Origin of the sequence: Dactylosporangium sp. NPDC049525, from assembly GCF_040676755.1 — a bacterium.
In the GTDB taxonomy this organism is placed as follows: domain Bacteria; phylum Actinomycetota; class Actinomycetes; order Mycobacteriales; family Micromonosporaceae; genus Dactylosporangium.
Genome location: NZ_JBFAPO010000006.1, coordinates 1 through 56227, shown reverse-complemented (window position 1 = coordinate 56227; position 56227 = coordinate 1). Strand labels below are relative to the sequence as shown.

Sequence of the window (56227 nt, the reverse complement as noted above, 5' to 3'; positions counted from 1 at the left end):
GCTCCGTCGTGCTCACGCTGCTGGTCGTCGCGCGGCAGCTGGTCTCCTTCTTCGAGAACACCAGCCTGCTGGCCCGCGTCGACGCCAGCCTGCTGGAGCTGCGCCGGCACGAGCGCCGCTTCCGCTCCCTCGTGCAGAACTCCGCGGACATCTTCGCCATCACCGACGCCGCGGGGCGGGTCACCTATGCGAGCCCGAGCCTGCTGCGGTTCCTGGGCCTCGCCGCCGAGGACCTCCTGGGCGCGACCGTCAGCGACCGGATCCACCCCGACGACCTGGCCGAGGCCCGCCGGTCGAGGCCCGCGCCCGCCGGCACGGTGACCCTCCAGCTGCGGTTGCGCCACGCGGACGGCGACTGGCGCTGGCTCGAGGTGGTCAGCAGCAACCTCCTGCACGATCCCAGCGTCCGGGGCATGGTCACCAACGCCCGCGACGTCACCGAGGCCCGCCGGTATCAGGACCAGCTCAGCTACCAGGCCTCGCATGACGCGCTCACGGGTCTGGCGAACCGGGCCTTGTTCCACGCCGCCACCACCCATGCGGTCCGGGTCGCGCAGTCGCCCCCGCCCGTCGGCGGTGGCTTTGGTGGCTTTAGTGGCGCTGGCGACGGTGGCGTTCCGGTGGGGTCCGGCCGGGGTGGGCTCGCCCTTGCGCTCGTCGACCTCGACGACTTCAAGGCCATCAACGACCGGCTCGGCCACGCCGTTGGCGACGCCCTCCTCGTCGAGGTCAGCGAGCGCCTGCGGGCCAGCGTCCGCCCCGGCGACACCGTCGCCCGTCTCGGCGGCGACGAGTTCGCGGTCCTCCTGCCCGACGCCACCGCCGCCGAGAGCGCCCGCATCGCCGAGACGTTCATCGACGCCCTCGCCGCCCCGGTCCGCGCCGCCGGGTACGAGCTGCTCATCCAGGCGAGCATCGGCGTCGCCCGGTACACCGCCGACTGCGACGCCAGCGACCTGCTCCGCCGCGCCGACATGGCCATGTACGCGGCGAAGGAGCTCGGCAAGAGCCGCTGGGTCGAATACGGCCCGGAGCTGGACGCCCACGCGGTCGAGCACGCCCAGATCGCCGCCGAACTCAGCCAGGCCCTCGACCGCGACGAGCTGTACGTGCTCTACCAGCCCATCGTCGGCCTCCCCGACGGCGACGTCAGCGGCGTCGAGGCCCTCCTCCGCTGGCGCCACCCCACCCGAGGCCTCGTCTCACCCGTCACGTTCATTCCCGTCGCCGAACGCACCGGCCTCATCGTGGCCATCGGCGCCTGGGTCCTGCGCCAGGCATGCCTGCAGGGCGCACGCTGGACCCTCGAACTCGGTGCCCGTGCCCCCTGGAAAATCAGCGTCAACGCCTCCGCCCGCCAGCTGCTCGAACCGGCCTTCGTCACCACGGTCGCCGACACCCTCGCCGACACCGGCCTCGACCCCACCCGCCTCACCATCGAGATCACCGAGACCGCCGTCTTCGGCGGCGGCCGCGCCCTGGACACCGTCCGCGCCCTGCACGCCCTCGGCGTGAAGATCGCCCTCGACGACTTCGGCACCGGCCACTCCTCACTCGGCCTCCTGCGCACCTGCCCCGTCGACGTCCTCAAGGTCGACAAGTCCTTCGTCGACGGCGTCACGGGCACCGTCGAGCAGGAGGCGATCGCCACCTCGATCAGCGAGATCGCCCAGGCCCTGCGACTGGAGGCGGTGGCTGAGGGCGTCGAGACGGCGGAGCAGGCTTCGCGGTTGCTGGAACTCGGGTACCACCTCGCCCAGGGCTTCCACTTCGCCCGCCCCCTGCCAGCGACCGAGATCCCCCCGCTCTGCACCCCCGAACCGTCCGTGCCCACCCCCGCCTGACCCCGCCCCGCCGGTCCTTTTGATCGTCGTTCGAGCGCCCGGTCCGCAGCTTCAATCATGGGATGTGGCCCGCGTCCACATGGCGGCGCAGGCAAGGACGGACATTGGGCGCAGATCCCGCACACGAGCCGTTCGAACGTCAAAGCCGCCGCCGTCTCAGCACTGACAGCGGCTGGCGGACGGGGGCGGCGGCTGGGTGCGGTGGGTGGCGGCTGGGCGCGGCGGGCGGGCTGCGGCGGGGTGCGATGGGTGAGCGCGGTGCGGCGTGGCGGTGGACACCTGCGGCGCTGGGCACCGCTTCTGGCTGGACTGATGGTCGCCGGCCGTGGTCAGGACGCTGCACGCGGTCGGCATCGAGGTGATCCTCGGGAACCCGGCCGGGGCGGCCCAGGTGCGGCGGCTCAGATGCGGTGGTGGCCGGGCATGGCGGTGGGGGGCTGCGGCGTCGGGAGGCTGTGGCGCCGGGCACCGGTTTCTGGCCGAGCTGATAGCGGCTGGCTGGCGGGGCGCCCAGGTGCGGCGGGCGCGGCGCGGCGGTGGCTGAGTGCGGCGGTGGCTGCGTGCGGCGGGTCAGCGCGGTGCGGCGTGGCGGTGGACACCTGCGGCGCTGGGCACCGCTTCTGGCTGAGCTGATGGTCGCCAACCGTAGTCAGGGCGCTGCATGCGGCTGGCATCGAGGTGATCCTCGGGAACGCGGCGCGGCGGTCCAGGCGCGGTGGTCCAGGCACGGCGGCCCAAATGCGGTGGTGGCCGGGTGTGGCAATGAGCGGCTGTGGCGCCGGGCACCGGTTTCTGGCCAAGCTGATAGCGGCTGGCAGGCGCGGCGCAGCTGCGGCTGGGTGCGGCGGGCAGACGGCGGCTGAGCACGGTGCGGCATGGCGGTGGGCCACTGTGGCGCTGGGCACCGTTTCTGGCTGGGGCTGATGGTCGCCAGCCGTGGTCGGGGCGCTGCACGCGGCCGGCATCGAGGTGATCCTCGGAACGCGGCCGGGGCGGCCCAGGTGCGGCGGCCCAGGTGCGGCGGCCCAAGTGCGGCGGTCGCCGGCGCAGCGGTGGGCGGCAGCGGCGGCTTGGTGCGGCGGGTCAGCGCGGTGCGGCGTGGCAGTGCGCGGCTACGGTGCTGGGCACCGTTCTGGCCGGGCTGCTGCATGTCGGCCGGCCGTGGCCGGGGCGCTGCACGCGGCGGGCGTCGAGGCGATCCTCGGGAACGCCGGCGAGGCGCCCAGGTGTGGCGGCGGGCGGCTGCGGTGCCGGACATCGGCTTTCTGGCCGAGTTGATGGTCGTCGGCCCGGAGCGCCGCCGTAGTGGCCTGAATACGGCGGGCCCATGCGCCGCAGTGGCCTGAGTGGCGGCGGCCCAAGCGCCGCGATGGCCGGGCGGTCAAAGTGCGGCGGTGGGCGGACGCGGCAGTCCGCCCGCCAGCCGGCGGGCGGCAGTGCCGGCGGGCGGGCGTGCCGGCGGGCGAGGCGCGCCAGAGAGGGAGTGGCGTGCCTCGCCCGGCCAGGGTTAGCGGGGCGGGTCGGTCAGGCGGTGCTGCCCCACATCGCGGCGAACGCGGCGGCCTCGCCGGCGAGCCAGCGTTCGACCTCGCCCTGCTTGAGGGCGGGGTCCGGGCGCAGGGCGTCGCCGCGGCGGAGGTCGACGAGGACGGGGGTGGCGTTCGGCAGGACGAGATCCATGTGGCGGGTCATCAGGTGCAGGGTGGCGACCGCCGCCTCGCTCTGTGGCGGGTCCTCGTCGAAGTGCAGGCGGACCGCCTCGCCGTGGCCGTCCGCATACCGCAGGCCGAAATGCGGGTTGATCTTGACGGGAAGGCTGCCCAGCATGCCGAGGGCGTCGCGGGTCGGGGCGATCTCCACCTGGGACAGGTCGCCGAGGGACTCGACGTAGCGCAGTGCGCCGGGGACGACCGACTCATACAGCGGGCGCCACCGCGAGTTGACCTGATCGACGACCGCGTTGAGATAGGTGCCGCCGGTCCGGAACCGGATGTCCGCCTTCAGTGCCTTGACCAGTTGGCCGTGTGGGTTGAAGCCGGAGCCCGACTCTCGCTGGCGGCGCAGGCCGCCCACGAAGCTCGCCTTGCGCGGGCCGGTGCGGCCGACATAGCGCGTGAAACTCAACAGGGTCGCATACGGAACGGACCCCGGGGTGACGGTGGACACGGTCACTTGCGCTCTCCTCCCAGCCAACGAAACCGGCTCAAGAACCCCAGCTCAAGAGCGACTTTCGTACACACATTCTAATCGATCGGAGCCGCATTTCCCAGTCTCGGAGGACAACCTGTGAAACACACCGTTTAAGTAGGTAAGGTGGCGGCATGACGACGTTCCACTGGTTCCTGCCGACGACGGGTGACGGCGATCAGGTCGGTGCGGCGACCGTCGCCGCGGGTGCCGCCACGCACGTCCGGACGCCCACCGTCGCGTACCTGTCGGAGGTGGCCCGGGCGGCGGAGGAGGCCGGGTTCGCCTCGGTGCTGACCCCGGTCGGCGCGGGCTGCCTGGACCCGCTCGTCATGTGTACCGCAATCGCCCAGCACACGACCACGTTGCGGATGCTCGTCGCGTTCCGGGCCGGGTTCACGCTGCCGACGCTGCTCGCCCAGCAGGCGGAGGCGTTCCAGTGGATCTCCGGCGGCCGGCTCGCCCTGAACGTCGTCACCGGCGGTGACCAGCAGGAGCAGCGGGCGTACGGCGACTTCGTCGAGCACGACGGCCGCTACGCGCGCACCGCGGAGTATCTGCAGGTGCTGCGCAACACGTGGAAGGGTGAGCGGTTCGACTTCCACGGCGACTACTACCACATCGAATGTGGCGGCCTGGGTACGCCGCTCGCCGACGTCCCGCCGATCTACTTCGGCGGCGCGTCACCGGCTGCGGAGGACGTGGCCGCCCAGCATGCCGACGTCTACCTGATGTGGGGTGAGCCGCCGGCCGCGATCGCGGAGCGGGTCGCGCGGATGCGGGCCAAGGCCGCCGCGCACGGCCGGACGCTGCGCTTCGGGCTGCGGGTGCACGTCATCGTCCGCGACGACGCCGACCAGGCGTGGGCTGAGGCCGACCGGCTGCTGCGCGGCATGGACCCGGCGCGGATCGCGGCGGCGCAGGCGAGGTTCGCCAGGATGGACTCCGTCGGGCAGGCCCGGATGACGGCGCTCAACGCGGGCACGACCGACGGGCTCGTCATCGCACCCAACCTGTGGGCCGGCGTCGGGCTGGTCCGCGAGGGTGCCGGCACCGCGCTGGTGGGCAGCCCCGCGGAGATCCGGCAGCGCCTGGCCGAATACGAGGGCGTGGACGAGTTCATCCTGTCCGGCTGGCCCCACCTCGAGGAGGCGCACCGGGTCGGCGCGGCGGTGCTCAGCCGGAGATCAGGTCTGACACCGGTCCCAGCATGAGCCGCGTGCCGAACGCCAGCGACGCCAGCGACACGATGACGAAGAACGCGACGAAGATGATCGCCGGCACGCGCGTCAGCCGCCCGATCTGGTCGGCGTCGGAGTTGGGTGCCTGACGGCGGAAGCGCGACTGCTGCAGCTCGAACACGGCCCTGACCCCGCCGAGCAGCATGAACCACGAGAAGGCATACGCGAACGCGCCCTGCACCTGCGGCGACCCGAACCACGAGACCCCGAAGATGATCGCGCCGGCGGCGACGACGGAGACCACGCCGTAGACGTTGCGGATCATGATGAGCATCGCGGCGAGCAGGAGCAGCAGCAGCCAGAGCAGGACCGTGATGCGGCCGGCGCCGAGGACCGCGGCCGCGCCGAGACCCAGCAGCGACGGCGTGATGTAGCCGGCCAGCCCGGTCACCACCATGCCCAGCCCGTTGGGCCGGCCCTTCGACAGCGTCAGCCCCGAGGTGTCGGAGTGCAGCCGGATTCCGGAGAGCCGCCGGCCGCTCAGCACCGCGGCGAGGGCGTGCCCGCCCTCGTGCGCGATGGTCACGAAGTTGCGCATGACCCGCCACGCCGGTCGCAACAGGACCGCCAGCAGGGCGACCACGGCGGTGGCGATGACGACCTCGCGCGGAGGTGCGGGCAGCCGGCTGAATGCGTCGCTCAACTCATCGAACACGAATGCAGAGCCTGCCACCTGACGTGTTGAATGAACAGCGTGGAGATCAGGCGCTTTGTCGACACCGACTGGCACGGCGGCGGCGAGCCCGCCGACGAGCACCGCAGCGAACCCGGCGACGGGCACGGCGACCGCGGCGGGCACGGCGTCTGGGACGTATGGCACGAGGTCGTCGCGGCCGGTGAGAGCTACGACAACGACCCGGCGTCCACCGAGCAGGACGCGAGGTCGCACTGGCTGCTGCCGCCGCCCTTCGAGATCTGGGTGGCGGTCGAGGACGGCGACGTGCTCGGCACCTACAAGGTGGGCCCCAACAAGGGGCGTCTCGGCGATCACGTGGCGAACGCCAGCTTCATGGTGTCGAGTCGTGCGCGAGGCCGCGGCCTGGGTCGCGCGCTCGGCGAGCACTGCCTCGACCGGGCCCGCGAGCTCGGCTTCACCGCGATGCAGTTCAACGCGGTCGTCTCCACCAACACCGTCGCCGTGCGGCTGTGGCGCTCGCTCGGCTTCATCATCGTCGGCACGATTCCCGACGGTTTCCGCAGCACGAAGCACGGGTTGGTCGACTTCCATATCATGTATCGGCAGCTGTGAAGGTCTCCGACGCCCAATGAGTCCCCCTTGAGGGGAGTAATGCCTGGTAATGGTTGTGACCTTCATCTTGCATTCTGTACGAATACCCCGATGCGTACTCCTCCCGAAGCACGCGACGACACCGACGACCGCCTCCGGTCGCTCAGCGAGGACCTCACCGGCTACCGCATCGGTGACGCCTACCAGCTGATCGAGCCGATCGGCGGCGGCGGCACGGGCACCGTGTGGCGTGCCCGGGCGCTGCAGGGCGACGGCGAGGTCGCCGTCAAGCTGCTGCGCGAAGACCTCATGGCGGAGCCGAAGGCGGTCAGCCGCTTCGTCCAGGAGCGCGCGATCCTGCTCATGCTGCGCCACCCGCACATCGTGCGGGTCCGTGACCTGGTCACCGTCGGCACGTCGCTCGGTCTCGTCATGGACCTCGTCGAGGGCGGCAGCCTCCGCGACCACCTGCACGAGCAGGGCACCCTGGCGCCGGCCACGGCCGCGACGCTGCTGGCCCAGGTCGCCGACGCGCTGTCGGCCGCGCACCGGCGCGGCATCGTGCACCGCGACCTCAAGCCCGACAACATCCTGCTCGACCGCGACGACGGCGAGCTGCACACCCGGCTCACCGACTTCGGCATCGCGAGGGTGCTCGACACGCCGAGCATGACCACGCCGGGCGCGCTCGTCGGCACCGCGAACTACATCGCGCCCGAGGCCGTCTACGGCGGGCGGCCGGCCCCGTCCGCGGACGTGTATGCCCTCGGCGTGGTGCTCTTCGAGCTCGTCACCGGGCGGCCGCCCTACGCCGGCGGACCGGCCTGGGCGATCCTGCGCCGGCACGTCGACGAGTCGCCGCAGCGCGTGGAGGGCATGCCGGAGTCGGTCTGGCGGGTCGTGGAGGCCTGCATGGACAAACGTCCAGGCCGCCGCCCATCGGCGAAGGAACTGGCGCATACGCTGCGCGTCGTGGCCAAACGCACCGCCGACGACCCGTCGCTGCCACCCCAACCCGTGATCCATGAGCTGCCCTCCTTCGAGCCGCCGCTGCCGAAGCCGCGGCCGCCGACATCGTCGCGCTCACGTATGACAATTCTGGCGGTCGTGCTCGCGGCGGTGGCCGTGGTCGCCATCCCGGCCTGGCGGGTCGCGCACCGGCCGAGCGCCGAGACCGCGACCCAGCGTCCGGACACGGCGTCGCCGAGCGTGGACAGTCAGGCCGCGAAGCCGCAGCCGAGCGGATCGCCGTCGGTGGGCCGCAGCCGTACACCTGGTGGCTCGAGACTCGGCGCGGGGGTGCCGTCCCGTTCGGCCGGTCCGATCGAGGCGATCGTGTGGGGCGCCTGGCAGTGCGCGGATCAGTACACCTGGGATCTCGGCCATCCGCTGCTGGCGCAGCCGTGCCACCAGACCAGCGCGAGCGGTATCCGCATCGTCGGGCACACCCAGGCGCTGCCCAGCATCCAGGCGGACGTGTCGATCTCCCTCCTCGACGTCGACTCCGGTCAGGTCGTGGACGGTCCCCACCAGTGCACCGGACTGATGTTCACCGACTTCGCCCCGGACCATGACTGCGGGCCGTTCGCCATCACCGCGCAGCACGGCCACAGGTATGCCGTGCTGCAGAAATGGGTCTACACCGGCAGGGCGATCCTGCCCGGCGGAGAGGCCCGCGGACCCGAGTTCGACTGGTAGGAAAAGCCGCTGGAATTGTCGTACCCATGTGGTGAGGTGTCGGCATGATAGCGACCGAGCCCCCGGGCCTCGAGCAACTTCTCGCCGAGCACTGCGCGGACATCGCGGCACTCGCCCGCCACCTGCGGGACGTCATCGTCGAGGCGCGGCCCGAGCTGACCGAGCGCGTCTACAGCGGCTGGCCCGGCCTGGGCTTCCACCATCCCGACCGGGGCTACGTAGCGGCCATCTTCCCCGGCACCGACTCGGTGTCGGTCGGCTTCGAGCACGGCGCCGACATGCCAGACCCGCACGGGCTGCTGCAGGGGACCGGCAAGCGGCTGCGCTACCTGCACTTCACCCTCGACGGCTCCGCGCCGACCCACGAGCACCTGGTCGAGTATCTGGACCTCGCCGTCACGTAGCCCTCAGCCGTCGGTGACCACAGGCAGACCGTCGGACCGCATCGCACGGCCGTCCTCGGTGACGACCGCGCACTCGTGGCCGGGCAGCTGGGCCAGCCAGTCGATGCCCGCCTCGCCCATCGCCAGGGCCGCCGTGGCGTAGGCGTCCGCCGTGCCGAGCTCCGGTCCCACGACGGTCACCGAGCGCAGGGCGGTAGCGGGCGCACCGGTGAAGGGATCGTAGACGTGCAGACCACGCTCATAGGTGCCAGACGTGGCCACCGCCATGTCGGTGACCTCCAGGACCCACGCCAGCGACAGCGCCTCCCACGGATGGCGCACGCCCACCCGCCACGCCGAGCGCCCGGGCGCCGCGCCACGGACGAAGATGTCACCGCCGGCGTTCAGGCAGTGGTGCGAGGAGCCGAGCAGCAGCAGCCGGTCACAGGCGCGCTGCACCGCCCATCCCTTGACGTAGCCCGACGGGTCGAGCTTGCCGCCGGCCATGATGTCGAAGTAGCCCCGCGTCTCGTCCCACAGGGACGTGCACCGGTCGAGGACCTCGCCCACCATCGGCGAGCAGTCCTCCCGCCGCAGCTCGCCACGGCCGAGCCGGCTGATCTCGCTGTCGGCCTTGTAGGTGCTGAAGGTCGCATCGACCAGTCGCAGCCAGGCGAAGACCTCGTCGGCGAGCCGTTCCAGCTCCGGCACCGGCAGGGGGTCGGCGAGGTCGAGGCTGACCGCCATCCCCATCACGTGCTCGACCCGCACCAGCACGGGTCACGCCTGGAACGCGCGGTCGATCGCCGACTGCAGGGACAGCTTGTAGCCGGAGCTGGTGTAGGTGGCCCCGGAGACCGTGTCGATGTCCGCATTCTGCGCGGAGAGCGCCTCGGACCTGAGCTTCGGCAGTGCGGTCTTGTTGATCTGCACGGACCGCGAGTGGTCGCTCGGCGAGTCCAGCACCTTGACGTCGGTGATCTTGCCGCCGGACACGACGATCGACACCTCGACCGACCCGTATTCGACGTAGACGCTGTTGCCGCCGAAGGTGCCGTCCTTCATGGTGGTGCGCGGCGGCTTCGGCGCCGCGGTGGTCGGCTTCGGCGCGCTCGTCGTCTTCGTGGCACCGCCCGCGGGTGGCGCGGCCGTGGTGGTGGTCGCCGTGCTCGCCCCGCCGTTGCCGGCTGGCATCGTCCCCGCCGGCCCGGGGGCGCCGGACGGTGGCGGCACGGAGCCGCTCGGCACGGGCCCGGTCGCCCCGGCGGCCTGTGGGTTCAGGGGCCGGTCGGTCGGGCTGCTGAAACCGGCCTTGGCGCTCACCAGCAGGACGGTGCCCGCCGCGGTGCCGAGCAGGGCGATCATCGCGCGTCTCACGAAGGACCAACTCTCAGAAACGGGAGCACGGCTCTAGAACTCGAAGGGGTCGAGGTGGATCTGCCGCCGCGGCACCCGCAGCCGCCGGAGCACCTGCAGCGACTGCGTGACCAGACCGTCCGGGCCACACAGGTAGATGTCCCGCTCGGTGATGTCGGGCACCAGCTCGCGCATGCCGGTCGGGGTGAACAGGCGCCGCGGGCCCGGGTCGCGCCGGTCACCGACGACGAACCACAGCGTGGCGTGTCGCAGCTCCGCGAGGTGCTCCAGCTCGTCGCGCAGGTGCAGGTCGTGCACGGCAGACGCCCGGTAGATCACCACGGCGCCGGGCGGCAGCTCCTCGAGCAGCGCGCGGATCGGGCCGATGCCGCTGCCGGCCGCGATGAGCACGGTCCGCGACCTGACCCGCCGGCTCGCGGTGAAGTCCCCCCACGGGCCCTCGACGAAGATCCGCGCGCCCGGTCGCAGGTCGCGCAGCGCGTTGGTGTGGCTGCCGACCGTCTTCACGGTGAGCCGGAGCCAGCGTCCGTTGGGCGCGGCGGACAGCGAGAACGGGTGCGCCTGCCACCACATCCCCCGGGTGAGGAACCGCCACCGGAAGAACTGGCCGGCCTGCGCGTCCAGGTCGTGCAGGCGGTTGCCGGTGATGTAGATCGACACCATGTCGGGGCCTTCGGCGACCACGTCCGCCACCCGCAGCCGGTGCCGCAGGTTCAGCGCCAGCGGCGCCACGATCCGGCCCCACACGACCGCGCAGACCATGACGACGTAGAAGACCGTCCACAGCGTGCGCCCGAGCCCCGGCTTGAAGAGCTCCTGCCCGTTGGAGAACTGGTGCGCGAAGCCCAGCAGCAACGCCAGGTATGCGGTCAGGTGCAGGAAGTACCACAGCTCGTAGGGCAGGGCCCGGCGCAGCCGGCGGATGCTCAGCAGGCCGATGCACGTCAGCATGCCCGCCGCCAGGAAGGCGGTGATCATGTCCTGGTATTCGGTCAGGATCGTGCCGACCTCGCTGACGAAGCCGACCCGGTCCGCGCGGGCATAGCCGACGGTGATCAGCGACGCGTGGGCGAGGATCGTGATCAGCACCGAGCCACCGAGCTCGCGGTGCCACAGGCCCAGGTGCCGGGCCCCGATCCACCGCTCGAGGACGGCCAGCCGGCTCATCAGGATGACCTGCATCAGCAGCAGGTAGCCGGCGATCAGCCCGGTGACCCGGCCGGCCGACTGGAAGATCTCGGCGGTCGTGTCGATCGAGCCGGGCTTGGTGCCCAGCCACCACGGCAGCAGGGCGAGCGCGAAGCCACCCCAGAAAAGGGTGCGCAGCAGGAACCGTCCGGCGCTGTTGTGCTCGACGGGCCGTGCCGCTGGGGCGGCAAGGCTGCCGGCCGCGCGTTGTTGCCGAGGGACGGTCATCGTTGATCTTGTCTCATGTGGTTCCACTGCCATTGGTGGTATCAGAACCCGCTGGCCAAGGGCCATGGGCTTAAGCCGGACTTCAACCTGCGCACAAGATGCTCGCACGTGCACCTGACAGGCGCGCCCCTAGAATGGCTCGATGCAGCGATTCTGGCGAATTGCCCTGATCGTCCTCGCGGTCGTGGCCGCGTTCGGTGCGACGGGGCTGGGCGTGGCGTACACGCTCGGGGTCTTCGCCGACGCGGGGCGGTTCCGCGCTGCCCCTGACTGCGCCGTGCTCGACGTGTCGTCGGTTGCCGCACTGGTACCGGCGGCCAAGGTCGAGTCCGACGGCGACAACTGCACGGCCGGGGACGGCAGGACCCAGCTCAACGTCGGCTTCACCGTCGTGTCGAAGAAGGGCACGGTCGGCGGCCCCGAGCTCGCGTCCCGCTACCTCGACGTCGTCGGCGGCACCGGCACCGAATCCCTCGACGGCGTCGGCGACCAGGCGATCCGCCAGCGGGTGCAGGCGATCGGGCAGCCTCAGATCATCACGATGCGGGTCAGCAACCTGATCGTGGTGCTCTCCGTCGCCAACCTGAGCGGCGGCGAGCTGCCGGCGTCCGCGGACACGGGCCTCGTCGAGGTCGCCAGGTCGCTCGCCACGAAACTGCACGGCTGACCCGCGAAACGACCCCGGCTGAACCGCGAAACGACCCCGGCTGAACCGCGAAACGTCCCCGAATGCAAGCGACCCGACCGGGACTGGCGGCCCGGCCGGGCGGATGGGAACACGATCGAACGGGTCCGAACGAGCTAATCTCGCCCGCCATGCACAAAATCACATACCGGACGAATCGGGCATCTCAGGGGAGTTGGCGCAGGAACCGGCCGGCGGCGTCCGAGCGGTCCTGATATCCGAGTGCCTTGTAGAACGCGTGCGCGCCCTCGCGGGTCCGCAGGCTGGTCACCTCGACGCTGTGGCAGCCGCGCATCAGGCCGAACGTCTCGGCGGCCGCGACCAGGCTGGTGCCGATCCCGCGGCCACGGGCGGAGTCGGCGACGGCGAGCGCGACGATCCGCAGCCACGACCCGTCTTTCTCGAATGACGGGATGATGTGCGCGGCGATGACGCCCAGGAGGCGGCCACGCTCGTCCCAGACGAACGCGCCGCCGTCGGGATGGTCGACCCAGGAGCGCATGCGCGCCGCGACGTCGGTCCCCTCCTGCGTATAGCCGAGCAGCTCCAGCAGCGTCGTCACCTGCTCGGTATCGTCGGTCGACAACCGGCGCACCCCGCGGGCGACCTGCATACGGTAGGCGTGCAGCACGTCAGCGCTCATGAATGCAGCGTAGAACCGGCGAGGCCGTTTGTGTCGGCTTGAGCGCAGTCATTCACGTCCGCGGTGCACGTGCATCGTCAACGCGACACTTGACTGTTGCAGCGATCGTTCTACTATCCGCACCCGCAAGTGCACGTGCGGCTAGATCTCGCAGGAGTCGTCGGCGCACGCCTCCGCGGCGGGGGACCCCACGATGGTGAGGGACGACTGGCGCAGTGCCTGCTCGAACACCTCGACGGGCTGCGCGCCGGAGACACCGATCTGCTGGTTGAAGACGAAGAACGGCACGCCGTTGATGCCGTAGGCGCGGGCGGTCGCGATGTCCGAGCGGACGTCGGCCTCGTGCGAGCCGTCGGCGAGGGCCTGCTTGGCCGCCACCTCGTCCAGCCCGACCGCGGCGGCGAGACCCGCGAGCACCGCCTGGTCGCCGATGTCGGCGCCCTCGGTGAAGTACGCGTGCATGAGCCGCTCCTGCAGCGCCGCCTGCTGGCCGTGCGCCTTGGCGAAGTGCAGCAGCCGGTGGGCGTCGAGGGTGTTGGCGGTGCGGGCGCGGTCGAAGTCGTAGGCCAGGCCCTCGTCGGCCGCGATCTGCGTCACGTGCGCGAACATGCCCTTGACCTGCGACGCGGACAGTCCCTTGCGCGCGGCGAGGGACTCGCCGACCGGGCGGGAGTCGCCGACCGGAGTCGACGGGTCGAGCTGGTAGCTGCGCCACTCGACGGTGACGGCACCCTCGAACCGGGACAGGGCCGTCTCCAGGCGGCGCTTGCCGATGTAGCACCACGGGCAGACGATGTCGGACCAGACCTCGACCTGGATCATGCGCGCTCCCTCACTCGTTGACGGTTCAACAATAGCGCGCGCAGATGATCCAGGCCGAGGCCGGAACGGTCACCAGTCCGAGTTCGATCCCCCAGTACCCAGGATGACCTGGTCGAACGTGTTGCCGTCGTTGTCGTCGGTGTACGTGAAGCTGACCTCACCCCACGGCGAGACCGCGACTGACTGCTGCTCCTGGCGACCCGTGGCCGTCTGGCTGAGGACCTGGGCGGCCAGCCGGCCGGTGCCGGTGCCGTCGGGGTTGAAGCCGCGGACCAGCACGTCAGCGGCAGCGGAGTAGCCGACGACCGTGTTCGCCTGGTCGTCGATGCCGATCGACGGGTTGGCGCCGCCGGCCGCCACGAGCGCCTCCACCTGCCGTGGCGTGCCGTCGGCCGCGAACGAGCGGGTCCACACCCCCGCGGTGCCGGTGTGGTCGGACTCCCACGCGACCGCGAACGCACCCGAGAACGACGCCGCGATCGCGGGATGGCGTTGCTGCCCGTCGCCGAGACTGTTCGCGGAGCGGCGGGTCAGGTTGACGGCCCCGTTCGACTTCGCCAGCCGTACCAACCCCACATTGAAGAAGCCGTTCGCGTCGGCGTCCTCGTCCCAGACGACGAGCGCGTCGCCGGACGCCGAGGTGGCGATGTCGGGCTGGTGGTGGCCGCCGGTGGTCTGCGAGGCGGTCACCTCGTATGCCTTCGTCGTCGGTCCGGTGTACCCGGCGGCCTTCACCGTGTACACCGTGCCCTGCACGTCCTCCCAGACCACGCTGAACGCGACGGCGGCGGTGCCCGGCGCTCCGTCAGGGTCGACGGCCACCTTCGGCACGATCTGGTCACCCGCGGCGTCGGCGTTCGCCCGGCCCGAGGCCGTGACGCTGCCGGTGGGGGAGACGACCCGGTAGACGATGTTGAACACGCCGTTGCCGTCCGGGTCCTCGGCCCAGACCACGACCGCGTTGCCTTTGTCGTCCAGGCCCACGTCGGGGCTGACGTGCTTCCAGTTGGTGCCGGAGGTGCCACCGGCCGACAGCTTGAGCTCGTACTTGGCGACGCCGTCGGTGAACAGTCGCAGCCAGACGTCGGAGTGGCTGTTGTTCTCGGGCGCCGTGGTGTCGCGGTCGTCCTCCCAGACCACGGCGACCTGCCCGTTGCGGTTGGCGGCGATGGCGGGCGTGTCCTGGTCGCCGGTGGCGACGCTGTTGGCCGTGGTCCACGTCATCGACGCGGCGGCGAGTGCCAGAGCGGTGGCTGAAGTTGCGAAAACCATTGAGAAGACTCCTACAGGGCCCGGAGGCCGGGCTGGCCGTCGAGGATCGCGAACGACTTGAGGGTGGTGGCGGCCGCGCCGTGCTCGGTGACCGTGCTGACGGCACGGAAGTCGGCCCGGACCTGCGCGGGGCTGATCGTGGTCCGCACGTAACCGCGCAGCCCGGAGTGGAACTTGAGGTGCGGGTTCGTGGCGACGTTGGGGATCGCGGTCGCCGCCGAACCGTTGCCGCCGGACGTGATCGACGTGCAGACCAGTTCGGTGCCGATGGTCGCGGAGTTGCTGTTGGCGTAGTCGGCCTTCAGGTCGTTGGCCCATGCCGCGTGTACGTCACCCGTCAGCACCAGTGGATTGCGGACCGAACGGTCCAGCCAGCCCTGCTGGATGCGGGCCCGAGAGGCGCGGTAACCGTCCCAGGCATCCATGCTTGCGGCGCCGCTCGCGTCGAACTGCCGGGCGAAGAACACCTGCTGGCCAAGGATGTCCCAGGTGCCGTAGTGCTGGGCGAGCCCGTCGAGCAGCCACGCCTCCTGGGCCGCGCCGGTCAGGGTCCGGGTCGTCGTGTCGGCCGCGGCGCAGACCTTCCAGCCGTCGCCGCAGGCCTGGTCGTCGCGGAACTGCCGGGTGTCGAGCATGTGGAACGTGGCCAGGGTGCCCCAGCGGACCCGCCGGAACAGCGGGATGCTGTTGCCCGTCGGTGCCTGGCTCGGCCGCAGCGGCATGTTCTCGTAGTAGGCCCGGTAGGCGGCGGTACGGCGAGCCGTCCACTGTGCGGTGGTCAGCGCCGGGCTGCTGTCGGCGCGCACCATGTTCGCGTAGTTGTTCTCGACCTCGTGGTCGTCGGGGACCACCAGCCACGGCGCGATCGCATGCGCCGCCTGCAGGTCCGGGTCCGACTTGTACTGCGCGTACCGGCGGCGGTAGTCGGCGAGGGAGACGATCTCGGCGCCGGCATGCGCGCGGACCCCGCCGGTGCCGGCGCCGCCCTCGTAGATGTAGTCGCCCAGGTGCAGGATCAGGTCCGGGCGGTCCTCGGCCATGCGTCGGTAGGCGGTGTAGTAGCCCGACTCGTAGTGCGCGCACGACGCGAACGCCATCACCAGGTTCCGGCCGATGGTGCCGGCCGCGGGCGCGGTGCGGGTGCGCCCGACGGGGGAGAGGTGGCCCTGCGCGCGGAAGCGGTAGTAGTACTCGGCGTCGGGCGCGAGCCCGCCCGCGACCACGTGGACGGAGTGCGCGTCGGCGTAGCGGGCGGTCACCGTGCCGGACGCGACCAGGGAGGCGAACGTGTCGGTCGTGGAGACCTGCCAGTCGACGGTGACGTCGGCGTTCGCCATGCCGCCCTGGCCGTCGGCGTTCAGCGGCGACGGGGCGAGCCGGGTCCACAGTACGACGCTGTCTGCGGCCGGTTCGCCGGAGGCGACCCCGAGCTTGAACGGGAACGGGACGGCGGCCTGGGCGCCGGTCAACGGCAGTGCGACGGCCCCGGCGGTGACCAGTCCACTGAGGACGAACGTGCGGCGGCTGAGCCTCTTCATGCCGCACACTTTTATCAGTGTCGATGAACGGGCGGTGTCCGGCAGCTAGCCGCGGGCTGCATTCGGTGTACGGCCGAACTGCTGCCGGAACACCCGGTGGAAGCTGGCCACGTTGACGAACCCGGCCTCCGTGGCGACGTCGATGACCCGCAGGTGCCGCATCGCCGGGTCGGCGAGGTGCCGCGCCGCGCGCTCCAGCCGCAGCCGCCGCACCGTGGCCGCGTAGGACGCCTCGTGCCCGGCGAACAGCCCGTGCACCGTGCGCACCGAGATCCCGAGCCGCCGCGCGGTCACCGCCGGCGACAGGTCCTCGTCGGTGAGATGCTCCTCGATGTCCTCGACGCACGTCTGGTAGGACCTGGGCGAGCGCACCGGGGTCAGCAGCGACGGCTCGAGGGCGATCGACAGCATCCCGGCCGCGTGCAGTGCCAGCCGGGCGGCGGCCGAATCCCGCAGCGGCTCCCGGGCCAAGGTCTCCAACGAGTGCCGCACGGCCGCGCCGACCCCGGTCGTGGTGTCGACGGCGGTGGCGGTGCGCACCGGGTCCACCGTCGACAGCGTCGGCGCGGGTACGAACAGCGACAGCTGCCGGAAGTCCCCGTCGAACTCGAAACGGAACGGCTCGTCGGCGTCGACCACGGCGATGTCGCCCGGGCGCAGCGTCGCCACCCGGCCGTGCTGCGCCATCAGGCTCGTGCCGCGGACCTGCAGGTTGGCGTAGAAGCCGCGGATCGGGTCGCGCTGCACGGCGGCCTCGGTGCGGTGCACCGTCTGCCGCTGCGACTCGATCCGCGCCAGGCTCAGCTCACCCAGCCGCCACTGCGTCACCGAACCCGCGAACCCGCCCCGCAGGTCCGACTCGGGCGTCAACGCCAGGAACGCCTCGCAGATCAGCTCCCGCCAATGCGTGAACTGCTCGGCCGGCGCCAGCGCCGCTGTCGTCCAGTAGCTGCGGTTGTCCACGGTGTACGTCTCCTATGCCGCTCCCAGCCGCCATGCAACGCCGGGTTCCGTAGCATCCGACATGGTTGCGACGTCCTTCCGACACCGTGCTGGCACGAGGATCAGCCGGTCCGGTCGCCGGTCCGCTCGTGCGCTTGCTTGTCGGTCCGCTCGTGCGCTTGCTCGTGCGCTTGCCGGAAATAGGCGTTCGCCGACGCGGTGAACATCAGCGGCACCGCGGCCCAGACGGCGGCGACGTGCAGCGTCCTGGACGCGGCGATCGCCCACCAGGTCAGGTCCGCGTCGTCGGTGGCGGCGCTCAGGGAGTTGCCGTCCGCGAGCCAGGAGACGGGCTCGATCACCAGCGACAGGGTACCGACAATGCCGAGCACCAGGGCGAGAGCGAGACGCGCCCACCGGCGCCCGGCCCGCATCCGCAGGGTGGTGAGGATCGCCGCGGCGTACACCGCGCACCGGAACAGCACGCCGGGCAGCGGATTGTCGCCGGCCTGGTCCGCGGCGACGACGATGACGGTTTCGAGGGCGCCGAACGCGACGGCGGTGAGCCACAGCCCGGACGCGGCGCGCACCGCGACGGGTGGCCGGCCGGTGGTCAGGAGAGTCATACCCTTCACTGTTCGCCGTCGCGAACCGGGCGGCACGCCCCCTGCCCACCGGATCCGTGCTGCGGTTAGCCCCCGTACCGGTTGAGCATCGCCACCGCATCCCGGGTCATCGTCGCGATGACCTCGGCCGCGGGTAGCAGCGACGTGACGAGCCCGACCCCCTGACCGGCCAGCAGCGGCATCTCCTCCAGGTCGCCGGTGGTGAGCCCGCGCATCGGGACCAGGTTGGAGAACCGGTGCATGGTCACCGTCTCCCCGCCGAGGACCGTCTCGCCGATGATCGTCTCCTGTTCTTTCGCTTCTTTTGCTTCTTTTGCGGTGTCGAGCCACTCCCGTACCACCCGGTTGCGCAACACCCGCATCGGGTTGAAGTCCGGCGTCTCCGGCCCGAACATCGACGTGCTGACCGTCTCGGTGGCGTCGAAGCTCACCAGCCGGCTCTTGTACCCGTCGTGCGCGTCCGACTCCCCGGTGGCGACGAACCGCGTGCCGACCCACGCCCCGTCGGCGCCGAGCATCAGCGCGGCGGCCACCCCGCGCCCGTCGGCGATCCCGCCCGCCGCCAGCACGAGCGCCGGCGCGACCGCGTCCACCACGAGCGGCACCAGCGCGAACACCGGCAGCGTGGCCGCGTTGTGCCCACCCGCCTCCTGCCCCTGCGCGACCACGACGTCGACCCCGTCGTCCACCGCCCGCTTCGCCGCGTCGACCGAGCTGAGCTGCTCGAAGACCCGTACGCCCGCGGCGTGCAACTGGTCGATCCAGGCCCGCTTCGGGTGCCTCCAGTGGAACGATGCGACCGCCACCCCGGCCTCGCACACCGCGTCGATCTGCGCCTGCTCGGTGAAGACGGTGATGAAGTTGACGTTGAACGGCCGGTCGGTCTTCGTCTGTATGGTCGTGATCGTCTGCGTCAACGCGGCGGCCGGCATGAGCCCCACCCCGAGCGAGCCGAGCGCCCCCGCGTTGCTGACCGCCACCGGCAACTCCGGTGTCATTCCCACGAACGCCATGCCGGCCTGCGCGATCGGGGTGGTGAGGCCGTACGCCTCGGTGAACCTGGTCCTGAGTGCCATACCCTCCACCGTGCCGAATCCGTGCCGCCGTGGTGTTGCGAACCGCGCACTCCGCGTTGCATTCCGTGCAGACGTCGGCTCATTGACAGAGGCCCACCCCGCCGACAGCGGACGAGATCCAACGCTTCGAACGCTTCTACCGTGACCTCGGCGAGCAGCAGGGCTGGCGGATGGCACGGCACGAAACATCCAACCGGATCTGCGGCACCAAGACGGTCAACGGAACACCTGTCGTGTTCGGACTCGGCTCCGGCTACCAGGTGAACGGCCGGGACGCCTACCTGGCCAGCATCACGTACGAAGGCCTCGGCCAGCCGTCCAATGAATGCGAAGCCGCGGGGCCTGGGTGAGCTCGGCGGCCAGGCCTCGCGCTCCGCGCCGTTCGGTGTGTCCCCGGCCGCCGGGATCGCGCGGCCGGCATGCCGCATTGTGATTCCGCAGGCCGGGCAAATGGCCTGGTCAAGCTGGTGCGCCCGGTAGGGATCGAACCTACGACCTTGGGATTAGAAGTCCCCTGCTCTATCCGCTGAGCTACGAGCGCATGTCGTCGGACAGGCTACCGCCTGCGGCGGAGGATTCGCTTGTGGGGAGCCAAATCGACGCTCTCAGGACAGCATTCATTGTCGTCCGGCACAAGCGGGTTCCGTTGGTGCGACGTCGGTTTCGCAGCGGGTGGCGGTGGGATCACGCTTCGGGTCGTTCGGGTCGCTCCTTGTCTGCCGTCTTCTCCGGGGGCGTTCGTGCTCGCCGGCGTCAGACGCCGTGCCGTCCTTTGGCCGGGGTCACATGCCGTCCTATTGCTCGGTTACGCGTCGCCTATTGCTGATCCCGTGCCGCCTCATTGCTGGTCCCCGTGCGGCTCCCATTGCCGGTCACATGCCGCCCTATTGCCCGGTCGCGCGCCGTCCGGAGGTCGGGCGCGGCGCTGCGCCCGACCTCCCAGGTCGATCCGGGTCGACGGCGGGTCGTGACACCGGATGGTGCGGCGTCACGACCCGCCTCACGGGGTCAGGCGGGCACCGGGACCCTGCCGCCCCTGTTGCGGCGACGCCGGCCGCCGCTCGCCTCGTCGGACTCGCCCGAAGCGTTCTCGTCGTCCGAGCCTTCGGACTCGTCGCCGGAGGTGGCCTCCCCGTCCGATGCGGCATCGGCCGTCGTGAGCTCGCCGGCGTCGTCCGGCGCGGTGAAGCCCGCCATCGCGGCGAACGCCGAGCCGTCGAACGCGGCGCTGACCGCGTTGTCCAGCTCGGTCAGGACGTCCTCCGCGAACGGGTCGCGGGTGGCGTCCTGCGGCGGCTCCTCGACGGTTGTGACGAAGCCGCCGAGTTCGGCGTCGTAGTCGCGGTGGCGGGGCAGGTCGTTCAGCGCCGCTACCGGGGTGCTCGGCTGGCCGGCGATCCGAGCCTCCGACAGTTCGTCGTCGATGGCGCTGGTCAACGTGTTCGGCCGGACCCGGGCGAACTTCGCCCGCCCGCGCGACAGGTCGTGACCGACGGACGTGGCCTCCAGCTCGTAGGCCACCCGCTTGACGTGTTCCTCGGTCTCCCAGTTGCGGCTCGACAGCCTGCCGGTGACGACGACCGGATCGCCGACGTGGACGCAGCGCATCACGTTTTCCGCGAGCTGGCGCCAGCATGTGACGCGCAGCCGGAGCGTGTCACCGTCGACCCAGCGCTCCTGATGGCGGTCGTAGCGCCGGGATGTTGCGGCGACCCTGAAGTTGGTAACCAGCTGGCGGCTCTCCTCCAGCCGCCGGCATTCGGGTTCGGTGAGCACGTTGCCGACGATGGTCATGGTCGTCTCGTTCATGTCCGTCTCCCTCCCGTGTTGTGGACTCGGGACGGAGCATCGGTCAGATCGGGTCCTCGCCGCTCGGCGGTGGGGCCGGATCTGTGGATAACCGGGGGCTTGTGGACAGGGTCGCGTCAGGTCGGATGATCTGGTACGGGCGGCGCACCCCGGTACACCTCAGAATGCGGCGTGGGCGAGGTTCTGGGTGAACACTTCCCAGGCCCCGCGGCGGCGCACCAGCAGCTTGCGGGACAGCAGGTGCGGGTCGCCGGCGAAGAAGATCCTGTCGACCGCGCGCCGGACCTTCGCGAGGCCGGGCGGGGACTGCGAACCGGTCACGATCATGACGTCCCGGGCCGGGACGCCGACCACGAGCTCACCGGGCACGGCACGCTCCAGACCTGCCCAGAACGGCTCGGCGAGCAGCAGCGTCGAGGCGATGCCGTCGAACTGGAGCATCAGCGCGGGCGGCTGGCCGTGGACCTGCGCGGCGCCGAGCCGGTTGTCGAGGTTGTGCGCGGCCTGGCGGCGCAGCATCCGCCTCGGCAGCTCCATACGCTGCAGGTCAGCCCAGGTGACGAGGCGCTGCCCATACGGCGGCCCGTAGCTGTAGCCCACCCCGAGACCGCCCATGAACTCGTCGAGCACGGGCGCGTGCACGTCGTCGCGACGCATGTCGCGAAGTGGTGCGAGAACGGGGAGGAGCATGAGCTGCACGCTTGCAAAGTAGGACGGTGACGGATGTGAGACAAGCTCTTGTTTTTGCACCATCTGCTTGCTAGGGCGTCCGCGGGCCGTCGCGAAAAACTGTCGGTGGGGGTCGGTAGTGTCCGGCGCATGGCGAATCGAAGACTCCAGGCCGACGCAATCGGGATGGTACTGGGCGGTGTGCTGGACGCGATGTTCGGCGATCCGCGCAGGTGGCACCCTGTCGCGGGGTTCGGGCGGTTCGCGGGGGCGGTCGAGCGGCACACGTATGCCGACGCGCGGCCGGCGGGAGCGCGGTTCACGGCCGTGGCGGTGGGCGTCCCGGTGGCCCTCGCGGCGGTGGCGGCGTGGCTGACCCGGCGAAGGCCGATCGCCCGCACCGTGCTGGTCGCCGGCGCGACCTGGGCCGCGCTGGGCGGCACGAGCCTCGCGCGCGAGGGGCGGGTGATGGCCGACCGGCTCGACGGCGGAGACCTGGAGTCCGCGCGGGCGCAGCTGCCCAACCTGTGCGGGCGGGACCCGTCGGCGCTCGGAGCGCCCGAGCTGGCCCGCGCCACGGTGGAGTCCGTCGCCGAGAACACGTCGGACGCCGTGGTCGGCCCGCTGTTCTGGGGCGCTGTCGCGGGGCTGCCGGGCATCGTCGGGTATCGGGCGGTCAACACGCTCGACGCGATGGTCGGGCACCGCTCCGCTCGGTATGCGAGGTTCGGCACCGCGTCGGCCCGCCTCGACGACCTGGCCAACCTCGTGCCGTCGCGGGTGACGGCGGCGCTGACGGTCGCCGCTGCGCCGGTCGTCGGCGGGCGTCCCCGTGAGGCGCTGCGGGTGTGGCTGCGCGACGGAGGACGGCATCCGAGCCCGAATTCGGGGCAGTGCGAGGCGGCGGCCGCCGGTGCGCTCGGCATCCGGCTGGGCGGCCGCAATGTGTATGGCTCCCGGGTGGAGGAGCGACCCCACCTCGGCGACGGTGCGCCACCGGCGCCGCGCGACGTGCGCCGGGCCGCGACCCTGTCCGTCGTCGTCGGTGCGGCCGCCCTCGGGCTCGCCTGCGCGGTCAGGGCGGGCGCCGGGCGGAGTTCCGCCAAGCGGGGCGGGGGTGCGGCGTGAGCGGTCCGGAGCGGGGTGGAAGGGTTGTGCGCCGGGAGCGCGGGTGCGGCGCGGAGCGGGCCGGATGGGCTGTTCGCCGCGGGTACGGCGCGGGGCGGCACAGGAGTCCGGCGGAGGTGACGGCATGAGCGGGCTGCTGGTCGCCGGCACCACGTCAGACGCGGGCAAGAGCATGCTCACCGCGGGGATCTGCCGCTGGCTGCGCCGGCGCGGCGTCGACGTCGCGCCGTTCAAGGCGCAGAACATGTCCAACAACTCGGCGATCGCGATCGACGGCGGCGAGATCGGCCGGGCGCAGGCGCTGCAGGCGTATGCGTGCGGGCTGGAGCCCAGCGTCAGGTTCAACCCGGTGCTGCTCAAACCCAGCTCCGACCGCACCAGCCAGGTCGTCGTCCTCGGCCAGGCTACCGGGCACATCGGCGCGCGCAACTACCACGAGATCAAGGACGGGCTGCGCGGGACGGTGCTGGAGACGTTGCGTGAGCTGCGGGCCAAGCACGAGGTGGTGATCTGCGAGGGGGCCGGGAGCCCGGCGGAGATCAACCTGCGGGCCGGCGACCTGGCCAACATGGGCCTGGCCCGCGCGGCGGATCTGCCGGTGATCGTGGTCGGCGACATCGACCGGGGTGGGGTCTTCGCCGCGCTGTACGGCACGCTCGCGCTCCTCGACGCCGACGATCAGGCGCTCGTGTCGGGCTTCGTGATCAACAAGTTCCGCGGGGACTCGGGGCTGCTGCAGCCGGGCCTCGACTCGCTCGCGGAGCTGACCGGGCGGCCGACGTTCGGGGTGATCCCCTGGTCCAATGAGCTCTGGCTCGACGGCGAGGACTCGCTCGCCTATGACGGGCGGGTCCTGGGCCGGCCGGCGCCGCCGCGCGGCGGGCAGTGGCTGCGGGTCGCGGTGGTCCGTCTGCCCCGGGTCTCCAACGCGACCGACGCGGAGGCGCTCGCCGCGGAGCCGGGCGTCCAGGTGCGGCTCACGGTCGAGCCGGCCGACCTCGCCGACGTGGACCTCGTCGTGCTGCCCGGCAGCAAGTCCACTGTGGACGACCTGCACTGGTTGCGGGAGCGTGGCCTGGCGGACGCGGTGCTGGCCCACGCGGCGGCGGGCCGGCCGGTCCTCGGCATCTGCGGCGGGTTCCAGATGCTGTCCGAGCGGATCTTCGACGACGTGGAGAGCCGCCGCGGTGCGGTGCAGGGGCTGGGGCTGCTGCCGGTGGAGGTCACGTTCGCCGCCCGGAAGACACTGGGGCTGGTGACGGGGACCGGGCTCGGATCGCAGCCGGTGCGGGGGTACGAGATCCACCACGGCGTGGTGAGCCGGGCGGCGGAAGGGCTGACGCCGTTGATCCGGCTGGCCGACGGCACCGGCGAGGGCGCCGTGGTCGGCAGCGTGTTCGGCACGCACTGGCACGGGGCGTTCGAGACCGACGGGTTCCGGCGGGCGTTCCTGACCGAGGCGGCCCGTCTCGCCGGGCGGCACGGCTTCGAGGTGGCGCCGGACACGTCGTTCGCGGCGCTGCGGGAGCGGACCGTGGACGTGCTGGGTGACCTGGTCGAGGAGCACCTCGACACGGAGGCTCTGTGGCGCCTCATCGAGCGCGGCGCACCGGCCGGGCTGCCGACCGTCGTGCCTGCCCTGCGCATCACCGGGCCACGGCCACCGGCCGACGTGCCGGGTCCGTCACCGGCCGACGTGCCGGGTCCGTCACCGGCCGACGTGCCGGGGGCGCCGACCACCGGCGCGCCGGGATCGCCAGAGCCACCGGGATCGCCAGAGCCACCGGGAGCGCCAGAGCCACCGGGAGCGCCAGAGCGGCCGGGAGCGCCAGAAGCGTCAGGGGTGTCCAGCGTTGTGACGGGGGCGGGATGAGCGTCGGCGGGGTGCGGGTGGGCACGTATGACGGGCTGGCGAAGGAGGTTCTCGGCCGGGAGGCGCGGCTGGGGGACGTGCGGCTGGTGGCGGTCGATGGGCGGGCCGGGTCTGGGAAGACCACGTTCGCGGGGCGGTTGGCGCGGGCGCTGCGGCATGCCGGCGTGGACGTCGCCGAGTTGCACACCGACGACTTCCTCGACGGGTGGGCGGAGCTGACGGCGTGGCGGCCGAGGCTGGAGCGGTGGGTGTTCGCGCCGTTCAAGGTGGGTGACGACGCGCGGTTCCGGCGGTATGACTGGGTCGCGGAGCGCCTGCGGGAGGAGTGGGAGACGCTGCGGCGGCCGGACGTGCTGGTCGTGGAGGGGGTGGGGAGCGCTGCGGTGGAGGATCTGACGCTGGCGGCGTGCGTCCACGCGCCCGAGGCGCTGCGGCTCGAGCGGGGGCTGATTCGTGACGGTGAGGCGTTGCGGCCGCAGTGGGAGCGGTGGATGGTCGAGGAGGACCGGTTCTTCGAGGACGGCACGGCGTTGCGGGGCGTCGACGTGCATGTCGACGGGGCGCCGGGGGAGGAGCACGATCCGCAGAATGAGTACTTCATCCTCGCGGGCGGGTAGACGACGGTTGCGCAGGTGCGGGACGATCCGAGAAGCGGCCGGACGAAATCCGGGTGCGACGGGGAGGCGGAGCGGATGACCACGGACGAGGTGCAACGCCGGCGGGTGGTGCTGACCGGGATCAGTTCCCGGGCCTGGGAGCACCCGGCGGACAGGGGCGCCCTGGTGGCGCTGCGCGAGCTGCGCGGGTTCGACGACGCGCTGAAGTCGTTGCACGCGTTGTGGAATGAGCGGGCCTGGCGGCTGGAGTTTCTCGGCAACGCGATCCGTGTCGATCACCGGCAGTTCCCGCGGGTGCACCGGTTGATGGCGGAGGCTGCGGCGTCGCTGGACATTGCAGAGCTGCCGGAGCTGTATGTGCACAGCAGCCGGTCGATCAACGGCATGTGCATCGGCATGTCGAAGCCGTTCATCGTGATCAACCGGGGCTGCCTGGAGCTGCTGGACGACGAGGAGCTGCGTTGCCTGCTCGGGCACGAGCTCGGGCACCTGGTCAGCGGGCACGCGGTGTACCGGACGATGGTGATGATCCTGACGGACTGGGCGGTGCGGCTCGCGTGGCTGCCGGTCGGGTCGATGGTGCTGCGGGCGATCGTGGCCGCGCTCATGGAGTGGTGGCGCAAGGCGGAGCTGTCAGCGGACCGGGCCGGGCTGCTCGCCTGCCAGGACCCGGCGGCGTCGCTGCGGCTGTCGATGAAGCTGGCGGGCGGCGGGGACCTGTCGGAGGTCGACACGACCGCGTTCCTGGAGCAGGCCGCGGAGTTCGAGCGGGCCGGTGACCTGCGGGACAGCCTGATCAAGATCCGGATGGTGACGGCGCGGTCGCACCCGATGCCGGTGGCGCGGGCCGCCGAGGTGCGGGCGTGGATCGACAGCGGGGAGTATGGGCGGATTCTCGGCGGCGAGTATCCGCGGCGCGCCGACGACGGGGACGCCAAGGTCACCGACGAGATCAAGGCGGCCGCCGCGTCCTACCGGGAGGCGTTCTCCAGGTCGCAGGATCCGCTGGTGTCGTTGCTGCGCAAGCTCGGTGACGGCGCTTCGGAAGTCGGGGACTGGGTCGGTGCCGGCGCCGGGAGGATGCGCGGCTGGATGCGCGGAAACGGGTCCGACGGCACGGACGGGCGTCCGGCGCAGTAAGTTTCCGAGTATGACTGTGCTCACCGACGAAGAGCTCCGCGCCGCGATCCGGCGGGAGATGCCAGGTGTCCGCGCCGATCTGGAGCGACTCGTTCGCATCCCGGGCATCGCGTTCACCGGGTTCGACCACAGCCACGTCGAGCGTTCCGCCGAGGCGGTGGCGGAGCTGCTGCGCGGGGCTGGGATCCCGGACGTCCGGCTGGTCCGCAAGGGTGGGCAGCCCGCGGTGCTGGGCCGCCGGCCGGCGCCGCCCGGAGCGCCGACGGTGTTGCTGTATGCGCACCACGACGTCCAGCCGGTCGGTGACCGCTCGCAGTGGCTGAGCGACCCGTTCGAGCCGCAGGAGCGCGACGGTCGCCTGTACGGGCGCGGCACCGCCGACGACAAGGCCGGCGTCATGGCGCACATCGCGGCGCTGCGGGCGTTCGGCGAGGACCTGCCGGTCGGCGTGGTGCTGTTCATCGAGGGCGAGGAGGAGTTCGGCTCCGAGTCGCTGGAGGACCTGCTCCGCGAGCACCGGGACGAGCTCGCCTCCGACGTGATCGTGATCGCCGACTCGGGCAACTGGGATGTCGGCCAGCCGGCGCTGACCACGGGGCTGCGGGGGATCGTTAACGGGTTCTTCGAGGTCCGCGTGCTGGAGCAGGCCGTGCACAGCGGCATGTTCGGCGGCGCCGTGCCGGACGCGTTGATCACCTTGTCGCGGCTGATCTCGACGCTGCACGACGACGCGGGTGACGTCGCCGTCGAGGGGCTGGTCAGCACGGCGTCGGCGCCGCTGGACTACCCGGAGGACCGGTTCCGTGAGGAGGCCGGGATGCTCGACGGGGTCGAGTTCATCGGCACCGGGCGGCTGGTCGAGCGGCTGTGGACCCGGCCGGCGATCTCGATCCTCGGCATCGACGCCCCGCCGACCGAGGGCGCGCCCAACGCGCTGATCCCGGTCGCGAAGGCCAAGTTCAGTGTGCGGATCGCGCCCGGTGACTCGGCGCAGCGGGTGTACGACACGATGGTCGCCCACCTGGAGCGGCACGTGCCGTGGGGCGCGAAGGTCACGGTGACCCTTGAGCAGCTCGGCGAGCCGTGCGTGATCGACGCGACCGGGCCCGTGTTCGAAGCGGCGCGGCAGGCGTTCACCGAGGCGTGGGACGGCGTGACGCCGGTCGACATGGGCGTCGGCGGGTCGATCCCGTTCATCGCGACGTTCCAGGAGCTGTTCCCCAAGGCGGCGATCCTGGTCACCGGCGTCGAGGACCCGAGCACCCGGGCGCACGGGCCGAACGAGAGCCTGCACCTGGGCGAGTTCGAGCGGGTCTGCATCGCCGAGGCGCTCCTGCTGGCAAAAGTCGCCCGCGCGGCCTGAAGCCCGCACAGCCCAAAAGCCCACACAGCCTGAACAGGCAGGACCGGCCGGGCGAACGAGAGACCCGGCCGGTCAGCGGTGCAGGAGAAACGGTCAGCGGTGCAGAAAGACGGGACGGTTCACCCGCGTGGGGGAAGCTTCACCACGCTCACGAAGAACTCGTCGATCTGCCGCACCACGGCGATGAAGCTGTCGAAGTCGACCGGCTTCGTCACATAGGCGTTGGCGTGCAGCGAGTAGCTGCGCAGGATGTCCTCGTCGGCGCCAGAAGTGGTCAGCACCACGACCGGGATGCGGCGCAGGTCGGGGTCCTCCTTGATGGCCTGGAGGACCTGCCGGCCGTCGACCCGGGGCAGGTTGAGGTCCAGCAGGATCAGGTCGGGGCGGGGCGCGTCCGCGTGCGGCCCCTCCCGGCGCAGGTAGGACAACGCCTCCTCGCCGTCGGAGACGACGTTGAGCTTGTTGCGGACCTTGTGCTCCTCGAACGCCTCCTGCGTCATCAGCACGTCGCCCGGGTCGTCCTCGACCAGGAGCACCTCGATCGGCAGGGACGATTCCCGGGGTGCGGTCATGAAACGGACTCCTCAAGCAAAGGGGCGGCGGCGTCGTCGTCGAGTACAGGCACGGGGAGCGTGAACCGGAACAGCGTACCTTCGGTCTGTGACGGGTCGATCCAGATCCTGCCGCCGTGGTATTCGACGATTTTCTTCGCGATCGCGAGGCCGATACCAGTTCCCGGATAGGCGTCTTTCGCGTGCAAGCGCTGGAAGATCACGAAGACCTTGTCGGCGAACTCGGGTTCGATGCCGATCCCGTTGTCCTCCACGCTGATCTCGTACTCGTCGCCGACGCGCCGGCTGTCCACGATGATGCGCGGCGTGCGGTCGGGGTGCCGGAACTTCAGCGCGTTGCCGATCAGGTTGCTGAACAGCGCGCCGAGCAGCGGCTCCTCGCCCCGCACCACCGGGAGCTCGGTGAATGTGATCTCGGCGCCGACCGCCGCGCGCTGCGACTCGAACTGCTCGGCGGCGTCGACGACCACGGTGTTCAGGTCGATGTCGTTGAAGCCGCTGGTGAGCCGGCCGATGCGGGAGAAGGCGAGCAGGTCGTTGATCAGTCGCTGCATGCGCTGCGCGCCGTCGACGGCGAAGGCGATGTACTGGTCCGCCCGCTCGTCGAGTTGCCGCGCGTACCGGCGCTGCAGCAGCTGGCAGAAAGAGGCCACCTTGCGCAGCGGCTCCTGCAGGTCGTGCGAGGCGACGTAGGCGAACTGCTCGAGGTCGCGGTTGGACCTGGTCAGCTCGGCCGCCTGCTGCTCGAGCATCCGGTTGGCCTCCTCGACCAGCCGGCGCGCCTCCACGACGTCCTGCAGCTCGGTGTTGATCCGGCGGCGCATCGTGTCGACGTCGGCGGCGAGGGCCGCGAGCTCCGGGGGGCCGCCACCGGTGATCTCGTGGTCGTAGTTGCCGGCCGCGACGATGCGCACCTCGGCGGCCAGTTCGGTCACCGGCCGGGTCACCAGCCGCCGCAGCAGCAGCGCCAGCGCCACGCCGGCGACGATGATCACGATCCCGGCGAAGACGAGCAGCAGGATCAGCATGTTGCCGGACGACCGGACCTGGGCGGCGACCGCGTCGCGCCGGGTGCTCAACGCGGTGCGCAGCGTGTTGATCCGGTCGGAGGCGGCGGTGTAGACGGCCCTGGAGGTGTCCGTCGGCGTGGCGCGCTCCGCGCTCGGCCCGTCGCTGCGGGTCTGCGCGATCAGCGGTTCGGTGATCTCCCGCCGGTACTGGGAGGTCGCCGCGGCGATGTCGTGGACGGCGGCGAGCAGGTCGGGCTCGTCGGACAGGAGCCGCTCCGAGTCGGCGAGGATCTCGGTCTCGGACTGCTGGGCGGCCTTGTACGTGTCGAGGTCGCTCTCCTTGCCGGTCAGCAGGAACGTGCGGACGCTGGTCTGCTGGCGCAGCAGCTGCGAATACAGCTGCTCGGCATTGACCAGCGCCGGCGTGAGCCGGTCCATCACCTTCGTCGTGTCGGCCCGGTTGGTGCCGGCCGTGACGGTGGCGCTCACCGCGATCAGCCCGAGCAGGCCGGCCACGATCGCGCAGAGCGCGATGATCCGGCGCCAGAGCGACCAGGTGGTGGGATTCATGCCGTACTCCTAGGGTCCAGCAGCAGCACGGCGATGTCGTCGGACAGCGGCCCGCCGTTGTGCCCCTCGGCCTGCGCCGCGAGCCAGGCCGGCAGGTCGCGGGGGAGCGCGCCGCCCCGGTCCTTCAGGACCTCGACGATGCCCTCGATGCCGAGGCGCTCGCCGCCCGACGCGTCCGGCGTGGCACTCCCTTCGATCAGGCCGTCGGTGTACAGCAGCAGCTGCCAGCCCGGATCGCCGAGGCGCACCTCGGTGGCCGGGCGGGGCACGCCGGGCATCACGCCGAGCACGAGACCGGGTCGCACGTCGCACGGCTCGACCCGGTCCCCGGCGATGACGATCGGTGGCGGGTGGCCGGCGAGGCGGATCAGCGCGGTGCCTTCGGCCAGGTTGACCTTGGCGACCGCGACGGTCGCGAACAGCTCGTCGGAGCGCCGCTCGCTGACCAGTACCTGCTCCAGGGAGTCCAGGATGTGGTCCTCGGGCACGCCGGCCAGCACCAGGGCCCGCCAGGCGACCCGCAGCGCCACCCCGAGCGGGGCCTCGTCGACGCCGTGCCCGCACACGTCCCCGATGAGCAGGTGCAGGTGGGTGCCGTCGACCCCGATCGCGTCGAAGAAGTCGCCGCCGAGCAGCCCACGGTCGCGGCCGGGACGGTAGATGGACCACAGGTCGGCCTCGACCCCGGCCATGATCGGCTTGGGCAGCAGCCCGCGTTCGAGCCGGGCCGACTCCGCCTGCCGCAGCTCCGACTCGCGCAGCAGCCGGGCCTGCTCGTCGGCGCGCTTGCGCTCCACGGCGTACCGCACGGCGCGGGACAGCCCCGTACCGTCGACCGCGCCCTTGACCAGATAGTCCTGGGCCCCCTCGGCGACGGCAGCGGTGCCCAGGTGCTCGTCCTCCAGGCCGGTCAGCACGCACACGGCGACCCGGCCGGCGTCCTGCAGCACCTGGCGCAGCCCGTCCAGGCCGCTCGCGTCGGGCAGCCCGAGGTCGAGCAGGACGCAGTGCACCTCGCGCAGCAGCGGGCGAGCCTCCCGCATCGTCTGCGCGACCTGCACGTCGAACGGCGCGTCCGCCTCCGCGAGCAGCTCCTGGACCAGGAACGCGTCGCCGGGATCGTCCTCGATCAGCAGCACCCGGATGCGCTCGCCGGTGCGCAGTCCCAGCCGCCGGTTACGAAGGTCGATCGTCGTGCCGACGTCGGCCATGCTCACACCCCTGCCACGGATGCGGTTAGTTGTCGCGCGGCACACATGGGGACGATCCTTCCCTACCTGACGGCTCGCTGCACGTGCGGGTGCAGTGTCTCAGCCGCAGTGGTCGCCGTCACCACACTCCTGCTGCGTCCTACGGCTGGATAGGCTTCGCGCGTGCACGGGCTCGAGAACATCGTCGGACTGATCGCGGTCGTCGTCGCCACCTCCGTGGTGGCCCGCCGTATCGGTGTGCTGTCCCCCATCTTGCTGGTCCTGGTCGGCATCGGGATCTCCTTCATCCCCGGGGTCCTGGAGGTCGAGCTGGACCCGGAGGTGGTGCTGCTCGGCATCCTCCCGCCCATCCTGTACGTGGCGGCGCTGGAAACCTCGGTGCCCGCGTTCCGCTTCAATCTGCGCCCCATCCTGCTGCTCGCGGTCGGACTGGTCCTGTTCACCGCCGCGGCCGTGGGCTTGACCCTGAACATGCTCCTGCCACAGGTACCACTCGCGATGTGCTTCGCGCTCGGTGCTGTCGTCGCGCCGCCCGACGCGGTCGCCGCCACCGCGGTCGCCAGGCGCATCGGCCTGCCACGGCGGATCGTCACCGTCCTGGAGGGCGAGAGCCTCATCAACGACGCGACCGCGCTCGTCACCCTGCGGGTCGCGGTCGCCGCCGCGGTCGGCCAGGCCGTCGACGCCTGGTCGATCACCCAGGCGGCCACGATCGCGGTCGTCGGCGGTGTCGGCATCGGCGTCGTCGGCGGCATCGTCCTGGGCTACGTGCACAAGCGCATCGAGAACCCGCTCATCGACAACGCGATGTCGCTGCTCACCCCCTGGCTCGTCTTCCTGCCGGCGGAGCGGATCCACGCCTCCGGCGTCGTCGCGGTCGTCGTGTGCGGGCTCGCGCTCGGCCACAAGATGCCGACGCTGATGTCCGCCGCGTCGCGGCTGCAGATGGACGCTTTCTGGCGAATGGTGAAGTTTCTGCTCGAAGGGGCGGTCTTCCTGCTCGTCGGTCTGCAGATCCGGGCGCTCATCGAGCAGGTCGAGCAACGGTCGTTCTGGTTCGTCATGGGCTGCCTCGGCGCGGTCGTCGGCGTCGTGATCGTCACCCGGATCGTGTGGCTGTTCCCCACGGTGTACCTCGCCCGGCTCATCCCACGCGTCCGCCGCCGCGACCCCGCCCCGGCGGCCGCGGCGGCCGCCGTCATCTCCTGGGCGGGCATGCGGGGCGCGGTCACCCTCGCCGCCGCGCTTTCCCTGCCGGCGAGCAGCGAGGCGGACGACTATCCGCGCGGACTGTTCGTGATCCTGGCCTTCAGTGTCATCGTGGCGACGCTGGTCCTGCAGGGCGCCACCCTGCCGACCGTCGCCCGCTGGCTGAAGGTGCCCGGCGACGACGAGAAGGAGGACGCGCTCGCGGAGGCGTCGGTGCAGCACGAGGCGAGCCGCGCCGGCAAGGACCGCCTGGAGGAGGTCGCCGACGACGCGCCCGAAGGCGTGGTCGAGCGGCTGCGGCAGGTCGCGCTCAGCCGTTCCAACCTGGCCTGGGAGCGCCTCGGCCGGTCCGACCGGGAAACGCCGTCCGCAGCGTACGCCCGCCTGCGACGCGAGATGCTGAACGCCGAACGGGAGGTCTTCCGGCGCGCGCGCGACACCGGCAAGATCCCCGAGGAGACGCTGCGCCAGGCGCAGCGGGACATGGACCTGGAAGAGTCACTGCTGGAGCGAGGAGATCTGTGACCTGCGCGCACATCGAAGCAGCGGAGAAGATGGACGCCCCCGAGGTCGAGGGTTGTCCGGAATGCATCGCTATGGGCTTCTCCGACTGGGTCCACCTGCGGCAGTGCCTCACCTGCGGACACGTCGCGTGCTGCGACTCCTCGCCGCGAAGGCACGCCACGCAGCATTTCCTCACCACCCACCACCCCGTCATGCAGTCGATCGAGCCCGGCGAGTTCTGGCGCTGGTGTTACCTGGACGAGACCATCGGTTGACCCTTCCGTGACGTCCTACCTGCGGGTATGCGTGTTCTCAGCGGTTTCTAAGGAGACGCCGGACACAATCATCTCCAGTTGGGCATGGAGTCGGGTGCATTCGTGTTGCCATGGTCAACGGGGAATGGTCGACTGACGACGGGGTAGGGGGCGGACCATGGTGAGCGGGACATGGTAGACGCGGTCATGGACTTGGTGGCTGCGCCCGGAGTCCTTTATGCCACGATCCTGATCCTCCTCACTATCGACGCGTTCATTCCGGTCGTCCCCGCGCAGGCACTGATGATCGGCGGCGGCATCCTGTCCACCACCGGCCACGTCCAGCTGCTGCTGCTCGTGGCCGCGGGTGCCCTCGGCGCCGTCTCCGGCGACCTGCTCGCCTTCCTGGTCGGCCGCCGGCTGGCCCGCCGCGACGCCGACACCCCGGAGCGACTGAGCCGCCGCAAGCCGCGGGCGATCACGCTGCGCCTCAACGAAGCGATGCGCAAGCACATCTTCCTGGCCGTGCTGCTGTGCCGGTTCGTGCCCGCGGGCCGCATGATCACCGCGATCTACGCCGGCCGCAACGGCATGTCGACCCGCCGTTTCGCCTCGTACGACGTGGTCGCCGCGACCCTGTGGGCCTCCTACGGCGCCCTGCTCGGCCACTTCGGTGGCGAGGCGATCGCCGACTCGTCGTGGCTGCCGCTGGTCCTGGTCGCCGCGGCCGCACTGCTCTTCCTGGCGGGCGCCCCGCTGATCGGCCTGGCGGGCCGGCTGCGCAAGCGGTCCGCCCTCGGGTCCCAGCCCGTGGTCCTCGCGCTGGCCGCCGAGCCGGCGTCGGCCCTCGAGGCCGCAGTGGTCGCGTTAGGTGCGCCCGCCGCGGTTTCCGTGGTGAACGTCGCAGCTGTGGCGGTCGGGGATGCGAAGGTACGGGACGAGAAGGCCGGCCGGTCGACCAGGAGTGTGTTCAACGGACGCCGTCCGTCGGGGCGGTCCATCGTCAGGGCGGGGCTCGCCGCGAAGGTCGGCGCGGTCGCCCGGGTGATGCGGGTGGCCGGGAGCATGCCGGTCGTCGCCGCGTCGCCGCAGCCGGCCCGTCGCCGCTGCCGCCGCACCGCGATGGAGACCCTGGCCGCCGCCGAGCCGATGGCCGCGATCGAGGTGCTCGTCGCCGCCGAGGCCGTCGCCGCCGCGGAGTCGGTCGTCGTCCAGGTCAACGGCCTGCAGAACGCCAGCTGACCGAAGCGCCCCGGCGGTTCCCCGCACGACGATTCCTGTTGGGCCGTGGTCTCGTTCCGACGATCGCGAAACGCCCACGGTGCTTCGTGCCCGCCGGAGTTCCGCACACCTTTGGTTCCTGCGACCGTGCCGAGCGGTCGTGTCCAGTCACGCCCGACATTTCGGATTTGCGGAAAGTCGATGCGGTGGGACGGCCGATGCGTGGGACGGCCGATGCGTGGGACGGCCGATGGCAGTGGCACATCCAATGGCAGTGGCACAGCCGATGCAGTGGGACGGCCGATGGCAGTGGCCGGCCGATGCAATGGCAAATGTGATGCGGTGGGACGGCCGATAACGGTGGCATAGCCGATGCAATGGCGAAGTTGATGCGGTGGCTTGGGTGACGGGCGGGCCGTGACCGAAGGCGTCCCGTGGTCGTCCGGAAACCCGTTGCGCATCGACGGTCCGCGCCGGCAACCGCGCGTCGCCGCGAGACGGGCACGCCCTCACCCGATCGGCGATCCCATCCCAGGTGGGACCACCCCGGGCGGTCCCACCCCCGGCGATCCCGCCCGGGGCGGTCCCACCCCGGGCGGTCCCACCCCGGGCGGTCCCACCCCGGGCGATCCACCCCGCGCGGTGGCCAGGGAGCAGGGCGCGAAAAGGCAGGGGCGCGGTGCCGAGATCGGCGCCGCGCCCCTGCCTGATGGTCCCGCTACGTCAGCGGTTGATCTGCTGTCCGTTGTCGTTCCAGGCGTTGCCGCTCCATTCGGGCAGCTGCGACGCGTTGAGGGCCTGGGTGCCGTAGTAGCCGCCCTTGGGCCAGAAGCCACCACCCGACTGGCGCATGAACTTGTTGTTCGTGACCTTGCCGTTGGTGATCTTGTAGTTGGCGTCGTACCAGTAGAACGAGTAGCCGCCGCCGTTCATCAGGTTGCTGTCGACGATGACGTCGCTGATCGAACCGATGTCGGCCTTGAGCAGGATGCACGACGTCTGGGTGTGCTGGTTCTCCAGGCGGTTGTGCAGGATCCTGATGTAGATCGCGTTCGTCGACTGGATGACGTCGTTGTGCTGCGCGGAGCCGGTGCCGCCCGGGTCGTGCAGCCAGGAGTCCTGGACCGTGCCGCGGCCGTCGATGCGCACGATGTCGCCGGAGCCGTGGGCGTTGACCCGCAGGAGGGTGAAGCCGGTCCGGCCGATGAGGGAAATGCCACCGGTCGAGGCGTCCTTGAGCTGGCCGTCGATCTCGGTGTCCTCGATGCGCAGGTTCGCGTTGTCGTCGGTGGACGTGACGGCCTGGACGTTGGCCACGCGGATCCGGCTGTTGCGGATCGTCACGTTCTTGGCCTTGATCTCGATGTGGCCGTTGATGTCCTTGCCGTCGATGACCGTGCCGGCGACCGTGATGGTCATCGGGCCGGTGTACGGCGTCAGCGTCACCTTCTTGCGGGTGTCGCCGGCCAGGCCCTGCGGGTAGCCGGTGTTGTTCGCGGCCGGGTAGCCGGCGACCGTGTAGGTCGGCGGCACGCCTCCGCCGTTACCGGGCGCGGGCGGCTTGGTGCTGGTCGGCGCGCCCTTGGTCGGCGACGCCGACGCCGAGGGGGACGTCGAGGCGACCGGCGCGACGCTGGCCGAGGCGGGCGGCTTGCTGGTGACGGGGCTGGCCGTGGGACGGGGGGCCGCGCCGGTCTCCGGCAGGTCCTTGCAGGCGCTCAGGGCGCCACCGGCGAACAGCGCCGCGGCGACGATGCCCACACTCGTGCGGCGCAACGCGCTGCGGGTCACGATGGTTGAGGAGTTGTCTTGCGTGTTCATGTACGGGGAATCCTCCCGGATCAGTCGACATCCGTCAGTCGACGCGGCCTCAGGCCTGTCGGAGCTTCTCGGCGTGAATGCTCGGTTGGTGATTCCGCTCCTTACTTTCGACTGCAAATGTCTTGCGAGGAAACCGGGCGCGATTCATTCTCGGCAATGCCGTCAAGATCGGCGCACGGTATGACACTCGCAACCTTGCGTAACTGTTTTCCGGTCGAAGCATGCCACGGCTCGGCGGGGGAGTGAAACCCTGTGACGTGCCGTCGTGGGGACCTTTAGTTTTCTTAAGTCGGGCCTAAGAAATAGCACGACTGGAAAGCGGCACGATAGCCCCGGATCGGGCATATCGGCACGCGCCGAGAGTGGCCTAGATCACTCGATCGTGCGCGCGGGACATAACGCGGTGTTCAAGGTCGCTGCGTTGCGCTGAACCATACAGCCAGATAGCCGTCTGGCCTAGTCATGACGGGTGTGACGTAGCCAATCATCCATGCGACGACGCCCGGGGAGCGCCCCCGGGCGTCACAAAACCGGACGAATCACGCGCGGAACGGGTCGTGATCGGTGAGCAGCTTGTCGAGTCGGGCCTGGTCGACCCGCTGGACGACGGCCGTGGACTCCTGGTGGTCCCGGACGCACTTGGCAAGGGTGAACGCTGAGGTGACGGTGTAGAGCAGGCCGATGCCGAGAAAGGCTCGCATCCACTGGTTGACCGGCAGATAGGCGATGCCGATACCGAGGCCGACCACCGCGACCCCGAACGAGACCGCGGACTGCAGGAAGAATGCGGTGGTGGTCTTCGAGGGCACTGGTGTTGTCATGCCCTGAGTCTCGGCAGCGCCGGGAAGAAAGGCCTGAGTAGGCCTACTCAACTCAGGGCGGGTACCGGAAGCTCGATCTTATGAGCCCGCTGCCACGCGTCGACCACCTGATCGGTGACGTGCACGCGGAAATAGTCGTTGGCGCTGAGCCGGCCGGTGACCGGCTCCTCGCCCTCGGCCAGGAGACTCGCCGGGACGAGCCGGAACTCGTTCTGCACGGCGGCGCTGAGCCGGCGGTGGCCGTCGATGACGTAGTAGTCGGGGCCGGAGTGGCCGATCGTCAACGGCTCGAGGGCCCGCGGGCCGGCGTCGCCGACCTCCGCCACGAAGCCGCGGTCGAGGGACTCGCCGACCTCTTCCAGCTCGCGGGTCGGGTAGATCCGCATCGGGTCGAGCAGCATCAGCGGCGGGCGCTCGCGGAGGATGTCGCCGCCCAGGCGGCCCTCGAACGCGTCCACGATCATCGCGACGATGTCGTCGGGCCGGGCGCGGGTGCTGTCGCACACCAGGTCGTAGTTGCGCAGGCGCAGCTTGTCGGCGCCGTAGCGGGTCAGGAACCGCACCCGCTCGCTCTCGCTGCGGCCGTGCAGTCGCTCCTTGGCCTCCTCGAGCGTCGCGTAGCGCTCGACCTCGCTGTGCGGGCGGGCCAGCACGCGGCGGGCGGCCTCGGTGGGCTCGGTGATGAGGTGGACCTTGAACGCGTCGTGGAAGAAGAACCAGGCCAGGCGGCTGTCGACGATGAGCTGCTCGCCGGACTTGGCGATGTTGCTCTGCAGCTCGTCGACCGCGCTGTCGATCGCGTCGTCGAGCTCCGCGTGAAGGTTGAGCTGCAGCGCGGTCATGCCGCGTTCCTCGGCCATCTGCCGGTACATGTCACCGACGCTGATGCGGCGCAGTGCGAGTCTGCTGGAGAGCTCCACGGAAACGGTGCTCTTGCCGCTGCCGAGGTCGCCGTTGATGACGACTGACCGGTGATTGCTCATGCGCAACTCTCTAGGTAGACCCGCGGGGCAGTCCAGGTCAGGAGCCTAACACGGCGAAGTTGCCCCCAAAGAAGGATGCCCGGAAGTGCATGATGAATTGCATTCAGAAAGCAACGGTAAATGCAGAGAATGGCGTGTAATGCTGGGGAAACATCGGCCTGGCAGCATCTCGCGAGGAACCCAGGAGGTTGTCGTTGTTCCTGACCCGCCACGAGCAGGAGCGCCTGCTGATCCACGTCGCCGCAGACGTGGCACAACGCCGCAAGGACCGCGGCCTGAAGCTGAACTACCCGGAGTCGGTCGCCATCATCACGGCGTTCCTGCTGGAAGGCGCCCGGGACGGGCGCACGGTGGTCGACCTGATGGAGGCCGGCCGGCACGTGCTCGGCCGTGACGACGTGCTGGAGGGGGTGCCCGAGATGCTCGCGGAGGTGCAGGTGGAGGCCACGTTCCCGGACGGCACCAAGCTGGTGACCGTCCACCACCCGATCCCATGATCCCCGGCGAGATCTTGCCGGGCGAGGGCCCGGTGGTCATCAACGCCGGGCGACCCGAGCTGACGCTGACGGTCGACAACACCGGCGACCGGCCGGTGCAGGTCGGCTCGCACTACCACTTCGCCGAGGCCAACGACGCGCTGTCCTTCGACCGCGAGGCGGCCTGGGGCCACCGGCTCGGTGTCCCCGCGGGCACCTCGGTCCGCTTCGAGCCGGGCGTTTCGCGCGAGGTCGTGCTGGTGCCCCTCGCCGGCAACCGCGTCGTGCCCGGGCTGCGCCACAAAGAAGGCGGAGGAGCACTGTGACCGAGATCGACCGCCGGCGGTACGCCAACCTGTACGGACCCACCACCGGCGACCGGATCCGGCTCGCCGACACCGACCTGCTGATCCAGATCGAGCGCGACGACTGCGCCGGCGGTGACGAAGCGGTCTTCGGCGGCGGCAAGGTGATCCGCGAGTCGATGGGCCAATCCCGGGCGACCCGCGCCGAGGGCACCCCCGACACCGTGATCACCGGCGCGGTCATCCTCGACCACTGGGGCATCGTCAAGGCCGACATCGGCATCCGCGACGGCCGGATCGTCGGCATCGGCCGGGCCGGCAACCCCGACATCATGGACGGCGTCGACCCCGCGCTGGTCATCGGCCCGTCCACGGAGATCATCGCCGGCAACGGCCGCATCCTCACCGCCGGCGCCATCGACTGCCACGTCCACCTGATCGCGCCGCTGATCCTGGAGGAAGCCCTGGCCAGCGGCATCACCACGATCGTCGGCGGCGGCACCGGGCCCGCCGAGGGCAGCAAGGCCACCACCGTGACGCCGGGCGCCTGGCACCTGGCGCGGATGTTCGAGGCCCTCGACCCGTGGCCGATCAACGTGCTGCTGCTCGGCAAGGGCAACACCGTGTCGGAGCCGGCGATGTGGGAGCAGCTGCGCGCCGGCGCCGGCGGCTTCAAGCTGCACGAGGACTGGGGCACCACGCCCGCCGCGATCGACGCCTGCCTGCGGGTCGCGGACGCCTCCGGGGTGCAGGTCAACATCCACACCGACACGCTCAACGAGGCCGGCTTCGTCGAGGAGACCCTGCGGGCCATCGGCGGCCGGTCGATCCACGCGTATCACACGGAGGGCGCCGGCGGCGGGCACGCACCCGACATCATCACCGTCGCGTCGCACCCGAACGTGCTGCCGTCCTCGACCAACCCGACCCGGCCGTACACCCGCAACACCCTCAGCGAACATCTCGACATGCTCATCGTCTGCCACCATCTCAACCCGAGCGTGCCGGAGGACCTGGCGTTCGCGGAGAGCCGGATCCGGCCTTCGACGATGGCCGCCGAGGACCTGCTGCACGACCTGGGCGCGATCTCGATCATCGGCTCCGACTCGCAGGCGATGGGCCGGGTCGGCGAGGTCGTGCTGCGCACCTGGCAGACGGCGCACGTGATGAAGAAACGCCGCGGGTCGCTACCCGGGGACGGCGCCGCCGACAACGAACGGGTCAAGCGCTACGTCGCGAAATACACCATCTGCCCGGCGATCGCGAGCGGCATCGACGCCGAGGTCGGCTCGGTCGCGGTGGGCAAGCTCGCCGACCTGGTGCTGTGGGATCCGGCGTTCTTCGGGGTACGCCCACACGCCGTCATCAAGGGCGGCGCGATCGCGTGGGGCGCGATGGGCGACGCCAACGCCTCCATCCCGACGCCGCAGCCGATCCTGTCCCGGCCGATGTTCGGTGCGTACGGCAACGCGGCACCGGCGACCAGCCTCGCGTTCGTCGCGCAGGCGGCGCTGGACGACGGGCTCGCCGACCGGCTCGGGCTCAAGCGGCGGCTCGCGGCCGTCGCCGACACCCGCGGCAGGGGCAAGGCCGACCTGCCCGGCAACGACGCGCTGCCGCGGATCGAGGTGGAGCCCGACACGTTCACCGTCCGCATCGACGGCGAGGTCGTCGAGCCCGACCCGGTCACCGAGCTGCCGATGGCCCAGCGCTACTTCCTCTTTTAGATGGCATGAACACCCAACTGCTCCTCCTTGCCGACGGCCGCTTCCCGTCCGGGGGCCACGCGCACTCGGGCGGGCTGGAGGCGGCCGTGGTCCGGGAGCGGGTCCGTGACCTCGCCGACCTGCGCGGGTTCCTGATCGGGCGGCTGTACACCACCGGCCTGGTCGGGGCGGCCTTCACCGCGGCGGCGTGCGCGAGGCCGGAAACGATGGAGGAACTGGACGAGGAGCTCGACGCCCGGACCCCGTCGCCGGCGCTGCGCCTGGCGTCGCGCCGGCAGGGCCGGTCGCTGTGCCGGGCCGCCGCCGTGGTGTGGCCCGGCCCGCACGTGACGAGCGCGAGCGCCCGCAGGGGCGGCCTGCAGCAGCCGGTCGCGCTCGGCGTGGTCGCGGAGGCGGCCGGTTGCACGCCGGGGGAGAGCGCGCTGATCAGCGCCTACCACGCCGTCTCCGGCCCAGCCAGCGCCGCCGTGCGGCTGCTCGGGCTGGATCCCTACCAGGTCAACGGGCTCATCGCCGAGCTGGGCGACCAGTGCGACGAGGTCGCACGACGAGCCACCGAAGCCGCGCGCGGCCCCGCGGCGGACCTCCCGGCGGCGTCCTGGCCGCTGCTGGACGTGTCCGCCGAGGACCACGCCTCATGGGAGGTACGACTCTTTGCATCCTGACGAGCACATCCACGAGCACACCCACGGCCCCGACGAGACGCCACATACGCATCCGCACCCGGACGTCGACCCGCACGCGCCGCTGCCGCAGTCGAAGCGGGCCGTGCGCATCGGCATCGGCGGGCCGGTCGGCTCCGGCAAGACCGCGCTCGTCGCCGCGCTGTGCCGGGCCATGTCCGCCGACCTGCGCCTGGCCGTCGTCACCAACGACATCTACACCACCGAGGACGCCGACTTCCTGCTGCGCAACGGCGTCCTGCCGGCCGAGCGGATCCGCGCGGTGGAGACCGGCTGCTGCCCGCACACCGCGATCCGCGACGACATCTCCGCCAACCTCGACGCCATCGAGGAGCTGGAGGACAGCCTCGGCCCGCTCGACGTGATCCTCGTGGAGAGCGGCGGCGACAACCTGACCGCCACGTTCAGCAAGGGCCTCATCGACCGGCAGATCTTCGTGGTCGACGTGGCCGGCGGCGACAAGGTGCCCCGCAAGGGCGGCCCGGGCGTCACCGCCGCGGACCTCCTCGTCATCAACAAGACCGACCTCGCCCCGCTCGTCGGCGCCGACCTCGGCGTGATGGAGCGCGACGCGGCCGCCCGGCGCGGCACCCTGCCGACGGTGTTCCTGTCGCTGGTGGAGGACCCGTCCGCCAAACCCGTCCAGGAATGGGTCCGGGGTCTGGTGTGAAGGCGGCCGCGCGCGTCGTCGCCGAGCTCGACCACGGCCGCACCGCGCTGCGGGTGCTCAAGGGCGAGGCGCCGCTGCTGCCGAGACGGACGGGGCCGAACGAGGTCCACTTCGTCGGCGGCGCGGCCGCCCCGCTCGGCGGCGACGACCTCACCATGGAGATCGAGGTCGGCCCCGGCGCGGAACTGGTCGTGCGCACGGTCGCGGCGAGCATCGCGCTGCCCGGCCGGTTCGGCGAGGCGTCGCTGCTGTCGGTCAGCGTCAGCGTCGCCGAGGGTGGCCGGCTGCTCTGGCTGCCCGAGCCGCTCATCGCCGCGGCCCGTTGCCGGCACACCACGGTGTCCACAGTGGACCTGGACGGGACGGCCGAGCTGATCTGGCGCGAGGAGCTCGTCTGCGGGCGGCACGGCGAGGAGCCCGGCGACGTCACGCTGTCCACCGTGCTGCGCCGCGACGGGCGCCCGCTGTACCGCAGCGACGTCAGCGTCGAGAGCCTCGGCGGCGCACGGGTGCTCGCGACCGTGGTGAGCACGCACGAGCACCCGGCGGCGGCGACGCCCACGAGCGCGGTGATGACCCTCGCGAAGGGCGGGACCGTCGCCACCGTGCTCGGCCGGGACCTGACCGAGACCCGCCGGATCACCGATGCGCTGGTTACACCACCGCAACGGACGGGCAAAGCGGCAGTAACCCCGCAGGCGTCTACTGCCATCGACTCACCACTGGTGAGGCGCGCCTAGGGTTCCGCGCCGGGCAGACCGGCGGCTGGTCCGAGAGGTGCAGGCGCCCCGCGGCGAAACCACGGGGCGTTCCACGGCGGGACAAAAGCCCGGGAGACAGCCGCGCAGTCCGGCTGTGGCCGGACGCACCCCGAGGGGGTCTGTCCATGGGCTTCAACCACCACCATCCACACCAGCACGAGCTGCACGACAACTACGGTCCCGAGGCGCGCTACGCGGTCGAGCGCGAGGCCGAGCTGCCCACCACCAAGTGGGAGGAAGAGATCGCCCGCGGCCTGGAATACGGGCTGCCGGGCGCGGACTCCATCGTCGACAAGCGCATCCCGACGTTCTCCCGCGGCGAGCTGCCGCACTTCGCCGGCATCAACACGTTCCTGAAGGCGCCCTACCTGGAGGACGTGCGCCGCTGCGGCGAATACGACGTCGCCGTGCTCGGCGCCCCGTTCGACGGCGGCACCACCTACCGGTCTGGGACCCGCTTCGGTCCGCAGGGCATCCGGAAGATCTCCGCGCTCTACGGGCCGTACAGCTTCGAGCTCGGCGTCGACCTCCGCGAGTCGATCACCATCGCGGACCTCGGCGACATCTTCACCATCCCGGCGAACATCGAGAAGACGTTCGACCAGATCTCCAAGGCCGTCGCCCACGTCTACGAGTCGGGCGCGTTCCCGGTCGTGCTCGGCGGCGACCACTCGATCGGCTACCCCACGGTCCGCGGCGTCGCCCAGCACATGACGGGCAACCTCGGCATCATCCACTTCGACCGGCACGTCGACACCCAGGAGACCGACCTCGACGAGCGGATGCACACGACCCCGTGGTTCCACGCCACGGACATCCCCAACGTGCCGCCGAAGAACCTCGTGCAGATCGGCATCGGCGGCTGGCAGGCGCCCCGCCCGGGCGTCAAGGTCGGCCGGGAACGCGGCACCACCATCATGACCGTCACCGACTGCGTCGAGATGGGCATCGAGGCCGCCGCGGAGCGGGCCCTCGAAGTGGCGTGGGACGGCGCCGACGCCGTCTGGCTGTCCTTCGACGTCGACTGCCTCGACGCGGCGTTCGTGCCCGGCACCGGCTGGCCCGAGCCGGGCGGCTTCCTGCCCCGCGAGGTGCTCAAGTTCATCCAGCTGATCGCCGAGCGGCCCCTCGCGGGCATCGAGGTCGTGGAGTGCTCGCCGCCGTATGACAACGCCGAGATCACCGCGCTCATCGCGACCCGCGTCATCTGCGACACCCTCGGCTGCCTGGTGCGCGCCGGGCACCTTCCCAGGAGGACCTCATGAAGCGCCGTTCTTTTCTGACCGCGGTTGCGGGGGCGGCCGTCCTGGCTGCCTGTGGCGACGATAAAACGGACAGTGGCAGCAGCACCGCGAAGATCACCCTCGGCTTCTCCGCCTGGCCCGGCTGGTTCCCGTGGCAGGTCGCCCAGGAGAAGGGGCTGTTCACCAAGAACAACGTGGCGGTCGAGCTGAAGTACTTCGACAGCTACACCGACAGCCTCAACGCCCTCGCCACCGGCAACCTGAGCTGCAACAGCCAGACGCTCAACGACACCCTGTCGTCGGTGTCCGGCGGCTCCAAGCAGACCATCGTGCTGCTCAACGACAACTCCACCGGCAACGACCAGATCATTGCCGGGCCGGGTATCAGTACCGTGGCGCAGCTCAAAGGCAAGAAGGTCGCCGCCGAACAGGGCACCGTCGATCATTACCTGCTGCTGCTCGCGCTGGAGAAGGCCGGCCTGACGGAGAAGGACGTCACCTTCACGCCACTGCTCACCGACGCCGCCGCGGCCGCGTTCGTCGCCGGGCAGGTCGACGCGGTCGGCGTCTTCGCGCCGTTCACCACCACGGCGCTGGGCCGCAGCGGCAGCACCGCGATCAGCACGTCGAAGGACTTCCCGGGGGCGATCCCCGACGCGCTGTCGTTCCAGTCGCAGTTCGTCAAGGACCACCCCGACGAGGTGCAGAAGGTCGTGCAGACCTGGTTCGACACCACCGCCTGGATCAAGGCCAACCCGGCGGAGGCGGTGAGCATCATGGCGAAGAAGGGCGGCGTCTCCGACGAGGACTACAAGACCTACGACGCCGGCACCACGATCTTCACCAAGGAGCAGAACCTCGAGGCGTTCGCGTCCGGCTCCGACGCCAAGCACCTCGACTTCCAGGCGAACAAGATCGCCGAGTTCCTGGTCAGCACGAAACTGGTGGACACCAAGCCGCCGCTCGACGGGCTGTTCGAGCCCAAGTTCGTGAAGGCAGTGCAGTGACCGTGACCGCCCCCAGGACGTCCGCTGTGTCGAAGCGGGCTGCCTGGGGGCCGTTGCCCCGCCGCCGCGCGGTCCGCCCGCCGCGGGCGCTGTCCGCGATCCGGTCGCCGCTGCCCGCCCGCACCCGGCTCGTGCTGGTCGCAGTGTCGGTGCTGCTGCCGATCGCGGTCTGGCTGGTCCTCGGCGCCACCGAGGCGGTCCCGGCCCGGTACCTGCCCAGCCTCGGCAAGGTCTGGCAAGCGGGCGTGGACATGGCCGCCACCGGTCAGCTGTGGACGGACACCTGGGCCACGGTGCAGCGCATCGTCTACGGCTTCGGCCTCGCCGTGCTCGTCTCGGTGCCGCTCGGCGTCGCGATGGGCAGTTTCGCCGCCGCGAACGCGCTGCTGGAGCCGCTCAGCGGGCTGCTGCGCTACCTTCCGGCCGCGGCGTTCACCCCGCTGCTGCTCATCTGGCTGGGCATCGACGAACAGCCGAAGATCGCGCTCATCTTCATCGGCACCGTCTTCTTCAACATGTTGATGACGGCGGACGCGGTCCGGCTGGTGCCCCGGGACTTCATCGACGTCGCCTACACGCTCGGCGCCAGGCGCAGGGAGGTGCTGTGGAAGGTGATCCTGCCGCACTCGCTGCCCGGCATGCTCGACGCCGTGCGCGTCAACTTCGCCGCCGCGTGGAACCTGGTCGTCGTCGCGGAGCTGGTCAACTCCGACACCGGCCTGGGCAAACGCATCCTGCTCGCGCAGCGGTTCACGCAGACGGACAAGATCTTCGCGATCCTGGTCGTCATCGCGGTCGCGGGGGTCCTCACCGACGTCCTGCTCCGCCTGGCCCGCAACAGGATCGGACGGTGGGTGTGATGCTGGAGCTGACCGGCATCGGGCGGACCTTCGGCGCGAAGGTCGCCCTGCAGGACGTGTCCGTCTCCGTCGACCGCGGCGAGTTCGTCTGCGTCGTCGGCGCCAGCGGCTCCGGCAAGTCGACGCTGCTGTCCATCGTCGCCGGCCTGGTCGCGCCGACCTCCGGCACCGTCACGCTGGACGGCGCGCCAGTCGTCGGGCCCGGCCCGGAACGCGGCCTGGTCTGCCAGTCCGGCGCCGTCTACCCGTGGCGCACCGTCGAGCGCAACATCGCCTTCGGGCTCGAGCTGCTCGGCCTGTCCCGGGCCGAACGTAGGGCCCGGGTCGACTGGTACCTCGCCGAGACCGGCCTGGAGCCGTTCCGCCGGTCGTTGCCGAAACAGCTGTCCGGCGGTCAGCGGCAGCGGGTCGCGATCGCCCGCGCGCTCGCCTGCGAGCCGGAGGTCCTGCTCCTCGACGAGCCGTTCGGCGCGCTCGACGTGCAGACCAAGGAGGACATGCAGGTCTTCCTGCGGGGCGTGTGGCAGGACACGGGCACGACGGTGCTCATGGTCACCCACGACGTCGAGGAGGCGGTGTTCCTGGGCCGGCGGGTCATCGTCCTGGCCAGCGACCCGGGCCGGGTCGCCGCGGACGTCACCGTCGACCTGCCCGACGCCCGCGACCTGGGCGTCAAGCGGACGCCGGAGTTCCTCGCGCTGCGCGCCCAGGTCGAGGACCTGGTCCGCACGTATCACCGCAGCCACGCCGGCGCGGTCGCCTGACGGCCGGCCGGCCGGGCGCGCCCCGGCCGGCCGTCGCCGGGTATGTGGGCGGGTTTACGGCACGGGGTCGTGGGTGCCGTGCGGGGTGGACGGGTTACAGCGCTTGATCCGGGCGGCCGTGAGCCGCGAGCCCTCGACGAGGCCGTAGCGCTGCACCGCCCGCAGGCCGTAGTCGCTGCACGTGGGGATCTGCCGGCAGTGCGTCGGCAGGTGCGGCGACAGCCACCGCTGGTAGCCGCGGATGGCCATGACGCCGGCCCGGCCGGGGCCTGTCGTGCTGCGACGCGGGGCCCGCCGCGGTGCGGCGATCGCCATCAGGCCGAGCAGCGAGCCGAGCATGAACGGGTTGCAGTCGCACGGGTCGCAGTCACAGCCGTCGCTGTCCCGGTTGCGTCGCCGCTGCTGCTGCCGCTGGTTGTGCGGGTTGTTCTGGTCCTGCCTGCGCCGGCGCTGGCGGCGGTGCCGCCAGATCGCCACGACGTCGCCGATTCCGATTCGCGCCATGGGCGGCATTGTGTGGCCGATCGCCGGTGCGATCAAGGACCGGTCGCGTTTCTTACTGCGGCGCACGACAAAACGCACCCGGATGGCCGACTTCGTTCGGGCGGCCGGGAATGTCCGGACAGTCCCGGACACCCGAACGAAGTCGAACAACCGAGTGCGTCGATGGTCGTCGAGACCTGGGCGCTCTGGTGGGTGGCCGGCCCGCGGGGCTGATACCGCGGGCCGGCGTGGTCAACCACACCGTCAGGAGCTGGTGTTGCCGGTGGTTCAGCTGGCCGCGATGGCCGGGCCACCGTCGGTGTGCAGCTCGGTCGCCGAGGCGAACGCGCTGTCCAGGCGGGCCTGGAGGGCGTCGAGCTCCGAGTACTCCGCGGTGTGCGAGGACTCGCTGCCCTCGGCCGCGAAGACGTGGTCGGTCTCGGCCTCGTTGTGGTCGTAGGAGGTGAAGTCCGACTCCTCGTAGTGCTCGCCGGACGGGTTCGAGTACTCCACGTGGTGGCCCTGGTCGAAGCTGGTCGACTCGGCCGACGCGTGGTCCTGCTCGTACACGCCGAACTGCGACTGGTAGTCGGCCTCGCTGGCGTTGACCTGGTGCAGCTGGTCCAGCGCCTCGTGGTTCTCGCCGGTCTCGACGTGACCGTAGTCGGTGCCGCCGTCGTAGCCGGTGTCGCCGCCGTCGTACTCGCTCATGGGGTGCTCCTTCTGGGTGGTGGTGTGTGGTGTGGCCTTGCGATGCATATGACGTTACGGAAGGCCGGACCGTCCCGAATCCCAGAAACGTGCCACGGTCCTATGCGCGCAGCGCCGCCGCGGTTGCCGCGTCGGCGGGGAAGAACGACTCGATCGCGAGCTCGGCGACGGTGACGTCCAGCGGCGAGCCGAACACCGCGGTGATGCTGAAGAACCGCAGCTCAGTGCCGTCATGGCGGATCTGCAGGGGCACCACGACGTCGTGCGGCGCCGGTGCGGGTCCGGTGCCGCCGGGGTACGCCGACAGCTCCTCGAACAGGTCGTCCAGCGCCGGATCGCCGGTCGCGCGGGCCTGGCGCTGCAGGCGGCCCAACAGGTGCGCGCGCCACTGCGCCAGGTTGGTGATCCGCGGCGCGAGACCGTCCGGATGCAGCGACAGCCGCAGCACGTTGACCGGCGGCGCCAGCAGCGAGGGCGCCACGCCGGCGGTGAGCAGCCCGACGGGGGCGTTGGCGTCCAGCATCGTCCACACCCGGTCCACGACGACCGCCGGGAACGGTTCGTGACCCGTCAGGACCTGCCGCAGCGACTCCCGCACCGCCCGCAGCTGCGGGCCGTCGAGCCGGCCTTCCGGGTACGCGGGCGCGTAACCACCGGCGAGCAGCAGCGTGTTGCGCTCCCGCAGCGGCACGTCCAGGTGCTCGGTGAGCCGCAGGATCATCGAGCTGGTCGGCTTCGAGCGCCCCGTCTCCACGAAGCTCAGGTGCCGCGTGGAGATCTCCGCCTGGATCGACAGCTCCAGCTGGCTGAGCCGGCGCCGCTCCCGCCACTCGCGCAGCAGCACCCCGACCGGTTGCGTCATGATCCGATCGTAGGAGGGCCGTCGCGCACCGGCCATTACCTCGCAGGGAATCGACCGGCGGCGCCGCCGGCGGCAGTCTCGACGGCATGAGCGAATACGAGAAGCTGGTCGAGCGGTACATCGAGGTGTGGAACGAGACGGACCCGGCCGCGCGCCGGGCGGCGATCGACGCGCTGTTCACCGAGGACGTGACGTTCGTCGACCCGATGTCGGCGGTACGGGGCCAGGCGGAGGTCGACTGGATGATCGGGGGTGTGCAGGCGCAGTTCCCCGGCTTCGTGATCAGCCGCCTCGGCGCCGTCGACGGCCACCACGACCAGGCGCGCTTCGGCTGGGAGATGGGGCTGCCGGGCCAGGACGCGCCGGTCGCCGGGTTCGACGTGGTCACCGTGGCCGATGACGGCCGGGTCAACCAGGTCCTGGGCTTCCTGGACCGGGTGCCACCGCAGGGTTAGCCAGGTCCTGGGCCCCTGGACCGGGTGCTACCGCAGGGTTAGCCGGCCGCGCGTAGGCAGCGCAGCCCCGACAGCACCATCCACAGCGGCGTGGCGGCGGTGATGGCGGACGCGGCCAGGGCCAGCGGTGAAGGGTTGGCGGCGGCGGTGTGCCAGGCGGGGCTGAGCAGTGACAGGGCCATGCCGCCCACGACGAAGAAGGCGCAGGTGCCGATCGCGGCGATGCCGGTGGCGCGCACGAAGCCGCTGCCGACGCTGACGTAGCGGCTGCCGACACCGCAGGCCAGGGCGGCGAGCAGACCCAGGACGAAGACCGCGTAGCCGGCGTAGTCGACGGTGTGGGCGAGGAAGGCGTAGCCGCGGCCGGGGTGCCAGCTCCAGCCGGTCGCGGCGGAGCGCCAGGCCACCTCGGAGATGACCTGCTGCACGGCGACGGCGGCGGCGACGAACAGCGCGGTGCGGCGGCCCTGGAAGAGGGCCAGCTCGCGCTGGTAGTCGGGGGCGAGTTCGCGGACGGAGCCGAACTCGTCCACGGCGAGGCGGGCCGCGTCGTCGCCGGGCAGGCCGGCGGACTCGTAATGCGCGGCGGCGTCGTGCAGGCTGTCGCGCACCTCGGTCAGCAGCTCGCGTTTCGCCGCGCGGGGACCGCGCAGCACGGCGCCGAGCGAGGTCACGTAGGTGTCGATAACCACCCGCCCAGTATTGCCGAGCAGCAGCGCCGCGATATCCGGGAAAAGCTCAGGGACAACCCCCAATGTGGGAATCGCCTTCAGCAGCGAAGCTACATGTAGCAACGCTACTTATAGGCGAGGGGGACGACGGTGCGCAGGTGGCTTCTCGGTGGGCTCGGCCTGCTGCTTCTGCTCTGCGGGGGCGGCGTCGCGGTGGTCACCTGGCTGGTGACCCGGTCGGCCACGGACACCGTCGGCAAGGTGGCCTTCGACCGGCCCCTCCAGATCTCGCCCCTCGCGGCGTCGACCGTCGACGCCGACGGCCGGCGCGTCTTCGACCTCACCGCGCAGCCTGGCGACAGCGACCTCGGCCACGGCGCTGCGACCCGGACCTGGGGCTACAACGGCGCCTACCTCGGCCCGACGCTGCGGGCGAAACGCGGCGAGCGGGTCGCGGTCAACGTCCACAACCGGCTCAACGAGCCGACGACGGTGCACTGGCACGGCATGCACCTGCCGGCCAAGGTCGACGGCGGGCCGCACCATCCGATCCCGCCCGGCAGCGACTACCAGGCCGCGTGGACGGTGGACCAGCCGGCCGCGACGCTGTGGTATCACCCGCATCCGAGCGAGACCACCGAACGCCAGGTGTACCGCGGCCTCGCCGGCCTGTTCATCGTCGACGAGCCGGGCGTGGAGCCCGCGGGACTGCCGCGCGAGTACGGCGTCGACGACATCCCGGTCGTCGTGCAGGACAAGGGCTTCGACGGCGGCCAGCTGAGCATGAGCGACCGGTTCCTCAGCGACGTCGGCGTCCTCGGCGACGAGATCCTCGTCAACGGCACGCCCGGCCCGTACCTGGACGTGCGGACGGCGCTGGTCCGGCTGCGGCTGCTCAACGCCTCGACCGCGCGGGTCTACGACTTCGCCATGTCCGACGGCCGGCCGCTCACGATGATCGGATCCGACGGCGGGCTGCTCGCGGCGCCGTACCCCACGCAACACGTGCGGCTGTCCGTCGGGGAGCGGGCCGAGGTCGTCGTGGCGATGCGGCCGGGGGAGCGGGTCGAGCTGCGCAGCCAGCCGACGGGCCTCGGCAGGTTCCAGGGCGGCCGGGACGCCTTCGACGTCCTGCAGCTGCGCGCGGCCGCCGAGCTCCGGCCGGGCGAGCTGCCCCGGCAGCTGGCCGACATCCCGCGGCTGGATCCGCGGCAGGCGGCCCGGACCAGGACGTTCACGTTCGCGGGGCGGGAGATCAACGACGGCCGGATGGACATGGACCGCGTCGACGCCGTCGTCGTCAAGGACACCACGGAGGTCTGGAACGTCGCCAACGGCCACGGCACGCCGCACAGCTTCCACATCCACGACGTGCAGTTCCAGGTGCTGTCGGTGGACGGTGGCGCGCCCCCGCCGGAGCTGGGCGGCTGGAAGGACACCCTGTTCCTGGAGCCGCGCCGGCGGTTCTCGGTGATCGCCAGGTTCGCCGACTACGCGGACCCGACCACCGCCTACATGTTCCACTGCCACGTCCTGCGGCACGAGGACGAAGGGATGATGGGCCAGTTCGTGGTGGTCGAGAAGGAGGGCGACCGGCCGAGGCTGGCGCACGGGTGAGGCGAACGCGAGGTGCCGGGCCCCCCGTGGCGGCGCGGGGCCCGGCACGTCTCGCAAGGCGTCTTCGTCGTCCCCGTGTGCGCCGTCGTCCTGGCCGTCGTGGTGACGACCGGACGGCGGCGGCAACCCGCCGAGAACCGCTTTGTGATCGGCATGACACATGGATCACCGCTCCCATGTCAAGAGCTTCATGGACGCGCCGTGTCGCGGATCACCGTGGCGCGCCCAGATGGCGCCGCAGCGCGACCGGAAGATCCCGCTCTGTGCCGGTCCAGGCGGTGTGGCCATCGGGCCGGACGAGGACAAAACGGTCGTTCACCCCGTGCACCAACCGGTCCTCGTAACCACGGGGAGCCGAGGGCGCGAGGAGCACGTGCCGTCCCGCCCGCAGCAGCTCGTACACCCGCGAACCCGTCGAAACGGTCAGGTCGGGCTGCCGGGGCGCGCCGGGATAGTCGATGCCGATCCCGGACACCGTGCCGGCGGCCTTGCGCATGATCGTCGGCACGTGCAGCAGCGCCCCGCCGAGCAGGTCGCGACCGGCCCGCGCCGCGCGGGAGTGCAGCATCGCGAGGCGGATCAGGCCGCCGCTGCTGCGCAGCACCAGTTCGCCGACCGGGTGGCGCTCGGCCTGGTACGTGTCGAGCAGGCCCTCGGGGGCCCACCCCTGCGCGACGGCGGCGAGCTTCCAGCTCAGGTTCGCCGCGTCCTGCAGGCCGGTGTTCATGCCCTGCCCGCCCGCGGGGGAGTGCACGTGCGCGGCGTCGCCGGCGAGGAAGACGTTGCCCTTACGGTAGTGCGGGGCCTGCCGCTCGTCGCTGTGGAAGCGCGACATCCACCGCGCCTCCTTCATGCCGAAGTCGGTGCCGAGCGCCCGCCGGGTCACGTCGCGGACCTCGTCGAGGTCCAGCGGCGCGCTGTCCGGCTGCTGGGAGCGCCGGTCCCAGGCGAACACCCGGAACCAGCCGTCGCCGAACGGCGCAACGAACGCGAACGCGTCGCCGACCGCGTTGACGGCGAGGACATCGGCGGGCGCCTCGGTGAGCCGCACGTCGGCCAGCATGATCGAGCGCAGCACGGCCTTGCCGGGGAACGGCATGCCGATCGCCTCGCGGACCGCGCTGTGCACGCCGTCGGCGCCCACGACGTAGTCGGCGTCATAGGTGTCGCCGCCGGCCAGGACCGCGTCCGGCGCGAGCCCGGTGACCGTCACGCCGCGCACGATGCGGGCGCCCAGGTCGAGCGCGCGCTGCTCCAGGAGTTGCTCCACGTTGTACTGCGGGGTGATGAGCAGGAACGGGAAGCGGGACGGCAGCGTGCCGAGGTCCACTCGCAGGCTGTTGAACAGCCGCAGTTTCGACACCGGCTGCCCGGTCGCGATGAGCTTGTCGGCGAGGCCGCGGGCGTCGAGGTGCTCCAGCGTCCGGGCGTGCACGCCGAACGCTCTGGTCAGGTTGGAGTCGGTGGCGCGCCGCTCCAGGACGGTCACCTCGACACCCGCGGCGGCGAGGTCACCGGCGAGCAGCAGCCCGGTCGGCCCGGCACCGACGACGACGGTCTTCATGGCATCTCCCTCTTGGCATCCCACTCGAAAGTCAACAACTGTTGGCCAACACATGTTGACCCTGCGGGCCGGTGCATGTCAACAGGCGATGAAATGACGGCCGTCACTTCCGGTTGACCTGAAGTGCGGTTCAGGTAGCACCGTGACCGGGTGCAGCAGAGAAGAGCCCTCACGGCCGGCATGGTCACGCTCGTCACGTTCGTCGCGTTCGAGGCGGTGGCGGTGACCACGGCCATGCCGACCGTCGCGCAGGCCCTCGACGGCCTCGCCCTCTACGGGTTCGCGTTCGGCGGGCCGTTCGCCACCGGCATCGTCGCGACCGTCGCCGCCGGCACCTGGAGCGACCGCCGCGGCCCCGCCAGCCCGACCCTCACCGGTGTCGTGCTGTTCAGCCTCGGCCTGCTGCTCGCGGGGCTCGCCCCCGACATCTGGACCCTCATCGCCGGCCGCCTCGTGCAGGGCTTCGGCGGCGGGCTCATCACCGTCGCGCTCTACGTCGTCGTCGGTCGCGCGTACCCCGCCGCCGCGCACCCGAAGGTCTTCTCCGCGCTGTCCGCGGCCTGGGTCCTGCCCGCCGTCGTCGGACCCGCCGTCGCCGGGCTCATCGTGGAGCACCTCGGCTGGCGCTGGGTCTTCCTGCTCATCGCCGTCGCGACGCTCCCGGTCGCCGCGCTGATCCAGCCGCATCTGCGCCCGATCCAGGGTGTCGCCGGCACGGCGCCCAACACCCGCGTCCCGTGGGCGATCGGCGTCGCCGCCGGGGTCGTCCTGCTGCACTGGGGCGGTCAGGCCGGCGGGATTCCGTTCATCCTCGGCGGGCTGGTCGTCGTCGCCGTCTGCGGGCCGCGGCTGCTGCCCCTCGGCACCTTCACCGGCCGCCGCGGCCTGCCGAGCGTCATCCTCGTGCGCGGGCTGGCCGGCGCCGCGTTCATGCAGGCGGACGTCTTCATCCCGCTGCTGCTCACCCGCGAGCGCGGCCTCACCCCGTCGCTGGCCGGGCTCACCCTCACCGCCGGCGCGCTGCTGTGGTCGGCCGGCTCGTGGATCCAGGCCCGGCAGGGGCAGCGGTTCAGCCCCGCCGCCCGGCTGCGCGTCGGCCTGTCCGGCATCGCCCTCGGGGTGCTGTCCGCGGTCGCGCTGGTCGCCCCGGCCGTCCCCGTCGCGGTCGTGGTGGCCGGCTGGTGCGTCGCCGGCTTCGGCATGGGCCTGGCGTCCCCGACGGTCTCCGCGCTCGTCCTGCAGCTGTCCCCGCCGGACGAGCAGGGCGTCAACAGCTCGGCGCTGTCGGTCGCCGACTCGCTGCTGACCACTGTGGTGCTCGCGGTCGGCGGGTCGGTGTTCGCGGTGCTGGTCTCCGCCGGGCCGGTGGCCTACCTGGCCGCGTTCCTGATCGCCCTGCTCCCGGCCGTCGCGGGCGCCCTGCTCGCCGGCCGGGTCACGGTGCCCGCCGCCGTCGCTGCATCCGTGTCCGCCCATGGGGCCGGGCTGCCCAGGTAGCGTCGGTGGCATGCCCAGCCCGATCCGCGCCCGCAGCCTGACGCGCACCGAGGCCGAGGCCCGCGCCGGCCTCATCCGTGTCGAGGGATATGCGGTCGCCCTCGACGTCACCGACCCGTCGACGTTCCTGTCCCGCACCACGATCGAGTTCCGCTGCGCCACTCCCGGCGCCACCACGTTCGCTGAGGTGAAGGACGCCCGGATCGACAGCGCCGTCCTCAATGGACGGCAGCTGGACCCGGCGACGCTCGACGGCAACCGCCTGCCGCTGCCCGGCCTGCTCGCCGCGAACCGGCTCGAGGTGACGTTCACCGCGCCGTACTCCCACACGGGGGAGGGGCTGCACCGCAGCGTCGACCCCTCCGACGGCGCGACGTACCTCTACGGGCAGGCACCCCTGGACGAGGCGCAACGGATGTTCGCCTGCTTCGACCAGCCCGACTTGAAGGCGCCCTTCACCCTCACCGTCACCGCACCTCCACAGTGGACGGTCCACGGCAACGCGCCGCTGCGGGAGGTCCACGACGGGCGGTGGAGCTTCGAGCCGACCCAGCCGATCGCGCCGTACCTCTTCACCGTGCTCGCCGGGCCCTGGCACGTGCGCACCGCCGAGCACGACGGCATCCCGCTCGGCCTGCTGTGCCGCCGGTCCCTCGCACCGCAGCTCGACGGCGACGCCGAGGAACTGTTCGCCGCCACCGCCGCGAGCTTCGACCGCTACCACGAGCTGTTCGGCGTCCGGTACCCCTTCGTCAAGTACGACCAGGCGTTCGTCCCCGACTTCGCCGGCGGCGCGGTGGAGAACCCGGGCATGGTGAACTTCCGCGAGGAGCTGCTGTTCCGGACCGTGGCCCCGGACTACGAGCGGCGCCGCCGCTTCGTGATCATGGCGCACGAGATGGCGCACATGTGGTTCGGTGACCTGGTCACCCTGCGATGGTGGGACGACATCTGGCTCAACGAGGCGTTCGCGGAGCTGATGGGCTGGCGGGTCGCCGCAGACACCGGCCGCTACCCGGCCGCCGCGGCCGACTTCGTCATCTGGCGCAAGCGCTGGGGCATGCTCGCCGACCAGCGGCCCTCGACACACCCGGTCGCCCCCGACGACGTCGCCGACACCACCGCGGCGTTCCTGAACTTCGACGGCATCTCCTACGCCAAGGGCGCCGCGGCGCTGCGGCAGCTTTCGGTGCTGCTCGGCGACGACGTGTTCCTCGCCGGGCTGCGCGTCTACTTCGACCGGTTCCGCTTCGGCAACGCCGCCCTCGCCGACTTCCTCGCCGTCCTCGGCGAGGCGTCCACAGTGGACCTGACCGGCTGGGCCGGCCGGTGGCTGCGCACCACCGGGGTCAACACCCTGCGCCCGTTGCGCGGGCCGGCGGGGCTACGCGTCGAGCAGCGCGGCGACCCGCTGCGCCCGCACCGGTTCCGGATCGCGGCGTACGACCCGACCGGCGCCGCGGTCCGCCACGGCGGCGTCACCCTGGACGGTGACTCGGCCGCCGTGGACGGGTTCGCCGGCCTGCCGGCCGGGACGGTCCTGCTGGTCAACGACGGCGACGACACCTACGCGAAGCTCCGCCTCGACGCCGCGAGCCTGGCCGCGCTGCCCTCGGTCCTGCCGGCGGTCGCCGACCCCCTCGCCAGGGCCCAGCTGTGGACCGCGGCGATGGACGCGACCCACGACGGCGAGCTGCCGCCGGAGGAGTTCCTGGCCCTGCTGGAGGTCGCCCTGGCGGGTGAGGCGGAGACCAGCGTGCTGGTCGAGGTCCTCGAGTTCGCCCGGGACGGCCTGGCCCGGCGCGGCCTGGCGCCCTTCGGCCCGCTCGCCACGGTCTGTGCCGCGGCGCTGTCGGCGGCGGAGCCGGGCAGCGGCCGGCAGTTCGCCCTCGCCACCACGCTGACGACCGTCGCCGGCCCGGCGCAGGTGGCCGAGCTGGCGGACTGGCTCGCCGTCGACCCCGTGGACGTGCTCACCAACGCCTCCCACCGGGCCGGCCTGCACGGCGCCCCCGTCGGCAGCGCCCTGACCCACGTCTCGCCCGGTCCGCCCGGGCTGAACGTCACGCAGGACCTGCGGTGGGCGGTGCTCGGCAGGCTCGTCGCGCTCGGCGGCG

General features: G+C 71.4%; 54 protein-coding genes, 1 tRNA gene and 1 riboswitch (1 of these 56 cut by a window edge). Of the genes, 29 read left to right on the top strand and 26 right to left on the bottom strand.

Annotated features, from left to right (window positions below; all coding sequences use genetic code 11):
* Nucleotides 1-1844: the 3' portion of an EAL domain-containing protein gene (locus tag AB0K00_RS12170; RefSeq protein WP_363519155.1), read on the top strand. Its footprint begins 889 nt before the window's first position; only the last 1844 of its 2733 coding nucleotides appear in the window; the start codon falls outside the window, past its left edge; its stop codon occupies nt 1842-1844.
* Between the two features lie 1524 nt (nt 1845-3368).
* Here the strand turns inward: AB0K00_RS12170 and AB0K00_RS12165 are convergent.
* Nucleotides 3369-4016, bottom strand: a complete 648-nt coding sequence (locus AB0K00_RS12165) for a hypothetical protein (RefSeq protein WP_363519152.1) — start codon at nt 4014-4016, stop codon at nt 3369-3371.
* A gap of 149 nt (nt 4017-4165) precedes the next feature.
* On the opposite strand from AB0K00_RS12165, the gene AB0K00_RS12160 reads away from it, so the two are divergent.
* Complete coding sequence (locus tag AB0K00_RS12160; protein WP_363519149.1) at nt 4166-5245, top strand: LLM class flavin-dependent oxidoreductase; 1080 nt, start codon at nt 4166-4168, stop codon at nt 5243-5245.
* Here the strand turns inward: AB0K00_RS12160 and AB0K00_RS12155 are convergent.
* Nucleotides 5208-5927, bottom strand: coding sequence for a M50 family metallopeptidase (locus tag AB0K00_RS12155; protein ID WP_363519146.1), 720 nt, complete (start codon nt 5925-5927; stop codon nt 5208-5210). The genes AB0K00_RS12160 and AB0K00_RS12155 overlap by 38 nt on opposite strands.
* Before the next feature lie 39 nt (nt 5928-5966).
* On the opposite strand from AB0K00_RS12155, the gene AB0K00_RS12150 reads away from it, so the two are divergent.
* The 3 genes from AB0K00_RS12150 (at nt 5967) to AB0K00_RS12140 (ending at nt 8602) form a co-directional block, all read left to right on the top strand.
* Nucleotides 5967-6521, top strand: coding sequence for a GNAT family N-acetyltransferase (locus AB0K00_RS12150; RefSeq protein ID WP_363519143.1), 555 nt, complete (start codon nt 5967-5969; stop codon nt 6519-6521).
* Between the two features lie 90 nt (nt 6522-6611).
* On the top strand, nt 6612-8198 hold the full coding sequence (locus tag AB0K00_RS12145) for a serine/threonine-protein kinase (protein ID WP_363519140.1): 1587 nt from the start codon (nt 6612-6614) through the stop codon (nt 8196-8198).
* A gap of 44 nt (nt 8199-8242) precedes the next feature.
* Nucleotides 8243-8602, top strand: coding sequence for a DUF1801 domain-containing protein (locus AB0K00_RS12140; protein ID WP_363519137.1), 360 nt, complete (start codon nt 8243-8245; stop codon nt 8600-8602).
* Nucleotides 8603-8605: 3 nt separating this feature from the next.
* Here AB0K00_RS12140 and AB0K00_RS12135 read toward each other — a convergent pair whose 3' ends face one another.
* Genes AB0K00_RS12135 through AB0K00_RS12125 form a run of 3 tightly spaced genes read right to left on the bottom strand, consistent with a single transcriptional unit; the run spans nt 8606 to nt 11374 of the window.
* Complete coding sequence (locus AB0K00_RS12135; protein WP_363519663.1) at nt 8606-9334, bottom strand: FAD:protein FMN transferase; 729 nt, start codon at nt 9332-9334, stop codon at nt 8606-8608.
* A 27-nt stretch (nt 9335-9361) separates the two neighbouring features.
* The gene (locus AB0K00_RS12130) at nt 9362-9958 is read right to left on the bottom strand and encodes an FMN-binding protein (RefSeq protein WP_363519134.1); all 597 of its coding nucleotides are present in this window, start codon (nt 9956-9958) and stop codon (nt 9362-9364) included.
* 33 nt (nt 9959-9991) lie between these two features.
* Nucleotides 9992-11374: a ferredoxin reductase family protein gene (locus AB0K00_RS12125; protein WP_363519132.1), complete on the bottom strand. Its 1383-nt coding sequence runs from the start codon at nt 11372-11374 to the stop codon at nt 9992-9994.
* A gap of 142 nt (nt 11375-11516) precedes the next feature.
* On the opposite strand from AB0K00_RS12125, the gene AB0K00_RS12120 reads away from it, so the two are divergent.
* On the top strand, nt 11517-12041 hold the full coding sequence (locus AB0K00_RS12120; protein ID WP_363519129.1) for a hypothetical protein: 525 nt from the start codon (nt 11517-11519) through the stop codon (nt 12039-12041).
* Nucleotides 12042-12225: 184 nt separating this feature from the next.
* Here AB0K00_RS12120 and AB0K00_RS12115 read toward each other — a convergent pair whose 3' ends face one another.
* From AB0K00_RS12115 to AB0K00_RS12085, 7 genes are all read right to left on the bottom strand, one after another.
* Nucleotides 12226-12702: a GNAT family N-acetyltransferase gene (locus tag AB0K00_RS12115; protein ID WP_363519126.1), complete on the bottom strand. Its 477-nt coding sequence runs from the start codon at nt 12700-12702 to the stop codon at nt 12226-12228.
* Between the two features lie 141 nt (nt 12703-12843).
* Entirely contained in the window at nt 12844-13524 is a 681-nt protein-coding gene (locus tag AB0K00_RS12110) for a DsbA family oxidoreductase (RefSeq protein WP_363519123.1), read from the bottom strand.
* Between the two features lie 69 nt (nt 13525-13593).
* Nucleotides 13594-14796, bottom strand: coding sequence for a hypothetical protein (locus tag AB0K00_RS12105; RefSeq protein WP_363519120.1), 1203 nt, complete (start codon nt 14794-14796; stop codon nt 13594-13596).
* An 11-nt stretch (nt 14797-14807) separates the two neighbouring features.
* Complete coding sequence (locus tag AB0K00_RS12100; RefSeq protein WP_363519117.1) at nt 14808-16334, bottom strand: alkaline phosphatase D family protein; 1527 nt, start codon at nt 16332-16334, stop codon at nt 14808-14810.
* Nucleotides 16335-16379: 45 nt separating this feature from the next.
* The gene (locus AB0K00_RS12095) at nt 16380-17297 is read right to left on the bottom strand and encodes a helix-turn-helix domain-containing protein (protein ID WP_363519114.1); all 918 of its coding nucleotides are present in this window, start codon (nt 17295-17297) and stop codon (nt 16380-16382) included.
* A 101-nt stretch (nt 17298-17398) separates the two neighbouring features.
* Complete coding sequence (locus tag AB0K00_RS12090) at nt 17399-17902, bottom strand: hypothetical protein (RefSeq protein ID WP_363519112.1); 504 nt, start codon at nt 17900-17902, stop codon at nt 17399-17401.
* 65 nt (nt 17903-17967) lie between these two features.
* Nucleotides 17968-18978, bottom strand: coding sequence for a nitronate monooxygenase family protein (locus AB0K00_RS12085; protein WP_363519109.1), 1011 nt, complete (start codon nt 18976-18978; stop codon nt 17968-17970).
* A 170-nt stretch (nt 18979-19148) separates the two neighbouring features.
* On the opposite strand from AB0K00_RS12085, the gene AB0K00_RS12080 reads away from it, so the two are divergent.
* A complete protein-coding gene (locus AB0K00_RS12080; RefSeq protein ID WP_363519106.1) occupies nt 19149-19328 on the top strand; it encodes a hypothetical protein in 180 nt (59 codons plus the stop codon).
* A 115-nt stretch (nt 19329-19443) separates the two neighbouring features.
* Here AB0K00_RS12080 and AB0K00_RS12075 read toward each other — a convergent pair.
* The 3 genes from AB0K00_RS12075 to AB0K00_RS12065 form a co-directional block, all read right to left on the bottom strand.
* Nucleotides 19444-19519, bottom strand: a tRNA-Arg gene (locus AB0K00_RS12075).
* 467 nt (nt 19520-19986) lie between these two features.
* A complete protein-coding gene (locus AB0K00_RS12070) occupies nt 19987-20787 on the bottom strand; it encodes a single-stranded DNA-binding protein (RefSeq protein WP_363519103.1) in 801 nt (266 codons plus the stop codon).
* A 159-nt stretch (nt 20788-20946) separates the two neighbouring features.
* Entirely contained in the window at nt 20947-21477 is a 531-nt protein-coding gene (locus AB0K00_RS12065; protein WP_363519100.1) for a hypothetical protein, read from the bottom strand.
* Between the two features lie 129 nt (nt 21478-21606).
* On the opposite strand from AB0K00_RS12065, the gene AB0K00_RS12060 reads away from it, so the two are divergent.
* The 5 genes from AB0K00_RS12060 (at nt 21607) to AB0K00_RS12040 (ending at nt 27577) form a co-directional block, all read left to right on the top strand.
* Nucleotides 21607-22584, top strand: a complete 978-nt coding sequence (locus AB0K00_RS12060; RefSeq protein ID WP_363519097.1) for a cobalamin biosynthesis protein — start codon at nt 21607-21609, stop codon at nt 22582-22584.
* Between the two features lie 124 nt (nt 22585-22708).
* Nucleotides 22709-24457, top strand: a complete 1749-nt coding sequence (locus AB0K00_RS12055) for a cobyric acid synthase (RefSeq protein ID WP_363519094.1) — start codon at nt 22709-22711, stop codon at nt 24455-24457.
* Entirely contained in the window at nt 24454-25074 is a 621-nt protein-coding gene (locus tag AB0K00_RS12050; protein ID WP_363519091.1) for a hypothetical protein, read from the top strand. Before AB0K00_RS12055 ends, AB0K00_RS12050 begins: the two co-directional genes overlap by 4 nt.
* Nucleotides 25075-25149: 75 nt before the next feature.
* Nucleotides 25150-26214: a M48 family metallopeptidase gene (locus AB0K00_RS12045; RefSeq protein ID WP_363519088.1), complete on the top strand. Its 1065-nt coding sequence runs from the start codon at nt 25150-25152 to the stop codon at nt 26212-26214.
* 10 nt (nt 26215-26224) lie between these two features.
* The gene (locus tag AB0K00_RS12040) at nt 26225-27577 is read left to right on the top strand and encodes a dipeptidase (RefSeq protein WP_363519085.1); all 1353 of its coding nucleotides are present in this window, start codon (nt 26225-26227) and stop codon (nt 27575-27577) included.
* Nucleotides 27578-27696: 119 nt separating this feature from the next.
* Here the strand turns inward: AB0K00_RS12040 and AB0K00_RS12035 are convergent, their stop codons facing one another.
* Genes AB0K00_RS12035 through AB0K00_RS12025 form a run of 3 tightly spaced genes read right to left on the bottom strand, consistent with a single transcriptional unit; the run spans nt 27697 to nt 30940 of the window.
* The gene (locus AB0K00_RS12035) at nt 27697-28149 is read right to left on the bottom strand and encodes a response regulator (protein WP_327006128.1); all 453 of its coding nucleotides are present in this window, start codon (nt 28147-28149) and stop codon (nt 27697-27699) included.
* Nucleotides 28146-29729: an ATP-binding protein gene (locus AB0K00_RS12030; RefSeq protein ID WP_363519081.1), complete on the bottom strand. Its 1584-nt coding sequence runs from the start codon at nt 29727-29729 to the stop codon at nt 28146-28148. Before AB0K00_RS12030 ends, AB0K00_RS12035 begins: the two co-directional genes overlap by 4 nt.
* Complete coding sequence (locus AB0K00_RS12025) at nt 29726-30940, bottom strand: fused response regulator/phosphatase (RefSeq protein ID WP_363519078.1); 1215 nt, start codon at nt 30938-30940, stop codon at nt 29726-29728. The genes AB0K00_RS12030 and AB0K00_RS12025 overlap by 4 nt, the downstream gene beginning before the upstream one ends.
* Nucleotides 30941-31102: 162 nt before the next feature.
* Between AB0K00_RS12025 and AB0K00_RS12020 the strand changes: the two genes are divergently transcribed.
* From AB0K00_RS12020 to AB0K00_RS12010, 3 genes are all read left to right on the top strand, one after another.
* A complete protein-coding gene (locus tag AB0K00_RS12020; RefSeq protein WP_363519075.1) occupies nt 31103-32674 on the top strand; it encodes a Na+/H+ antiporter in 1572 nt (523 codons plus the stop codon).
* Between the two features lie 29 nt (nt 32675-32703).
* Nucleotides 32704-32928, top strand: coding sequence for a UBP-type zinc finger domain-containing protein (locus tag AB0K00_RS12015; protein ID WP_363519073.1), 225 nt, complete (start codon nt 32704-32706; stop codon nt 32926-32928).
* A 186-nt stretch (nt 32929-33114) separates the two neighbouring features.
* Nucleotides 33115-34149 (top strand): DedA family protein, encoded by a 1035-nt coding sequence (locus AB0K00_RS12010; protein ID WP_363519070.1) that lies wholly within the window; start codon nt 33115-33117, stop codon nt 34147-34149.
* A gap of 702 nt (nt 34150-34851) precedes the next feature.
* On the opposite strand, the gene AB0K00_RS12005 is transcribed toward AB0K00_RS12010, so the two are convergent.
* The 3 genes from AB0K00_RS12005 to AB0K00_RS11995 form a co-directional block, all read right to left on the bottom strand.
* Nucleotides 34852-35949 carry a hypothetical protein gene (locus AB0K00_RS12005; RefSeq protein WP_363519067.1) on the bottom strand — a complete coding sequence of 366 codons (1098 nt, stop codon included), beginning with the start codon at nt 35947-35949 and terminating at the stop codon, nt 34852-34854.
* A gap of 539 nt (nt 35950-36488) precedes the next feature.
* Nucleotides 36489-36770 carry a YiaA/YiaB family inner membrane protein gene (locus tag AB0K00_RS12000; protein ID WP_363519064.1) on the bottom strand — a complete coding sequence of 94 codons (282 nt, stop codon included), beginning with the start codon at nt 36768-36770 and terminating at the stop codon, nt 36489-36491.
* A 47-nt stretch (nt 36771-36817) separates the two neighbouring features.
* Entirely contained in the window at nt 36818-37753 is a 936-nt protein-coding gene (locus tag AB0K00_RS11995) for an AAA family ATPase (protein WP_363519061.1), read from the bottom strand.
* 194 nt (nt 37754-37947) lie between these two features.
* Here AB0K00_RS11995 and AB0K00_RS11990 point away from each other — a divergent pair, with 194 nt between their 5' ends.
* From AB0K00_RS11990 to AB0K00_RS11945, 10 genes are all read left to right on the top strand, one after another.
* Entirely contained in the window at nt 37948-38250 is a 303-nt protein-coding gene (locus AB0K00_RS11990) for an urease subunit gamma (protein ID WP_327006120.1), read from the top strand.
* Nucleotides 38247-38555 (top strand): urease subunit beta, encoded by a 309-nt coding sequence (locus AB0K00_RS11985; protein ID WP_363519057.1) that lies wholly within the window; start codon nt 38247-38249, stop codon nt 38553-38555. Before AB0K00_RS11990 ends, AB0K00_RS11985 begins: the two co-directional genes overlap by 4 nt.
* On the top strand, nt 38552-40261 hold the full coding sequence (locus AB0K00_RS11980) for an urease subunit alpha (protein ID WP_363519054.1): 1710 nt from the start codon (nt 38552-38554) through the stop codon (nt 40259-40261). Before AB0K00_RS11985 ends, AB0K00_RS11980 begins: the two co-directional genes overlap by 4 nt.
* Before the next feature lie 5 nt (nt 40262-40266).
* On the top strand, nt 40267-40926 hold the full coding sequence (locus AB0K00_RS11975) for an urease accessory UreF family protein (RefSeq protein ID WP_363519051.1): 660 nt from the start codon (nt 40267-40269) through the stop codon (nt 40924-40926).
* Nucleotides 40916-41614, top strand: coding sequence for an urease accessory protein UreG (gene ureG, locus AB0K00_RS11970; protein ID WP_363519048.1), 699 nt, complete (start codon nt 40916-40918; stop codon nt 41612-41614). The genes AB0K00_RS11975 and ureG overlap by 11 nt, the downstream gene beginning before the upstream one ends.
* Nucleotides 41611-42354 carry an urease accessory protein UreD gene (locus tag AB0K00_RS11965; RefSeq protein WP_363519045.1) on the top strand — a complete coding sequence of 248 codons (744 nt, stop codon included), beginning with the start codon at nt 41611-41613 and terminating at the stop codon, nt 42352-42354. The genes ureG and AB0K00_RS11965 overlap by 4 nt, the downstream gene beginning before the upstream one ends.
* A riboswitch (guanidine-I (ykkC/yxkD leader) is annotated at nt 42340-42452 on the top strand. Its footprint overlaps the gene before it by 15 nt.
* Nucleotides 42453-42500: 48 nt before the next feature.
* Nucleotides 42501-43640 carry an agmatinase family protein gene (locus tag AB0K00_RS11960; protein WP_363519042.1) on the top strand — a complete coding sequence of 380 codons (1140 nt, stop codon included), beginning with the start codon at nt 42501-42503 and terminating at the stop codon, nt 43638-43640.
* Nucleotides 43637-44626, top strand: a complete 990-nt coding sequence (locus AB0K00_RS11955; RefSeq protein ID WP_363519039.1) for an ABC transporter substrate-binding protein — start codon at nt 43637-43639, stop codon at nt 44624-44626. The genes AB0K00_RS11960 and AB0K00_RS11955 overlap by 4 nt, the downstream gene beginning before the upstream one ends.
* Nucleotides 44627-44652: 26 nt before the next feature.
* The gene (locus AB0K00_RS11950; RefSeq protein ID WP_363519036.1) at nt 44653-45486 is read left to right on the top strand and encodes an ABC transporter permease; all 834 of its coding nucleotides are present in this window, start codon (nt 44653-44655) and stop codon (nt 45484-45486) included.
* The gene (locus AB0K00_RS11945) at nt 45486-46250 is read left to right on the top strand and encodes an ABC transporter ATP-binding protein (RefSeq protein WP_363519661.1); all 765 of its coding nucleotides are present in this window, start codon (nt 45486-45488) and stop codon (nt 46248-46250) included. Before AB0K00_RS11950 ends, AB0K00_RS11945 begins: the two co-directional genes overlap by 1 nt.
* Nucleotides 46251-46304: 54 nt before the next feature.
* Here AB0K00_RS11945 and yidD read toward each other — a convergent pair whose 3' ends face one another.
* The 3 genes from yidD to AB0K00_RS11930 form a co-directional block, all read right to left on the bottom strand.
* Nucleotides 46305-46754: a membrane protein insertion efficiency factor YidD gene (yidD, locus tag AB0K00_RS11940; protein WP_363519033.1), complete on the bottom strand. Its 450-nt coding sequence runs from the start codon at nt 46752-46754 to the stop codon at nt 46305-46307.
* 267 nt (nt 46755-47021) lie between these two features.
* Complete coding sequence (locus AB0K00_RS11935) at nt 47022-47444, bottom strand: hypothetical protein (protein WP_363519030.1); 423 nt, start codon at nt 47442-47444, stop codon at nt 47022-47024.
* 100 nt (nt 47445-47544) lie between these two features.
* Nucleotides 47545-48306, bottom strand: coding sequence for a helix-turn-helix transcriptional regulator (locus tag AB0K00_RS11930; RefSeq protein WP_363519027.1), 762 nt, complete (start codon nt 48304-48306; stop codon nt 47545-47547).
* Nucleotides 48307-48392: 86 nt separating this feature from the next.
* On the opposite strand from AB0K00_RS11930, the gene AB0K00_RS11925 reads away from it, so the two are divergent.
* Nucleotides 48393-48761, top strand: a complete 369-nt coding sequence (locus AB0K00_RS11925; protein WP_363519024.1) for a nuclear transport factor 2 family protein — start codon at nt 48393-48395, stop codon at nt 48759-48761.
* Between the two features lie 38 nt (nt 48762-48799).
* Here AB0K00_RS11925 and AB0K00_RS11920 read toward each other — a convergent pair whose 3' ends face one another.
* Nucleotides 48800-49453 carry a permease prefix domain 1-containing protein gene (locus tag AB0K00_RS11920; protein WP_363519021.1) on the bottom strand — a complete coding sequence of 218 codons (654 nt, stop codon included), beginning with the start codon at nt 49451-49453 and terminating at the stop codon, nt 48800-48802.
* A gap of 129 nt (nt 49454-49582) precedes the next feature.
* Here AB0K00_RS11920 and AB0K00_RS11915 point away from each other — a divergent pair, with 129 nt between their 5' ends.
* Nucleotides 49583-51049: a multicopper oxidase domain-containing protein gene (locus AB0K00_RS11915; RefSeq protein ID WP_363519018.1), complete on the top strand. Its 1467-nt coding sequence runs from the start codon at nt 49583-49585 to the stop codon at nt 51047-51049.
* 211 nt (nt 51050-51260) lie between these two features.
* Here AB0K00_RS11915 and AB0K00_RS11910 read toward each other — a convergent pair whose 3' ends face one another.
* A complete protein-coding gene (locus tag AB0K00_RS11910) occupies nt 51261-52613 on the bottom strand; it encodes an FAD-dependent monooxygenase (protein ID WP_363519016.1) in 1353 nt (450 codons plus the stop codon).
* A gap of 150 nt (nt 52614-52763) precedes the next feature.
* Between AB0K00_RS11910 and AB0K00_RS11905 the strand changes: the two genes are divergently transcribed.
* The gene (locus AB0K00_RS11905) at nt 52764-54110 is read left to right on the top strand and encodes an MFS transporter (RefSeq protein WP_363519013.1); all 1347 of its coding nucleotides are present in this window, start codon (nt 52764-52766) and stop codon (nt 54108-54110) included.
* Nucleotides 54111-54120: 10 nt separating this feature from the next.
* Nucleotides 54121-56227 (top strand): aminopeptidase N (gene pepN / locus AB0K00_RS11900; RefSeq protein WP_363519010.1); only part of this gene is annotated, 2107 nt, incomplete at its 3' end.

Bases quoted from the DNA above. Each gene is read 5' to 3' on its own strand.
- AB0K00_RS12160 (WP_363519149.1), top strand. From the start codon at position 4,166: ATGACGACGTTCCACTGGTTCCTGCCGACGACGGGTGACGGCGATCAG.
- AB0K00_RS12145 (WP_363519140.1), top strand. From the start codon at position 6,612: ATGCGTACTCCTCCCGAAGCACGCGACGACACCGACGACCGCCTCCGG.
- AB0K00_RS12140 (WP_363519137.1), top strand. From the start codon at position 8,243: ATGATAGCGACCGAGCCCCCGGGCCTCGAGCAACTTCTCGCCGAGCAC.
- AB0K00_RS12135 (WP_363519663.1), bottom strand. From the start codon at position 9,334: ATGGGGATGGCGGTCAGCCTCGACCTCGCCGACCCCCTGCCGGTGCCG.
- AB0K00_RS12125 (WP_363519132.1), bottom strand. From the start codon at position 11,374: ATGACCGTCCCTCGGCAACAACGCGCGGCCGGCAGCCTTGCCGCCCCA.
- AB0K00_RS12120 (WP_363519129.1), top strand. From the start codon at position 11,517: ATGCAGCGATTCTGGCGAATTGCCCTGATCGTCCTCGCGGTCGTGGCC.
- AB0K00_RS12115 (WP_363519126.1), bottom strand. From the start codon at position 12,702: ATGAGCGCTGACGTGCTGCACGCCTACCGTATGCAGGTCGCCCGCGGG.
- AB0K00_RS12110 (WP_363519123.1), bottom strand. From the start codon at position 13,524: ATGATCCAGGTCGAGGTCTGGTCCGACATCGTCTGCCCGTGGTGCTAC.
- AB0K00_RS12105 (WP_363519120.1), bottom strand. From the start codon at position 14,796: ATGGTTTTCGCAACTTCAGCCACCGCTCTGGCACTCGCCGCCGCGTCG.
- AB0K00_RS12100 (WP_363519117.1), bottom strand. From the start codon at position 16,334: ATGAAGAGGCTCAGCCGCCGCACGTTCGTCCTCAGTGGACTGGTCACC.
- AB0K00_RS12090 (WP_363519112.1), bottom strand. From the start codon at position 17,902: ATGACTCTCCTGACCACCGGCCGGCCACCCGTCGCGGTGCGCGCCGCG.
- AB0K00_RS12085 (WP_363519109.1), bottom strand. From the start codon at position 18,978: ATGGCACTCAGGACCAGGTTCACCGAGGCGTACGGCCTCACCACCCCG.
- AB0K00_RS12080 (WP_363519106.1), top strand. From the start codon at position 19,149: ATGGCACGGCACGAAACATCCAACCGGATCTGCGGCACCAAGACGGTC.
- AB0K00_RS12070 (WP_363519103.1), bottom strand. From the start codon at position 20,787: ATGAACGAGACGACCATGACCATCGTCGGCAACGTGCTCACCGAACCC.
- AB0K00_RS12065 (WP_363519100.1), bottom strand. From the start codon at position 21,477: ATGCTCCTCCCCGTTCTCGCACCACTTCGCGACATGCGTCGCGACGAC.
- AB0K00_RS12060 (WP_363519097.1), top strand. From the start codon at position 21,607: ATGGCGAATCGAAGACTCCAGGCCGACGCAATCGGGATGGTACTGGGC.
- AB0K00_RS12055 (WP_363519094.1), top strand. From the start codon at position 22,709: ATGAGCGGGCTGCTGGTCGCCGGCACCACGTCAGACGCGGGCAAGAGC.
- AB0K00_RS12050 (WP_363519091.1), top strand. From the start codon at position 24,454: ATGAGCGTCGGCGGGGTGCGGGTGGGCACGTATGACGGGCTGGCGAAG.
- AB0K00_RS12045 (WP_363519088.1), top strand. From the start codon at position 25,150: ATGACCACGGACGAGGTGCAACGCCGGCGGGTGGTGCTGACCGGGATC.
- AB0K00_RS12040 (WP_363519085.1), top strand. From the start codon at position 26,225: ATGACTGTGCTCACCGACGAAGAGCTCCGCGCCGCGATCCGGCGGGAG.
- AB0K00_RS12035 (WP_327006128.1), bottom strand. From the start codon at position 28,149: ATGACCGCACCCCGGGAATCGTCCCTGCCGATCGAGGTGCTCCTGGTC.
- AB0K00_RS12030 (WP_363519081.1), bottom strand. From the start codon at position 29,729: ATGAATCCCACCACCTGGTCGCTCTGGCGCCGGATCATCGCGCTCTGC.
- AB0K00_RS12025 (WP_363519078.1), bottom strand. From the start codon at position 30,940: ATGGCCGACGTCGGCACGACGATCGACCTTCGTAACCGGCGGCTGGGA.
- AB0K00_RS12015 (WP_363519073.1), top strand. From the start codon at position 32,704: ATGGACGCCCCCGAGGTCGAGGGTTGTCCGGAATGCATCGCTATGGGC.
- AB0K00_RS12010 (WP_363519070.1), top strand. From the start codon at position 33,115: ATGGACTTGGTGGCTGCGCCCGGAGTCCTTTATGCCACGATCCTGATC.
- AB0K00_RS12005 (WP_363519067.1), bottom strand. From the start codon at position 35,949: ATGAACACGCAAGACAACTCCTCAACCATCGTGACCCGCAGCGCGTTG.
- AB0K00_RS12000 (WP_363519064.1), bottom strand. From the start codon at position 36,770: ATGACAACACCAGTGCCCTCGAAGACCACCACCGCATTCTTCCTGCAG.
- AB0K00_RS11995 (WP_363519061.1), bottom strand. From the start codon at position 37,753: ATGAGCAATCACCGGTCAGTCGTCATCAACGGCGACCTCGGCAGCGGC.
- AB0K00_RS11985 (WP_363519057.1), top strand. From the start codon at position 38,247: ATGATCCCCGGCGAGATCTTGCCGGGCGAGGGCCCGGTGGTCATCAAC.
- AB0K00_RS11975 (WP_363519051.1), top strand. From the start codon at position 40,267: ATGAACACCCAACTGCTCCTCCTTGCCGACGGCCGCTTCCCGTCCGGG.
- AB0K00_RS11960 (WP_363519042.1), top strand. From the start codon at position 42,501: ATGGGCTTCAACCACCACCATCCACACCAGCACGAGCTGCACGACAAC.
- AB0K00_RS11955 (WP_363519039.1), top strand. From the start codon at position 43,637: ATGAAGCGCCGTTCTTTTCTGACCGCGGTTGCGGGGGCGGCCGTCCTG.
- AB0K00_RS11945 (WP_363519661.1), top strand. From the start codon at position 45,486: ATGCTGGAGCTGACCGGCATCGGGCGGACCTTCGGCGCGAAGGTCGCC.
- yidD (WP_363519033.1), bottom strand. From the start codon at position 46,754: ATGGCGCGAATCGGAATCGGCGACGTCGTGGCGATCTGGCGGCACCGC.
- AB0K00_RS11935 (WP_363519030.1), bottom strand. From the start codon at position 47,444: ATGAGCGAGTACGACGGCGGCGACACCGGCTACGACGGCGGCACCGAC.
- AB0K00_RS11930 (WP_363519027.1), bottom strand. From the start codon at position 48,306: ATGACGCAACCGGTCGGGGTGCTGCTGCGCGAGTGGCGGGAGCGGCGC.
- AB0K00_RS11925 (WP_363519024.1), top strand. From the start codon at position 48,393: ATGAGCGAATACGAGAAGCTGGTCGAGCGGTACATCGAGGTGTGGAAC.
- AB0K00_RS11910 (WP_363519016.1), bottom strand. From the start codon at position 52,613: ATGAAGACCGTCGTCGTCGGTGCCGGGCCGACCGGGCTGCTGCTCGCC.